Source organism: Nocardia sp. NPDC101769 (assembly GCF_044766925.1).
GTDB lineage: Bacteria > Actinomycetota > Actinomycetes > Mycobacteriales > Mycobacteriaceae > Nocardia.
This window is the reverse complement of record NZ_JBIWMX010000047.1, coordinates 1-40,911: the sequence shown is the minus strand read 5'-3', so window position 1 is coordinate 40,911 and position 40,911 is coordinate 1. Positions and strand designations below refer to the sequence as shown.

12 protein-coding genes are annotated in these 40,911 nt (G+C 69.0%); 5 read left to right on the top strand and 7 right to left on the bottom strand.

Going from position 1 to position 40,911, the window contains the following annotated elements:
• The 5 genes from ACIRRA_RS41350 to ACIRRA_RS41330 form a co-directional block, all read right to left on the bottom strand.
• Positions 1-28,472 (bottom strand): non-ribosomal peptide synthase/polyketide synthase (locus ACIRRA_RS41350; RefSeq protein WP_402780118.1); only part of this gene is annotated, 28,472 nt, incomplete at its 3' end.
• A gap of 303 nt (positions 28,473-28,775) precedes the next feature.
• Positions 28,776-29,534 (bottom strand): precorrin-4 C(11)-methyltransferase, encoded by a 759-nt coding sequence (gene cobM, locus ACIRRA_RS41345; protein ID WP_402780116.1) that lies wholly within the window; start codon positions 29,532-29,534, stop codon positions 28,776-28,778.
• A 91-nt stretch (positions 29,535-29,625) separates the two neighbouring features.
• Entirely contained in the window at positions 29,626-30,051 is a 426-nt protein-coding gene (locus tag ACIRRA_RS41340) for a PPOX class F420-dependent oxidoreductase (RefSeq protein ID WP_402780114.1), read from the bottom strand.
• Between the two features lie 18 nt (positions 30,052-30,069).
• Positions 30,070-30,705: a LuxR C-terminal-related transcriptional regulator gene (locus ACIRRA_RS41335; RefSeq protein WP_402780112.1), complete on the bottom strand. Its 636-nt coding sequence runs from the start codon at positions 30,703-30,705 to the stop codon at positions 30,070-30,072.
• Positions 30,702-31,880 (bottom strand): sensor histidine kinase, encoded by a 1,179-nt coding sequence (locus tag ACIRRA_RS41330; RefSeq protein ID WP_402780110.1) that lies wholly within the window; start codon positions 31,878-31,880, stop codon positions 30,702-30,704. The genes ACIRRA_RS41335 and ACIRRA_RS41330 overlap by 4 nt, the downstream gene beginning before the upstream one ends.
• 130 nt (positions 31,881-32,010) lie before the next feature.
• Between ACIRRA_RS41330 and ACIRRA_RS41325 the strand changes: the two genes are divergently transcribed.
• The 3 genes from ACIRRA_RS41325 to ACIRRA_RS41315 all read left to right on the top strand — a co-directional run bounded on the left by ACIRRA_RS41325 (position 32,011) and on the right by ACIRRA_RS41315 (position 35,324).
• Positions 32,011-33,060, top strand: coding sequence for an ABC transporter permease (locus ACIRRA_RS41325; RefSeq protein WP_402780108.1), 1,050 nt, complete (start codon positions 32,011-32,013; stop codon positions 33,058-33,060).
• A 35-nt stretch (positions 33,061-33,095) separates the two neighbouring features.
• A complete protein-coding gene (locus ACIRRA_RS41320) occupies positions 33,096-33,821 on the top strand; it encodes an ABC transporter ATP-binding protein (protein ID WP_402780105.1) in 726 nt (241 codons plus the stop codon).
• Positions 33,822-33,884: 63 nt separating this feature from the next.
• On the top strand, positions 33,885-35,324 hold the full coding sequence (locus ACIRRA_RS41315; RefSeq protein ID WP_402780103.1) for a DUF222 domain-containing protein: 1,440 nt from the start codon (positions 33,885-33,887) through the stop codon (positions 35,322-35,324).
• A 477-nt stretch (positions 35,325-35,801) separates the two neighbouring features.
• Here the strand turns inward: ACIRRA_RS41315 and ACIRRA_RS41310 are convergent, their stop codons facing one another.
• Positions 35,802-36,248 (bottom strand): DUF6193 family natural product biosynthesis protein, encoded by a 447-nt coding sequence (locus ACIRRA_RS41310; RefSeq protein ID WP_402780101.1) that lies wholly within the window; start codon positions 36,246-36,248, stop codon positions 35,802-35,804.
• A gap of 190 nt (positions 36,249-36,438) precedes the next feature.
• Positions 36,439-37,017, bottom strand: a complete 579-nt coding sequence (locus ACIRRA_RS41305) for a hypothetical protein (protein WP_402780099.1) — start codon at positions 37,015-37,017, stop codon at positions 36,439-36,441.
• A gap of 468 nt (positions 37,018-37,485) precedes the next feature.
• On the opposite strand from ACIRRA_RS41305, the gene ACIRRA_RS41300 reads away from it, so the two are divergent.
• A complete protein-coding gene (locus ACIRRA_RS41300; RefSeq protein WP_402780097.1) occupies positions 37,486-38,499 on the top strand; it encodes an IS110 family transposase in 1,014 nt (337 codons plus the stop codon).
• A gap of 513 nt (positions 38,500-39,012) precedes the next feature.
• The gene (gene ltrA / locus ACIRRA_RS41295) at positions 39,013-40,443 is read left to right on the top strand and encodes a group II intron reverse transcriptase/maturase (RefSeq protein WP_402780120.1); all 1,431 of its coding nucleotides are present in this window, start codon (positions 39,013-39,015) and stop codon (positions 40,441-40,443) included.
• The last annotated feature ends 468 nt before the right edge of the window (positions 40,444-40,911 follow it).

Below are 40,911 nucleotides of genomic sequence, written 5' to 3'. Positions count from 1 at the left end.
TCGTCGCCGAGGGTTTCGCGCTGCCACAGCGCGAAGTCGGCGTACTGCACCGGCAGCGGCGCCCAGTGCGGCGCTTCACCAGTGGCGCGGGCCGCGTAGGCGACCATGACGTCGCGGGCCAGCGGGCGCACCGACCAGCCGTCGCCCGAGATGTGGTGCACCACGAAAACCAGCACGTGCGTGGGCTGTCCGGCATCCGAGACCCGGAACAGTCCGGCGCGCACGGGGGCCGCGGCGGTCACGTCGAAGCCGGCGAGGACCAACTCGGCGATGCGCTCGCGCAGGTCGGCCTCGGCCACCTCGACCGGGGCCAGGCCGGTGCCGCCACCGTGGATGCCGGCATTGGCGGCCGAGTCCAGGCGGACCTGGTCGGCGGGCAGGATGACCTGCACGCCACGGCCTTCGGCGTTCTCCGGGTAGACGGTGCGCAGCACCTCGTGCCGCTCCAGCACATCACCGACGGCGGCCAGCAGGGCGTCCACGTCGAGGTCGCCGGTCAGGCGCACCGCGAGCGGGATGTTGTTGACGGCCGAGGCGGTGTCGAAGCGGTTGAGGAACCACATGCGCTGCTGGGCCAGCGACAGCGGGATCTCGTCCGGCCGGGCCTGGGCCACCAGGGCTCGGCGGCCACCGGTGCCCGTCTGCGCCGCCACCCGCGCGGCCAGGGCGGCCACGGTCGGGGCGTCGAACAGGGTGCGGACCGGGATGCGGGTGTCGAGCGCCGCGCCCAGGCGGGCGACGACCTGGGTGGCGATCAGCGAGTTGCCGCCCAGTTCGAAGAAGTCGTCGTCTGCGCCGACCGGGTTCTCGAGTCCGAGCACCTCGGCGAAGACGCCCGCCACGATCTCCTCGGTCCGCGTTGCGGCGGCACGGAATTCGCGCGCGGCGAATTCCGGCTCGGGCAGGGCGCGGCGGTCCAGCTTGCCGTTGGCGCTGAGCGGGAACGCGCCCAGGGCCACGAACGCGGCGGGAACCATGTAGGACGGCAGCTGCGCGGCCAGGTGGTCACGCAGCGCTGTGTCCAGATTGCCCTCCGCTCCGCTCCGGGCGGGTTCCGAGGCGGACGACTCGGGAATCACGTAGGCCACGAGCTGATCGCCGGTGCGGGCGTCGGAGCGCAGGACCACGACCGCCTGGGACACGCTCGGATGGGCGGTGAGCGCGGATTCGATCTCGCCGAGCTCGATGCGCAGACCGCGCAGCTTCACCTGGAAGTCGGTGCGGCCGATGTACTCCAGCTCGCCGTCCGCGGTCCAGGTGACCAGGTCACCCGTGCGGTACATGCGCTTGCCGGGCGTGAAGGGGTTGGCCACGAAGCGATCCGAGGACAGGTCGGCCCGTGCCACATAGCCGCGCGCCAGCTGTACGCCCGCCAGGTAGAGCTCGCCCGCCATGCCCGGCGCGACCGGGCGCAGACGCGAATCCAGCACGTACACCTGGGTGTTGAACACCGGACGGCCGATCGGCACGGTCTGGGTGTCGGCGTCGGTGACCTGGTGGTAGGTGACGTCGACGGCCGCTTCGGTCGGGCCGTACAGGTTGTGCACGGCGGCGCCGGTGACCCGGCGCAGCTGCTGCGCGGTGGTCGCGGGCAGCGCCTCACCGGAGGCGAAGACCAGCCGCAGGCTGCGTCCAATTCGGGTTTCTCCGGCTCGACTCGCGAGCTCCGCCACGAACACCGCCATCATCGACGGCACGAAGTGCGCGGTCGTGACGCCTTCGCGGGCAATGGTTTCGGCCAGGTACACCGGATCCCGGTGGCCGTCCGGCTTGGCCACGACCAGCTTCGCGCCGATCTGCAAGGGCCAGAAGAACTCCCACACCGACACGTCGAAGGTAGCCGGGGTCTTCTGCAGCACCACGTCGGCGGCGGTCAGGCCGTATTCGGCCTGCATCCACGCCAGGCGGTTCACGATCGCCGAATGCGGCACCGCCACACCCTTCGGGCGGCCGGTCGAACCGGAGGTGAAGATCACGTACGCGGTGTTCGAAGCCCGCAGCGGCGCAATGCGATCCGCGTCGGTGAGCACGGCGTCGGAATAATCCGACAGGTCGATGGTGTCGACCGCGACGGTCGGCACGCTCGCGTGGGTGAACCCGTCGCGCTCGGTGGTGAGCACGCACACCGGCCGGGCCGTCTCGAGCACGTAGTCGATGCGGTCGGCCGGCTGGTCCAGGTCCAGCGGCACGTACGCGCCACCGGCCTCGATGATCGCGTACATGGCGACCACCAGGTCCAGCGAACGGCGCATGCCCAGGGCCACCAGGCTGTCCGGGCCGACCCCGGCCTCGATGAGCTTGCGGGCCAGCTGGTGCACGCGTCCGGCGAACTCGGCGTAGGACAGACCTGTAGCCGGTTGGGAGGTATCGGCGTGCTCGAAGCTGACCGCGGTCGTGTCGGGGGTCCGAGAGGCCTGGGCCTCGAACAGTGCGACCAGGGTCTTGCCCGCGTCGCCGGAGGCACTGCGCACGACCTCGCCCTCGGCGGTGGTCTCGTCGGACAGCGTCCCGGAGGTCAGTTCCGCGAGCACGGAGTCGACGTCCGCGGTGGTCCGGTTCCAGTCCCGCAGCACCCGGGTGCGCTCACCCGAGACCAGCAGGTCGATATCGCCGATGGCCCGTTCCGGCTGTGCCGCAATGGCCTTCAGCAGCAGATCGAACCGGTCGGCGAAGCGCGCCATGGTGGCCGCGTCGAACAGGTCGGTGGCGTAGATGAGTTCGGCGGTGATGCCGGACGGGGCGGAGCCGTGGCCGTTGCCGGTCACGTCGTTGGTGCCGAGCTGCTCGGTGAGGACCAGCTGCAGGTCGAACTTGGCGGTGTCGATCGGTAGATCGACGGCGCTCACGGTCAGGCCGGGCAGTTCCAGTTCGGTGATGCCGGTGTTCTGGAACGACAGCATGACCTGGAACAGCGGGTGCCGGGCCTGCGAGCGGGCCGGGTTGAGGATCTCGACCAGGCGCTCGAAGGGCAGGTCGGCGTGGCCGAAGGCCTGGATGTCGGTGGCGCGCACCGTGTCCAGGAGTTCGGTGAAGCCGGCGCCGCCGTCCACCTCGGTGCGCAGCACCAGGGTGTTGACGAACATGCCGATGAGGTCGTCGAGGGCGCGTTCACCACGACCGGCGACCGGGGTGCCGATCGCGATGTCCGCCTCACCCGACAGGCGCGACAGCAGCGCCGCCAGGGCGGAGTGCATGACCATGAACAGCGTCGCGCCGCGGGTGCGGGCCAGTTCGGTCAGCTTGGCGTGGGTGTCGGCATCGACGGTGAAGACGTGGGTCGCGCCGCGGCCCGACGCGACGGCCGGACGCGGCCGGTCGGCGGGCAGGTCCAGCTGGTCGGGCAGGCCGCGCAGCGAGTCGCGCCAGTACGAGATCTGCTGGGAGATCACGGATTCGGCGTCGGTCTCGTCGCCGAGCACCGCGCGCTGCCACAGCGCGTAGTCCGCGTACTGGACATCCAGCGGCTGCCAGCCGGGCTCGCCGCCCTCGACGCGAGCGCCGTAGGCGGTCATGACATCCCGGGTGAGCGGGCCCATGGAGAAGCCGTCGGCCGAGATGTGGTGCACGACCAGCGCGAGCACGTGCTCGGTGGGGCTGACCTCGAACAGGCGGGCCCGGAACGGCACGTCCACGGTGACGTCGAAGCCGCTCAGCACCAGCTCCGAGAGTGCCTGCGGCAGCTCGGCTTCGGAGACCTCGACCGGGGTCAGGTCCGGAATGACCTGTGCGGTGGGGACGATCTCCTGGAACGCCTGTGCTCCGCCTCCCCACGCTTCGCCGATCTCCGGATAGCGGGTGCGCAGCGACTCGTGCCGTGCCAGCACGTCGGCGACGGCGATCTGCAGGGCCTGGCGGTCCACCAGACCCGACAGGCGCACGGCCGCCGGGATATTGTCCACGGCCGATTCGGGATCGAACCGGTTGAGGAACCACATGCGCTGCTGGGCCAGCGACAGCGGCAGCCGCTCCGGCCGCTGCTGCGCGATCAGCGCCTGGCGAGTGCCCGCGCCGGAATGGGTTTCGGCGCGCGCCGCCAGGGCGGCCACGGTCGACGCCTCGAAGATCTCGCGCACACCCAGGTGGGTGTCCAACGCGGCCGACAGGCGCGCCGCCACCTGGGTGGCGATGAGCGAGTTGCCGCCGAGCGCGAAGAAGTCGTCGTCGAGGCCGACCCGCTCCAGGCCGAGGATCTCGGCGAACACGCCGGCCACGATCTGCTCGACCGGGGTAACGGGCGCGCGGAATACCGCGGCCTCGAACACCGGTGCGGGCAGCGCCTTGCGGTCCAGCTTGCCGGAGGCATTGAGCGGGAACTCCTCGAGCGCCATCAGGACCGAGGGCACCATGTACGCGGGCAGGCTCTCGCCGATCTCCAGACGCACCTTCTCGACGTCCACGGTGTGGCCCGCCGCCGGGATGACGTAGGCGACGAGCTGATCGCCGGTGTGCACGTCGCTGCGCACCACGACCACCGACTGCGCGATGGAATCCAGTGCGGTGAGCGCGGATTCGATCTCGCCGAGCTCGATGCGCAGACCACGCAGCTTCACCTGGAAGTCGGTGCGGCCGATGTACTCCAGCTCGCCGTCCGCGGTCCAGGTGACCAGGTCACCCGTGCGGTACATGCGCTCGCCGTCCCCGAAGGGGTTGGCCACGAAGCGATCCGAGGTGAGATCCGGACGCGCCACGTACCCGGTGGCGAGCTGGTCGCCCGCCAGGTACAGCTCACCCGCGACCCCGACCGGGGCCGGGCGCAGCCGCGAATCCAGCACGTAGACCTCGGTGTTGAACACCGGGCGGCCGATCGGCACGGTGTCGACGTCGGTGTCCACCACCTGGTGGTAGGTGACGTCGACCGCGGCCTCGGTGGGGCCGTACAGGTTGTGCAGCTCGGCGCCGGTCAGCTCGCGCAGCTTGTGCGCGGGCTTGGGCGCGAGGGCCTCACCGGAGGCGAAGACCTTGCGCAGGCTGTGTCCGATTGCCCCTCCGCTTCGCTCCGGGGCGACTCGGCTCGCGAGCTCCGCCACGAAGGCCGCGAGCATGGACGGCACGAAGTGGGTGACCGTCACGCCTTCGCGCGCAATGAGGTCCGCGAGGTAGGCCGGGTCGCGGTGGCCGTCGGGCTTGGCCACGACCAGCGTCGCGCCGATCTGCAAGGGCCAGAAGAACTCCCACACCGACACGTCGAAGGTGGCCGGTGTCTTCTGCAGGACGACGTCGTCGCCGGTCAGGCCGTAGGCCGCCTGCATCCAGACGAGGCGGTTGACGATCGCCGAGTGCGGCACCGCCACACCCTTCGGGCGACCGGTCGAACCCGACGTGAAGATCACGTAGGCGTTGTTCGACTCCCGCAGCGGCGCACGGCGATCCGCATCGGTGAGCGGAGCGGCCGAGTAGCTGGCCAGCTCCAGCATGTCGATGCGGACCTGCGCGGTATCGATCGGCAGGTCCTCGCCGGAGGTCAGGACGGTGACCGGGTCGGCGGTCTCGAGGATGTACTCGATGCGCTCGGCCGGGTGATCCGGGTCCAGCGGCACGTAGGCGGCCCCGGCCACGGTGACGGCGTACATGCCGACCACCAGGTCGAGGGAGCGCCGCATGCCCAGTGCCACAAAAGATTCCGCGCCGACGCCACGCTCGACGAGCCAGCGGGCCAGGCGGTGCACCCGGTCGGCGAACTCGGCGTAGGACAGACCGGTCCCCTCGAAGCTGACCGCGGTCGCGTCGGGCGTCCGCTCCACCTGCGCCTCGAACATCGCTACCAGGGTCGCGGCCTCGGCCTTGTGCTCGGTGAGCACGGCCTCGACGTCGAAGGCGGTGTCGTTCCAGCGTTCGACGACCAGCTCGCGTTCGGGTGCGTCCAGCAGTTCGATATCGCCCACGGCCGCAGCGGGTTCCGTGGTGATGGCGGTCAGCACGCGCACCAGGCGATCGGCGATGCGGTGGACGGTGTCCTCGTCGAACAGGTCGCGCAGGTAGCCGGCGCGGATGCGCAAGCGGGTGTCGAGCTGGGCGATGAGGGTCAGCGGGTAGTGGGTGGCGTCCGCGGCGTCCAGGCCGGTGACGGCCATGCCGTCGATATCGGCGGCCTGGGACCGGATGCCCTCCGCGTCGACGGGATAGGACTCGAAGACGACCAGGGTGTCGAAGAGCCCTCCGATGCCCGCGGCCGTCTGGATATCGGCCAGGCCCACGTAGTGGTGGTCGAGCAGATCGGCCTGCTCGCCCTGGGTGCGGGTGAGCAGTGCGCTCGCCGGCTCGGCCGGGTCGAAGGCGACCCGCACCGGCACGGTGTTGATGAACAGACCCACCATCGACTCGACGCCGGACAGCTGGGCCGGACGGCCGGACACCGTGGTGCCGAAGAGCACGTCCTCGCGGCCGGTGAGGCGGCCGAGCAGGATGCCCCAGGCGACCTGGAGCACGGTGTTCGGGGTGACGCCGAGGTCGGCGGCCAGCGCGGTCAGGCGCGCGGTCGCGGCCTCGTCCAGGTCGAAGAAGTACTCGCCGGACAGGGCGGTGATCTCGCGGCCCGCGTCGGGGCGGGTGAGCAGGGTCGGCTCGGAGACGCCGTGCAGCGACCGCTGCCACGCCGCCAGCGAGGCCGGACGGTCCTGCTGCGCAACCCATTCCAGGAAGTGGCGGTAGGAGCGCACCGGCGGCAGCACCGCGGTGTCGGAGTGCGTCGCGTACAGCACCAGCAGGTCCTGCATGAGCAGCGGCATGGACCAGCCGTCGAGCAGGATGTGGTGGTTGGCCACGGCCAGCTGGTAGCTGTTCGCGGCAGTGCGCACCAGGGTGTAGCGGATGAGCGGCGGCGCGGTCAGGTCGAAGCGCTGCACGCGGTCGGCGGCGATGATCTCCGCCGCCCGCGTGGCCCGGGCGGCGTCGTCGGCGATATCGGTGAGGTTGTGGTTGGTCCACGCCACCTTCACGCCGTCGATGACCACCTGCACCGGCACGCCCGACGCGTCGTTCACGTAGGCGGTGCGCAGAATTTCGTGGCGTTCGATGAGCGCCTGCGCGGCCGAGCGCAGCCGGTCGGCGTCGACGCGGCCCTCGAGGGTGAGCACCGCCTGCGCGGTGTAGACGTCCACCGAGGTGGCCGCCAGCTGCGCGTGGAAGAGCAGACCGGCCTGCAGCGCGGACAGCGGCCACACCTGGTTCAGCGCACCGTACTGCTTCTCCCAGCCGTCGATATCGCGCTGGGTGACGCGCACCAGACCGAAGTCGGACGGGGTGTGCCCGCCTGCCTGCGCCGATTCCGCGTGCCGCGCAACGGCTTCCAGCGCGGCGGTCCACAGCGCCGCGAACTCGGCGATCTCGTCGGCGGAGAGCAGCGTGCTCGGGTAGCCGATGTTCGCGGTCAGCTTGTCGCCGGCCACGATGGCATTGATGTCGATCGGGGCCATGGCCGGCATGTCGGCGTCGTAGGCGCCCGCCAGCTCGGCCAACTCGGGCGCCGGGATCCAGCCGAAGCCGCGCAGCGCCTCGGGCACGTCGCCCTCGTTGACCCGGCCCAGGTAGTTGAAGCTGACCTGGCCCGGCAGCAGCTTGGGCAGCTGACCCGCGGTGTCCGAGTTCATGTAGCGCAGCAGGCCGTAACCGATGCCCTTGTCCGGCACCGCGAGCAGCTGCTCCTTGACGGCCTTGATGGCCCGGCCCATGGCGGGGCCGCCGGTGAGGGCGGCGTCCACATCGATACCCGAGAGGTCGAAGCGCACCGGGAAGATGGCGGTGAACCAGCCGACCGTGCGGGACAGGTCGGCGCCGGGCACGACCTCCTCCTCACGACCGTGGCCCTCCAGCCGGACGAGGGCTGTGTCCTGCCCCCCGGCCTTCTCCCCCAGTCCCTTGGCAGCGCGGAACTTGGCCACCGCCAAGGCGAGTGCGGTCAGCAGACCGTCGTTCACGCCGCCATGGAACAGCGCGGGCACGGTCGTCAGCAACGACTTGGTCGCCTCGGCCGACAGCTCGACGCGGTGCTTGACGACAGTGGCGGTGACATCCACGGCCGGGTCCATCGCGCGCTCGGTGAGCAGCGGGTCCGGACCCTCGATGACGGTGCGCCAGAAGTCCAGTTCGGCGACACGCTCGTCGGTGGCGGCCTCCCGCTCGAGAGCGTGCGCCCAGGTGCGCATGCTGGTGGCGGGGGCGACCAGCTCGGGGGTCTGCCCGGCGGACAGCTGGCCCCAGGCGGCGACGAAGTCCGGCACCAGGATTCGCCAGGTGACACCGTCGACCACGAGGTGGTGACCGGCGACCACGAGGCGTCCCGCCCGGGAGTTGTCGGACGGCTCCAGCCATACGAACCGGATGACCTGTCCCGCAGCGGGATCCAGCTTGTCGAGGGTGGCATCCAGTGCGGCCGTGGCGATCTCGAGCAGCTGCTCGTCGGTGGTGGCCGCGTCGAACTCGGTGCGGTCGATGAGCGAATCCGCGTCGACGGTGCCGGGAGCGCCGGTCTCGACGATCCAATCCGCGTCCGGCACCCGGCGCAGGCGAGCCCGCAGCATGTCGTGGCGGTCGATGACCGCGCCGACGGTGGCGGCGATGCCCGCGCGATCGATACCGATCGGCAGTTCCAGCGCCATGGTCTGGTTGAAGCGGCCGAACTCGCCCGGCCGGCCCGCCATGAAGCGGATCACCGGGGTCAACGGCATGACGCCGACGCCGCCGCCCGGCAACTCGGTCAGCTGCGGGGCCGAATCGCCCTGGCCATCCGTGGTTTCCGCGACGGCGGCCAGGCCGGAGACGGTGCGCTGCTCGAACACGTCGCGCGGCGAGAACACCACGCCGCGCGCCTTGGCCCGCGACACCAGCTGAATGGAGACGATGGAGTCACCGCCCAGGGCGAAGAACGAGTCGTCGATGCCGACCCGCTCCAGGCCCAGCACCTCGGCGAAGACCTCGGCGATGGTGTGCTCGAGGGCATTGCGCGGGGCGCGGAAGACGACCTCGGTGGCGAAGACCGGCTCGGGCAGCGCCCGGCGGTCCAGCTTGCCGACCGGAGTCAGCGGCACCCGGTCGATGACCATGACCGAGGACGGCACCATGTACGCGGGCAGACGCCCCTCGACGTGCGCGGTCACGGCCGCCACATCGATCGAATGACCCGGCGTGGCAACCACATACGACACCAGCGACGTCGCGCCCGCGGCATTCTTGTGGCCGACGGTGACCGCGAAGTCGACGGACTCGTGCGAGGCCAGCGCGGCGTCGATCTCGCCCAGCTCGATGCGGAAACCACGCACCTTCACCTGGAAGTCGGAACGACCGACGTACTCGACCAAGCCGTCCGGGGTCCACCGCACCACGTCACCGGTGCGGTACATACGCTCGCCCGCCGCATACGGGTTGGCGACGAACCGGTCGGCGGTCAGGCTCGGCCGCGCGTGATAGCCGCGCGCCAGCTGAATACCCGACAGATACAGCTCACCCGCGACACCCACCGGAACGGGGCGCAGGCGGTTGTCGAGGATCAGCGACTGCATGCCCCGGATGGGACCGCCGATGGTGACCAGGTCACCCGGCACCAGCGCATCGCTGATATTGGTCATGATGGTGGTCTCGGTCGGGCCGTACCCGTTGTGGAAGGCACGAACGGTGCCGTCCGACTGTGCCCCCTCTCCGATCGGCACCGCCCACTTCTCCACCAGATCGGCCGGGACGGCTTCACCACCGGCGACCAGCACGCGCAGCGAGTCCAGGCCCGCCGGTCCGAAGGTGGACAGCGCGGCCGGGGTGATGAAGGCGTGGGTGGCCTGCTCGCGGCGGATCAGCTCGGCGAGCTCCTCGCCGCCGTAGGTGCCGGGCGGGACGACCACCAGGGTGCCGCCCTTGCCGATGGCGAGCAGGAACTCCAGCATGGACGCGTCGAACGACGGCGAGGCGAAATGCAGTGCGCGCGAGGAGGAGTCGAGCGCATACCGCTCGGCCTGCTCGACGCTGAAGTTGGCCAGACCGGCATGGGTGACCACGACGCCCTTGGGCACACCGGTGGAACCGGAGGTGTAGATGACGTAGGCCGGGTGTTCCGGACGCAGCGGGCGCGCCCGTTCGTCGTCGGCGATCGCGGTGTCCGCGAAGCCATTCGGGTCCAGCTCGTCGAGCACCAGCCACTCGACCGAGTCCGGCATGTCCGCGCGCACCGACGCCACGGTGAGACCGACCGGCGAACCGGAGTCGGTGACCATGTGGGCGATGCGGTCGGCGGGGTAGTTCGGGTCCACCGGCACGAAGGCCGCACCGGTCTTGGACACCGCCCATTCGGCGAAGTAGGAGTCGTCCGACCGCGGCACGGCCACGGCGACCAGATCCTCGGCGCCGATGCCGCGCTCGATGAGCAAGCGCGCCAGGCGGTTCGAGCGGGCATCCAGCTCGCCGTAGGACAGACTCCTCCCCTCGAACACGACCGCGGTCGCGGCCGGGTCGATGGCGACGGCGTCGGCGATGAGCTCGGGCAGCGTGCGCGCCGGGACGGCGGGCAGGCCGAAACGGGCCACCAGATCGGCGCGTTCGTCCTGGTCCAGGATGTCGATCGCGCCGACGCCGATCTCGGGGTCGGCCGCGACGGCCTCGAGCACCCGCACCCAGCGCTGCGCGAATCCGGCCGCGGTAGCCGCGTCGAACAGGTCGGTGGCGTAGGTCAGCGCCAGCGCCATTCCGGAGTCCTGCTCCGAGAGCGTGAACTGCAGGTCGAAGCGGGAGATGCTCTCGTCGAGGTCGAGTGTGGAGACGGTCAGCCCCGGCAGCTCGATGCTGGTGCGATCCAGGTTCTGGAAGGCCAGCATGACCTGGAACAGCGGGTTGCGGGCCTGCGAGCGCTCGGGCGCGAGCAGCTCCACCAGCCGCTCGAACGGCACGTCGGCATTGCCGAAGGCGTCGAGGTCGGTGTGCCGCACGCGGTCCAGCAGGTCGGTGAACGATTCGGCCGGGTCGATGCCGGTGCGCAGCACCAGGGTGTTGACGAACATGCCGACCAGGTCGTCGAGCGCGGCCTCACCGCGACCGGCGACCGGGGTGCCGACCGCGATGTCGTCGCCGCCGGACAGCCGGGCCAGCAGCACCGCGAGGGCGCTGTGCATGACCATGAACAGCGACGAACCCCGCTGTCGGGCAACGTCTTCCAGCGCCGCGACGAGCTCCGGCGACAGCGTGCGCTGCAGCGTCGCGCCGCGGTGCGAGGCGATGGCCGGGCGCGGGCGGTCGGTGGGCAGGGCCAGCTCGTCGGGCACGCCGCCGAGCACACGCTGCCAGTAGGCCACCTGGCGGGCCATGATCGAGGACGAATCCTCTTCCGAGCCCAGCACTTCGCGCTGCCAGACAGCGAAGTCGGCGTACTGGACGGCCAGCGGGGCCCAGCTCGGGACCGCGCCCTGGTTGCGCGCGGTGTAGGCGACCATGACGTCGCGGGCCAGCGGGGACATCGAGAAACCGTCACCCGCGATGTGGTGCACGACCACCACGAGCACGTGCTCGGTGGCCTCCTCGCCGCCGACGCGGAACAGGCGGGCGCGCAGCGGAACCTGTTCGGCCACATCGAAGCCCAGCGTGGCGAAGGCGGTCACGGTGGCGGTCACGTCCTCGGCCGCGACCGTGACCGGCCGCAGATCGAGGGCGATCTCCTCGGCCGGGACGACCACCTGCATCGGGGTGCCGCCGTGCTCCGGGTACCGGGTGCGCAGCGACTCGTGGCGGCGGACCACATCCGCGACCGCGAGTTCCAGTGCGGCGGTGTCGAGTTCGCCGAAGCGCGGGTCGACGGAGCGAAGGCGGATGGCCAGCGGCAGGTTGTAGGCCGCCGAGGAGGTGTCGTACTGGTTCAGGAACCACATGCGCTGCTGCGCGAACGAGAGCGGCACGAGCTCACCGGCAGTCCGGGTGCGGGCCACCAGCTTGGCGCGGGACGCGCCGTCGGCATGCGATTCGATGCGTGCGGCCAGGGCCTCGACGGTGCTGGCCTCGAACAGGGTGCGCACCGCGACCGTGGTGTCCAGGGCCGCGCCGATGCGCGATACGACACGGGTGGCGATGAGCGAGTTGCCGCCCAGGTCGAAGAAGTCGTCGTCCAGGCCGACCCGCGGCAGGTCGAGGACCTCGGCGAAGACGGCGGCGACCGTCTCCTGCACCGGGGTCTCCGGGGCGCGGAAGGCCCGCGCCTGCGCGGCCGGGGCCGGAAGCGCCCGGCGGTCCAGCTTGCCGTTGACGGTCAACGGGATTCGATCCAGCACCACGATCGCGGACGGGACCATGTAGGACGGCAGCAGCTCGGCCGCGCCGTCGCGGACGGCGTCGGCAGCGAAGGAGACGCCGTCCGTTTCCATTTCGCGGCTCGCGACGGCCGGCACCACGTAGGCCACGATGCGCTGATCGCCCGGCTGGTCCTCGCGCACGATGACCGCGGCCTGGGCCACGCCCGGCTGGGCCAGCACGGCGGACTCGATCTCACCGAGCTCGATGCGGAAACCGCGCACCTTGACCTGGTCGTCGGCGCGGCCCAGGTATTCGAGCTCACCGAAGCGGTTCCAGCGCGCCACGTCACCGGAGCGGTACAGCCGCTCGCCCGGCACCCCGAAGGGGCTCGCCACGAAACGGGCCGCGGACAGGTCCGGGCGGCCCAGGTAGCCGCGCGCCAACTGCGGTCCGGCGACGTACATTTCGCCCGCCACACCGACCGGCACCGGGTGCAGGCGGTCGTCGAGGACGTAGACGCGCAGGCCCGCGATGGCCCGGCCGACCACCGAACCGGTGGCGGCGGCGATGGTGTCGGCGTCGAGCACGCGCACGGACACGTGCACGGTGGTCTCGGTGATGCCGTACATGTTCACCAGGTACGGCGTGGAATCTCCGTGGCGGGCAACCCAATCCGAGAGGCGGCGCAGCTCGAGCGCCTCACCGCCGAAGACGACGTAGCGCAGCGCCAGCGACTGCTGGTCACCGGCGGCTGTATCCGATTCTCGGCTCGCCGAGGTGGCGATCCGGTCCGCCTCGGCCAGCTGGTAGAAGGCCGACGGGGTCTGGTTGAGCACCGTGACCTGTTCGCGGCGCAGCAGTTCCAGGAACTGCTCGGGCGAGCGGGAGACGTAGTAGTCGACCACGACGAGCTTGCCGCCGTAGAGCAGCGGGCCCCACAGCTCCCACACCGAGAAGTCGAACGCGTAGGAGTGGAACAGGGTCCACACGTCGTCGGGGCCGAAGCCGAACTCGCGATCGGTGTTCGCCATGAGCCGCACCACATTCCGGTGCGCCACGGCCACGCCCTTGGGGCGGCCGGTGGAGCCGGAGGTGTAGATGACGTAGGCGACGTGGTCCGGGCGCAGCGCGGCCCGGCGGTCGGCATCGGTGACCGGCCCGTCGGCCGCGTCCACGATATCGCCGGCCTCCAGCGAGAACCCGTCCAGCAGCACGGTCTTCAGCTCGGCCGGCAGCTCGACCTGCACGGTCGAGTCGGTGATCACACTGGTCGGCCGCGCGTCCGACAGCACGTAGGCGATGCGGTCGGCCGGGTAGGTCGGATCGATCGGCACGTAGCCCGCACCGGTCTTGATCACGGCCAGCAGCGCCACCACCAGATCCGCCGAACGCGGCAGCAGCACCGCGACCAGCGATTCCGGTCCCGCACCCTCGCCGATCAGGCGGCGCGCCAGCACATTCGCGCGGCGGTCCAGCTCGAAGTAGCTGAGTCCCTCGTCGCCGAAGCGCACCGCGACGCGCTCCGGATTCGCGGCCACCGCCAGGTCGAACAGGCTCGACAGGGTGGCGTCGGCCGCCACGAAGGGGCTGGCCAGGGCGGCCAGCGGGTTGGCCAGGCGCTCGGCGGACGCGCCCAGCGCGACCAGGGCGGCGGCCTCGGGCGCGATGCCCGAGGTGCCCTCGGCGACAGCGCGTTCGGCGTCGGCGACCGCGGCCCGCGCGGTCCGGGCCAGGGCGACGATGTCCTCGCCCGCGGAGACCCAGTGCTCGGCCACATTGTGGCGCTCGCCCTCGCCCAGCAGGTCGATATCGCCGATGAGCGCGGCCGGATCCTCGGCGACCGCGCGCAGGATGCGGACCAGGCGCTCGGCGAAGGAGATGACGGTCTCGGCGTCGAACAGGTCGGCGGCGTAGTTCCAGGACAGGCCCAGCGAGCCGTCGGCGCGCTCGCTCACGGTGAGCTGCACGTCGAACTTGGCGGTGCCCGGGTCGAATTCGACGACCTCGAGCTCGAGGCCGGGCAGCGCGACCGCCGCGGCGTCCTTGGCCCCGGCGGCCTCGAAGGTCAGCGCCACCTGGAACAGCGGGTGGTGCGCCTGCGAGCGGACCGGGCTGAGCACGTCGACGAGGCGCTCGAACGGCACATCGGCGTGCGCGAAGGCGGCCAGGTCGGTACGGCGCACCTGGGCCAGCAGGTCGCGGAAGGCGGCGTCCGGCCGCACCTCGCTGCGCAGCACCAGGGTGTTGACGAACATGCCGACCAGGTCGTCCAGCGCGCGTTCGCCGCGGCCCGCGATGGGGGTGCCGATGGCGATGTCGGTGGCGCGGGACAGGCGCGCGGCCCAGGTGGCCAGGGCGGCGTGCACCAGCATGAACAGGGTGACGTCGTGCTCGCGGGCCACGCCGGTCAGGGCGCGATGCAGCTCGGCGTCGATCGAGAAGTCGTAGGTGCCACCGGCATTGGTGGCGATCTCCGGCCGCGGGCGGTCGGCGGGCAGCTCGATCTGCTCGGGCAGGTCGGCCAGCCGGTCGGTCCAGTAGGCGATCTGCTGGGCCGCGAGGGACTCGGAATCGGTTTCCGCGCCGAGGATCTCGCGCTGCCACAGCGTGTAGTCGGCGTACTGCACCGGCAGCGGCGACCAGGCCGGGGCCTCGCCGGTGCTGCGGGACAGATAGGCGGCCACCACATCCCGCAGCAGCGGGCGCAGCGAGACGCCATCCGCGCTGATGTGGTGCAGCACCAGCACGACCACGTGCTCGGCGGGCGCGTCAGGCCCGGAGGAGTCGCTCCGCCTCTCCGCGCTGGCCTGCGTAACCACAGAGGGCCCCGCGACCACCGTATTGGGCACCGTCTCGCTCAGGCTGAGCACCGTCGCGCGGAACGGCAGTTCCCGGGTGACGTCGAAGAACACGCTCGCGAGCTGCGTGATGCGCGCGGTCAGGTCGGCCGCGGTGACGGTTTCGGTCCGCACCTCGAAGTCGACCTCGGACAGCGGCAGGATGCGCTGGTAGCCATCGCCCTCGACCTCGGGGTAGATGGTGCGCAGCGACTCGTGGCGGGCCAGCACGTCGCCGATGGCGGCGGTGAAGGCGGCCGGGTCCATCGGGCCGGTGAGCTTCAGCGCCACCGGGATGTTGTTGACCGCGGTGCGGTTGTCGAAGCGGTTCAGGAACCACATGCGCTGCTGCGCGAGCGACAGCGGCACCAGCTCCGGGCGCTCCTGGGCGACCAGCGCCGCGCGAGCCCCGGTGCCGACGCGCGATTCCAATTGCGCGGCAAGGGAAGCCACGGTGGTGGCCTCGAACAGGGTGCGCAGCGGGATGTCGGCGTCCAGGGCAGCGGACAGGCGCGCGATCACCTGGGTGGCGATCAGCGAGTTGCCGCCGAGCTCGAAGAAGTCGTCGTCCAGGCCGACCCGGTCCAGGCCGAGCACGTCGGCGATGGTGCCGGCGACGGTCTGCTGCACCGGCGTGGCCGGGGCGCGGAAGGACTTGGCGGCGAACGTCGGCGCGGGTAGCTGCCTGCGGTCCAGCTTGCCGGAGGCGTTGAGCGGGAAGGCGTCCAGCACCATGAAGGCGGCCGGGACCATGTAGGCCGGAAGCCGTTCGGACAGTTCGTCCTTGACCGCGTCGAGGTCCAGGTGACCGTCGGCGGCGATCAGGTACGCGACCAGCTGATCGCCGGTGCGCTCGTCGTTGCGCACGACGACCACGGACTGGGCGATCGACGGCAGCGCGGTGAGCGCCGACTCGATCTCGCCGAGCTCGATACGCAGACCGCGCAGCTTCACCTGGAAGTCGGTGCGGCCCAGGTACTCCAGCTCGCCATTGCCCGTCCAGGTGACCAGGTCACCGGTGCGGTACATGCGGGCGCCGTCGCCGAAGGGGTTGGCCACGAAGCGATCCGCGGTCAGGTCGGGGCGCGCCACATAGCCGGTGGCCAGCTGATCGCCCGCCAGGTACAGCTCACCCGCGACACCAACCGGAACCGGCCTCAGACGCGAATCCAGCACGTACACCTGGGTGTTGAAGACCGGCGCGCCGATCGGCACCGAGGCCAGGTCGGCGTCGTTGACCTCGTGGAAGGTCACGTCGACCGCGGCCTCGGTGGGGCCGTACAGGTTGTGCAGGCGAGCGCCGGTCAGTTCGCGCAGCTTCTGCGCGGTCGGCGCGGGCAGGCCCTCGCCGGAGGCGAAGACATTGGTCAGGCTGACGCAGTCGGCCGCGGCCACGGTATTCGATCCCTGGCCCGCCAGGGTGGCCACGAAGACCGCCAGCAGGGACGGCACGAAGTGGGTGACCGTGACGCCCTCGCGGACGATGATCTCGGCCAGGTAGGCCGGATCGCGATGGCCGTCCGGCTTGGCGACCACCAGGCGCGCGCCGACCTGCAAGGGCCAGAAGAACTCCCACACCGACACGTCGAAGGTGGCGGGGGTCTTCTGGAGGACCACGTCGTAGGCGGCCAGCCCGTATTGGGCGTGCATCCACACCAGACGGTTCACGATGGCCGCGTGGCTCACGGCCACACCCTTGGGGCGGCCGGTGGAGCCGGACGTGAAGATCACGTACGCGGTGTTCTGCGGGCGCAGCGGCGAGCGGCGCTCGGCATCGGCGACCGGGGTGTCGGCGAAGCCGGACAGGTCCAGCTCGTCGATCCGGACCTGGCGCGCGTCAACGCCTTCCAAGTCGTCGCCGGAGGTCAGCACGCAGACCGGCTGTGCGGTCTCGAGGATGTACTGGGTGCGCTCGGCCGGGTGATCCGGATCCAGCGGCACGTACGCACCACCGGCGACGGTGACGGCGTACATGCCCGCGACCAGGTCGATGGAGCGGCGCATGCCCAGCGCCACAAAGGATTCCGGGCCGACGCCCTCGGCGATGAGCCAGCGCGCGAGCTTGCGGACCCGCGCCGCGAACTCGGCATACGACAACTGTGTCTTGTTTTCCGGGCTCCGCCCGGGTGTCCCCTCGAACGTGACCGCGGTCGCTTCGGGAGTCAGCGCAACCTGCGCCTCGAACAGCGAAACCAGCGTCGCCGCAGCGCCTTCCGAGATCTCCGGCAGCGCGGCGACGAGTTCGAACGCGGTCTCGTTCCAGCCGACCAGCAGCTGGCGGCGCTCGGCGTCGCTCAGCAGCTCGACATCACCGACCAGCTGGGTCGGGTCCGCGGCCACGGCGGTGAGCATGGCGACGAAGCGCTGCGCGAAGACACCGGCGTACTGCGCGTCGAAAAGGTCTGTCGCGTAGACGAGCTCGGCATCCATGGTCGCGGTATCGAATTCGCGGCTCGCCGCGGTATCGAATTCGCGGCTCGCCGCGGTGTCGAATTCGCGGCTCGCCGCGGTGCCATCGACGATCTCGCTGAGCGTCAGCTGCAGATCGAACTTGGCCGACTGCTGGTCGATGGCCAGCTCGGACACGCTCAGACCCGGTAGTTCCAGCGAGGTGCGGCCCAGGTTCTGGAACGACAGCATGACCTGGAACAGCGGGTGCCGGGCCTGCGAGCGGGCCGGGTTGAGCACCTCGACCAGCCGTTCGAACGGCACATCCGCGTGGGCGAAGGCCTGCAGATCGCGCTCGCGCACGGTCTTCAGCAGGTCGGTGAAGCTGGTGCCGGTGTCGACCGGCGACCGCAGCACCAGGGTGTTGACGAACATACCGACGAGGTCGTCGAGCGCCTGCTCGCCACGGCCCGCCACCGGAATGCCGACCGCGATGTCCTCGGTGCCGCTCAGTCGCGCCAGCAGCGCGGCGAAAGCACTGTGCACCACCATGAACAGGGTGGTGCCGTTGGACTGCGCCACTCGGTTCAGCCCGGCGATGAGCTCGCCGGGCACCTGGAACCGGTGGGTGCCGGCGTCGTAGGACGCGACGGCCGGGCGCGGCTTGGCCGACAGGCGCAGCTCGTCCGGCAGGCCGAACAGGGTGTCGCGCCAGTAGTCGAGCTGCTCGGTGATGAGCGAGCGCGGATCCTCTTCCGAGCCCAGCGTTTCCCGCTGCCACAGCGCGTAATCCGCGTACTGCACCGGCAGTTCGGTCCAGCCCGGGGTCTCGCCGTTGCTGCGCGCGATGTAGGCGGTCATGAGGTCGCGCACCAGCGGGTTCATGGAGAAACCGTCGGCGGCGATGTGGTGGGCCACCAGCACCAGCACGTGATCGTCGGCCGCGAGGCGATAGGCGCGCAGGCGGACGGCGGTTTCGGTGGTGACGTCGAAGCCGCGGGCGGCGAAGTCGTAGACCGCGGCGAACAATTCGCCCTCGGTCACGTCCAGCACATCCAGCTCGGGGATGGCGCGGCCGGTGGGCAGCACCTTCTGGTAGGCGACGCCCTCGTGCGACGGGTAGAGGGTGCGCAGCGACTCGTGCCGCGCCACCACGTCGGCGATGGCCCCGCGCATGGCGTCGAGATCCAGTGCGCCGGTGAGCCGTACGGCCGCCGGGATGTTGTTGGCGGCCGATTCCGGATCGAACCGGTTGAGGAACCACATGCGCTGCTGCGCCAGCGACAGCGGCGGGTACTCCGGCCGGGACCGAACCGTGAGCGCCTGGCGCACACCGGTTCCCGCGTGCGACTCGACGCGGGCCGCCAGCGCGGCCACGGTCGGGGCCTCGAACAGCACACGCACGCCGATCTCGGCGTTCAGCGCGGCGGCCAGGCGGGCCACCACCTGGGTGGCGACCAGCGAGTTGCCGCCCAGCTCGAAGAAGTCGTCGTCCACGCCGACGCGCTCGACGCCGAGCAGGTCGGCGAAGATCTGCGCGATGATCTCCTCGATCGGGGTCGAGGGGGCGCGGAAGCGCTTGGCCTCGAAGACCGGCGCGGGCAGGGCCCGGCGGTCCAGCTTGCCGGAGGCGTTGACCGGGAAGGCGTCCAGCACCACGAGCGCGGCCGGGACCATGTAGGCGGGCAGCGAGCCGCTCAGCGCGGCCTTGACCGCGTCGACGTCCACGACCGCCTCGGGCTCGCGCACCACATAGCCGACCAGCTGGTCACCGGCGTGCGCGTCGGTGCGCACCACCACGACCGACTGGGCGACGCCCGGCTGCGCCAGCAGCGCGGCCTCGATCTCACCCAGCTCGATGCGCAGACCGCGCAGCTTCACCTGGAAGTCGGTGCGGCCCAGGTAGTTCAGCTCACCGTCGGCGGTCCAGGAGACCAGGTCACCGGTGCGGTACATGCGGTCGCCGGAGACGAACGGGTTGGCGACGAAGCGATCCGCCGACAGGTCGGGGCGACCGAGGTAGCCGCGCGCCAGCTGATCGCCCGCCAGATAGAGCTCACCCGCGACACCCGGCGCGACCGGGTGCAGGCGGGCGTCGAGCACGTAGGTCTCGGTGTTCCACACCGGGCGGCCGATCGGCACGAACACGGTGTCGGTGTCCACGACCTCGTGGTAGGTGACGTCGACGGCCGCTTCGGTCGGGCCGTACAGGTTGTGCAGGCGCGCGCCGGTGAGCTCGCGCAGCTTCTGCGCGGTCGGCGCGGGCAGCGCCTCACCCGAGGCGAACACCTGCCGCAAACGCGGTGCGGGGAGCGAGGAGTCGCCGTTCTCGTTGCCGAGGGTGGCGACGAACACCGACAGCATCGACGGCACGAAGTGGGCCGTGGTGATGCCGGTCTCGGCGATGACCTGGGCCAGGTACACCGGGTCGCGGTGGCCGTCCGGCCTGGCGACCACCAGGCGGGCGCCGGTCTGCAGGGGCCAGAAGAACTCCCACACCGACACGTCGAAGGTGGCCGGGGTCTTCTGCAGGACAGCGTCGTTCGCGTCGATCGGGTACTCGTGCTGCATCCACAGCAGGCGGTTCACGATCGCACCGTGCTCGACCGCGACGCCCTTCGGGCGGCCGGTCGAACCGGACGTGAAGATGACGTAGGCCGTGTGCTCGGGCCGGATCTCCTGTCCCCGTTCGGCATCCGTGATCGGCGCGTCGGAGTAGGCCTCCAGGTTCAGCGTGTCGACCTCGAGCACCGGCACATTGCGGCCGGTGACGAAATCGTCGCGGCCGGTGGTGAGGATCGCGACCGGGCGCGCGGTGTCGAGCACGTAGTCGATGCGCTCGTCGGGCTGATCCGGATCCAGCGGCACGTACGCGCCACCGGCCTCCAGCACCGCGTACATGGCGACGACCAGATCCAGCGAGCGCCGGATGGCCAGCGCCACATGCGATTCCGCGCCCACGCCCTGGGCGATGAGCTTGCGGGCCAGCTTGTGCACCCGCGCCGAGAACTCGGCGTAGGACAGACCCGTCCCCTCGAACTCCACGGCAGGCGCATCGGGGCTGGTCAGAGCCTGTGCCTCGAAGAGCGACACCAGCGTCGCCGCCTCACCCTCCGGCAGCGCGGGCAGCACCCGCGCCAGGTTGAACGCGGTGTCGTTCCACTCGTCGAGCACGCGCTCGCGCTCGTCGGCGACCAGCAGGTCGATATCGCCGAGCCTCCGGTCCGGGTCCGCGACAACGGCTGCCAGGATCAGGTCCAGGCGGTGCGCGAAGGCCGCGATGGTGGGCTCGTCGAAAAGGTCCAGCGCGTAGGAGATCTCGGCGGACATGCCGGCGTTCTCGCCGTGGTCGTCCTGCGCCTCCTGCAGGGTCAGCTGCAGGTCGAACTTGGCCAGGCGGGCGTCGTAGTCGATGCCGTTGACCGAGAGCCCGGGCAGTTCCAGACTCGCCTGCCGGGTGTTCTGGAAGGTCAGCATGACCTGGAACAGCGGGTGGCGGGCCTGCGAGCGGGCCGGGTTGAGCACCTCGACCAGCCGCTCGAACGGCACATCCGCGTGCGCGAAGGCGTGCAGGTCGGTATCGCGGGAGCGGGCCAGCAGATCGGCGAAGGTCTCGCTGCCGTCCACCTCGGTGCGCAGCACCAGGGTGTTGACGAACATGCCGATCAGGTCGTCGAGCGCGGCCTCACCGCGGCCGTGCACCGGGGTGCCGATGGCGATGTCGCCGGTTCCGGACAGGCGGGCCAGCAGTACCGCGAGCGCGCTGTGCATGACCATGAACAGCGAGGCATTGTGCCGGCGGCCCAGATCCACCAGCGCCTGCTGGGTTTCGGCGGAGATGGCGAACGGATAGGTGCCACCCTGGTAGCTGGCCACGGCCGGACGCTGCCGGTCGGCGGGCAGCACCAGCTCGTCCGGCAGATCGGCGAGCGCGTCGGTCCAGTAGCGGATCTGCTTGGCGATCAGCGAATCCGGGTCGTCCTCGGAGCCGAGCACCTCGCGCTGCCAGAGCGCGTAGTCGGCGTACTGCACCGGCAGTTCCGCCCAGGCCGGGGCCTCCCATGAGGTGCGGGCGGCGTAGGCCACCATGACGTCGCGGGCCAGCGGGCCCATGGACCAGCCGTCGGCGCTGATGTGGTGGACCACCATGCCGAGGATGTACTCGGTCTCGCTGATCTCGAAAAGCGCGGCGTGCAGGGGCACTTCGTCGGTGACGTCGAAGGCCATGGTGGCCAGCTCGACCAGGTGGTCGATCAGATTCGACTCGGTGACCGGCACCGGCGTCAGGTCGGGCACGATCTGCGCGGCGTCCAGCACCCGCTGCACCGGACCGTGCGCGGTCTCCGGGAAGACGGTGCGCAACGACTCGTGGCGGTCGATCACGTCGATGACCGCGACCTGCAGGGCCGCGATATCGAGCTCACCGGAGAGCCGGATGGCGACCGGGATGTTGTTCACCGCCGAGGCGGTGTCGAAGCGGTTGAGGAACCACATGCGCTGCTGCGCCAGTGAAAGCGGGACCTCGCTGGGCCGCTCGCGGGCCACCAGGGCCTTGCGGCCGCCGTCGCCGACATGCGATTCCACCCGGGCCGCCAGGGCTTCCACGGTGGCGGCCTCGAACAGCATGCGCACCGGCACACGGGTGTCGAGGGCCGTACCCAGCCGGGTCGCCACCTGGGTGGCGATGAGCGAGTTGCCGCCCAGTTCGAAGAAGTCGTCGTCGACGCCGACCCGGGCGATGCCCAGCACCTCGCCGAAGATCTGGGCGACGATCTCCTCGATCGGCGTTGTCGGAGCACGGAATTCGCGCACCTCGAAGCGCGGCGCGGGCAGCGCGCGGCGGTCCAGCTTGCCGGAGGCGTTCACCGGGAACGCGTCCAGCACCATGATCGAACCCGGCACCATGTAGGCGGGCAGGGTGCGCTGCAGCGAGGTCTTGACGCCGTCCAGATCCACCGGGCCGCCGGCCACGATGTAGGCGACCAGCTGATCGCCGGCCACGGTGTCGATGACGAGCACCACGGCCTGCTGCACCTTGGGGTGGTCCAGCAGCGCGGTCTCGATCTCGCCGAGCTCGATGCGCTGGCCGCGGAACTTCACCTGGAAGTCGGTGCGGCCGATGTATTCGAGAATGCCGTGGTCGATTCCGCCCGCGGGCGCGGAGCCTGCGGAGCGCCCATGGTTCCAGCGCACCAGGTCACCGGTGCGGTACAGGCGCGAACCCGGCTCGCCGTAGGGGTTGGCGACGAAGCGCTCGGCGCTCAGGTCCGGTCGGCCGAAGTAGCCGCGCGCCACCTGGACACCGCCCAGGTAGAGCTCACCCGGGACGCCCGCCGGCACCGGGCGCAGGCCCTCGTCCAGCACATAGGTCTGCGCGTTCCACACCGGGCGGCCGATGGGCACCGAGGTGACCACGGGTGCGTCGATGGGCGCGTAGGTGGCGTGCACGGTGAACTCGGTCGGGCCGTACAGGTTGTGCACGGCCGCTGTGGAGAAGCGGCGGAAAGCGGTCACGGTGGCCGGCGGCAGCGCCTCACCGGCGACCAGCACCGCACGCAGCGACAGGCATTCGGCCGACGAGGCGCTGGAGGCGAACACGCTCAGCATGGACGGCACGAACGAGGTCATGGTGACCCGGTGCCGGCCGATGACCTCCGACAGGTACATCGGATCGCGGTGGCCGTCCGGCGCGGCGATGACCTGCTGCGCGCCCACGGCCAGCGAGCCGAACAGCTCCCACACCGAGACGTCGAAGGTGACCGGCGTCTTCTGCAGGATCACATCGGTGTCGTCGATGTCGTATTCGCGGGTGATCCAGGCGATCTGGTTGAGCACCGCGGCATGCGGGATGGCCACGCCCTTGGGGCGGCCGGTCGAGCCGGAGGTGAACAGCACGTAGGCGGCATTGGCCGGCCGCAGCGGCGCCAGCCGGTCCGCATCGGTGACAGGAGCGGCGCTGTAGTCGGCCAGATCCAGCGAATCCAGGTGCAGCACCGGGCAATCCGAGGATTCCACGGCATCGTCGGCGGTGGTGAGCAGCACCACCGGCTCGGCGGTGCGCAACACGTAGTCGGTGCGCTCGGCCGGGTGGTCCGGGTCGATCGGCACGTAGCCGCCGCCCGCGGTGAGGGTGGCGTAGATGGCGACCAGCATGTCCACCGAGCGGCGGATGCCCACCGCGACCAGGGACTCCGGGCCCACGCCGGCGTCGATCAGCCTGCGCGCCAGGCGATTCACGCGCGCGGAGAACTCCGCGTAGCTCAGCTCCTCGGCGGGGCCGAACATGCTGCCGCTGCGCTCGCCCGGATCGAAGATCAGCGCGGTGGCGTCCGGCCGGATCCGGACCTGCCGCTCGAACAGGTCGAGAACGGTTGCGGCGGAGGGCAGTTCGCGCGCGGTGTGGTTCCACGCGTGCAGCACGGTCTCGCGCTCACCGGCGTCGAGGACGTCGATATCGCGCACCACGGTGTCCGGCGCGGCGACGGCGGTCTCCAGCACGCGCAGGTAGCGCTGCCCGAACTCGGCCACGGTCGAGGCGTCGAACAGATCGGTGGCGTAGGACAGCACCACCGACAGTCCGGCCGGCTCACCGGCCAGGCCGCGCTGCTCGGTCAGCGTCCACTGCAGGTCGAACTTGGCGATGTCGACCTCGAGCTCGTCCGCGGAGACGGTGAGGCCGGGCAGTTCCATGGAGCCGTGCGACATCTCCTGGAACGACAGCATGACCTGGAACAGCGGGTGCCGGGCCTGCGAACGGGTCGGGTTGAGCACCTCGACCAGCCGCTCGAACGGGACATCGGTATTGGCGAAGGCCGCCAGATCGGTCTCCCGGGTGCGGGCCAGGAAGTCGGTGAAGCGCTCGGCCCCATCCACCTCCGAACGCAGCACCAGGGTGTTGACGAACATGCCGATCAGGTCGTCGAGCGCCTGCTCACCGCGACCGGCGACCGGGGTGCCGATGGCGATGTCGCCGGTGCCCGAGAGCCGGGCCAGCAGCACCGCCAGCGCGCTGTGCATGACCATGAACAGCGAAACACCCTGGGCGCGCGCCAAACCCGCCAGCCGGGAGTGCAGCTCGGCCGGAATGTCGAAGGTGACGCGGGAGCCGTGGAAGCTCTGCACCGGCGGACGCTGCCGGTCGGCCGGCAGGTCCAGCTGATCCGGCAGCCCGGCCAACGCACCTCGCCAGTAGGCGATCTGGCGGGCGGCCATGGACTCGGCATCGGATTCCGAACCGAGCACCTCGCGCTGCCAGATGCTGAAGTCCTGGTACTGCACCGGCAGCGGCACCCACGCGGGCTCCTGACCGGCCACACGCGCCAGGTAGGCGGCGGTCATGTCGCGCGAGAGCGGCCCGAACGAGAAGCCGTCCGCCGCAATGTGATGCACCACGAAGGCGACCGCGAGATCGACCTCGTCGGCATCGAGCGCCGCCGCACCGGCGACCCGGAACACACGCACGCGAATCGGCAGCTGAGTCGAGACATCGAAACCGGCGGAGGCGAATTCCGCCAGCGCGGACGGCAATTCGGCCTCGGCGAGATCGATGACCTCGATGCCCAGCTCCACCTCGGACATCGGCAGCACCTGCTGGAAGCCGCCGTCGCCGGACTCGGGGAAGATGGTGCGCAGGGATTCCTGGCGCGCGACCACATCGGCCAGCGCCAGCTGCAGGGCCTCGATATCGACCTGTCCGCGCAACCGCACCACGAAGGGCAGGTTGTAGGTGGGGACATTCGGGTCGAACTGGTTGAGGAACCACATGCGCTGCTGCGCCAGCGACAGCGGCACCCGGTCCGGGCGCTCCTGCGCCACCAGCGGGGTACGCGAAACATCGGACGGCCCAGCGGCTTCCACCCGCGCGGCGAGGCCCGCCACGGTCGGGGTCTCGAACAGCGCGCGCACACCCAGGCGGGTGCTGAACGCGGCCGAGATGCGGGCCACCACCTGGGTGGCGACCAGTGAGTTGCCGCCCAGATCGAAGAAGTTGTCGTCGACGCCGACCCGGTCGTGGCCGAGCACATCGGCGAACACGCCCGCCACGATCTCCTCGGCGGCGGTGCGCGGCGCGCGGTAGCCAGCGGCATCGGCGCTGAACACCGGCTCCGGCAGGGCCTTGCGGTCCAGCTTGCCGGAGGTGTTGAGCGGGAAGGCGTCCAGCACCATGATCGACGCCGGAACCATGTAGGACGGCAGCTTCTCGGCGGCGAAACGGGTCAGCTCGGCCGGATCGATCGACTGGCCGGGGACCGGGACCACGTACGCGACCAGCTGCTGACCGGTGGCGGTGTCCATGACCAGGACGGCGGCCTGGCTGACGGTCGGGTGGGCCAGCAGGTCGGTCTCGATCTCGCCGAGCTCGATGCGCTGGCCGCGGAACTTCACCTGGAAGTCGGTGCGGCCGATGTACTCCAGGGCCCCTGCGTCGTTCCAGCGGACGAGGTCACCAGTGCGGTACATGCGTTCACCGTTGGGCGACAACGGGTTCGCGACGAAGCGATCGGAGGTCAGATCCGGGCGGCCCTTGTACCCGCGCGCCAGCTGACGGCCCGCTAGATAGAGCTCACCCGCGGCGCCGACGGCGGCGGGCCGCAGTCGCGAATCCAGAACGTAGACTTCGACATTCCACTCGGGCAGACCGATCGGCACCGTGACGGTGTCGGCGGCGGTGTTCTCCCAGTAGGTGACCGAGACCGCGGCCTCGGTGGGGCCGTACAGGTTGTGCAGCCCGGCCGAGGTGATCTCGCGGAAGCCCGCGCCGGTCTCCGGCGGCAGCGCCTCACCGATCACGAAAACGTACTTCAGCGAGGCACACTGGGCCCGGGTGGCGTGCGCGACGAAAACCGTCAGCATGGACGGCACGAAGTCGGTGACCGTGACGCCGTGGCGCTCGATCATCTCCGCCACGTACAGCGGATCGCGGTGGCCGTCCGGGGTCGCCACGACGAGCTTCGCGCCCACCAGCAGCGGCATGAAGTAGCCCCACAGCGACACGTCGAAGGTGGTGGCGGTCTTCTGCAGGTAGACATCGTCTTCGGTGAGCGGATACTCGTCGAGCATCCACAGCTCTTGATTGACGATGGCGTGGTGGGTGACGGCGACACCCTTGGGGCGGCCGGTCGAACCCGAGGTGTAGATGACGTAGGCGGTGTTGTCCGGGCGCAGCGGGGCCAGGCGGTCCACATCGGTCACCGGCTCCGCAGAGAAGCCCGAGACGTCGAGCGTGTCGATCTCCAAGCGCCGCGCTCCAGCCGCGGAGCTTGCGGAGCGGTCATCGAACTCGGCCGGTAGCTCGAGCTCGTCGCGGGCGGTGGTCAGCACACAGACCGGTGCCGCGGACTCGAGGATGTAGGCGGTGCGGTCGGCCGGGTGGTCCGGGTCGATCGGCACGTACGCGCCACCGGCGCGCAGCACCGCGTGCATGCCGATGACCAGGTCGAGCGAGCGGCGCATGCCCAGGGCGACCAGCGATTCCGGGCCGACGCCGTCCGCGATGAGGAAGCGGGCCAGGCGATTGACGCGCGCCCCGAACTCGGCGTAGGTGAGCTGCTCGCCCTCGAACTCGACGGCGACATTGTCCGGCGTCAGCGGAATCTGCTTGTCCAGCAATGCCGGCAGCGTGGTGACCGGCACCTCGTACGCGGCGGAGTTCCACTCCACCAGGGTGCGGGTGCGCTCGGCCGCGGTGGTGATGGGCAGACTCCAGACGGGCTGCTCCTCCCCCGCCGCCAGGAAGCGGTCGAAGAACTCCAGGAACCGCGCGTGGTGACGCTCGGTCTCGTCCTCGGAGTACAGGTTGGGGTTGGTCTCGAAATCGATGTGATTCCGGGTGCCCTTCACCGACTGGTAGAAGTTGACGCCCAGATCCTCGATGGAACCGGTGGACAGCACGCTGTATTCACCGGTGATGTCACCGAGCACGACCTCGTTGTGGAACAACATGATGTTGACCCACGGGCCGAAGAATTGCGAGCCCACCTCGCCCCCGGTGAATTCGCCCGTAGAGTCGCGGCGAATGTCCTCGGCGCGGTAGCGCTGGTGACGCAGCGCACCCGAGACCTCCACCTGCACCTGCTTGAGCAGATCGGTCACGGTCACGCCGTGGCCGACGCGCAGGCGCAGCGGCACGATGTTCGAGGCGGCGCCGCCGGAGCGGCGCATGATCGCGGTGGTGCGCGCGGTCACCGGGAGGCTGAGGATGACGTCCTCGCTACCGGTCCACTGCGCGAGATAGGCCGCGAAACCGGCGATGAGCAGACCCGCGGGCGACGACTCGTGGCGCGCAACGGCGTCGTCCAGCAGCGAGCTCTGATCCTCGCTGAGCGCGCCCGTGGCGATCCGGTTGATGGCGGCCGGCGGCGCGGAGCGGCCGACCAGGCTGGTGCCGTCCTCGAGCCCGGCGACCCGCTCGGCCCAGTACTCCTTGTCGGACTTGAAGCGGCTGCTCTCGCGGTAGGCGAATTCCTGCTCGACCAGGGTGGGCAGGTCGGTCAGCTTGTGCGGTGCGGGCTCGACGCCCTGCACGTACGCGGTGTACAGCTCGGCGACGCGGGTCATATAGGTCACCGCGCCGAAGCCGTCCAGCACGATGTGGTGGATGCGCGCGTACCAGTAGTAATGGCCGTCGGCCAGCTTCAGCATGGCCGTGCGGATGAGGCGGTCCCGGGTGAGGTCCAGCGGGGCGCTGTAGTCGGCGCGCATCCAGGCCTGGGCCGCGGCGGCCGGATCGGCCTCATCGCTCAGATCGACGTGGTAGATGGTGCGGTCCAGCGAGTGGTCCACCATCTGCATGGGCTCGCCGTCACGCTCGACGATGCGCAGGAAGCCCGACCCGAACTCCTCCGAGCCGTGGACCATGGCGCGTTCCAGCAACTCGAGGTCGAGTTCGCCGCGCAGTTCCACGTACTGGGCGATATTGATCGGGACCTGCGGGTCCAGGTGCTGGGCATACCAGATGCCGAGCTGCGCCGGCGACAGCGGGAAAAGTTCGCCCGATCCCGGTGCGATTTCGCTGCCAGCTTCGCCGATGCCGCCGAAATCCAGCCGGTCCAACCCAAACCTCGCTTCCGGAACACCACGACACGCAGCGCTCCCCGCCGAAAACCCGAACAGGACGCCACGCCTGCTTCAGCGTGGCGTCCGGTGTTCGGGGCTCACTTCACCGTAAATTGAGACTCCCTGGGGTATCCCCCCAGCTGGCCGATCTTGTTACATGGGCGCGACCACACCCACCGGCCGCTGCAGGGCAGCCACAGTCGCAAACTTGGTCACGGACACTCGGTCCAATCTACCGTCAGCGCGCAAGCGACAATACGAAAGGGCCATAGCCCTTCACTATCATCGCATTTCGTACCTTCAGCCAGTGATGTGCGACCTATCGCGAGCAGGATCGTACAGATGCGACTGGGCACAGTTCAGGGTTTCGGCCAATGCGGGACCGACGAGAATCACAGCCGCCTGCCGCAGTCCGGCCGCCTCCACGCGATCGGCGATATCGGCCAGGGTGCCCCGGAGAACCTGCTGTTCAGGCTGGGTCGCGCGGTAGACCACGGCCACCGGGCAGTCCACGCCGTAGTCGGGCACCAGCTCCGGTGCCAGGGTCCGGATCCGGGTGATGGCGAGATGCAGGATCAGGGTCGCCCGAGTGTGCGCGAAATTTGCCAGCGCCTCCGATTCCGGCATCGCGGTCGACCGTGCGTGTGTGCGGGTCAACACAACCGACTGCACCTGTTCCGGCACCGTGAGCTCCGCACCCAGCAGCGCCGCGGCGGCCGCGTACGCCGGCACCCCGGGCGTCACGTCCCAGGGAATTCCCAGGGCGTCCAATCTGCGCTTCTGCTCGGTGAGCGCTGAATACAAGGAGGGATCGCCCGAGCACAACCGCGCGACGTCTTTGCCCTCGGTGTGTGCCCGCGCACAGTGCGCGATGATCTCGTCCAGGTCCAGCCGCTGCGTATCGATCAGCTCGGCATCCGGCGCGCAGTGCCCCAGCACCTCGGGGTCCAGATAGGTCCCCGCGTACAGGCACACCGGCGACCGCCGCAACAGCTCGACCGCCCGAACGGTCAGCAGATCCGCCGCCCCCGGCCCGGCCCCGATGAAATGCACTGTCATCGGCCGAGTCTCGCACACCCGCTCGGGCGAACCGCCCGGCCGCCACCAGCGGCTCTTTCTGTTTCGTACATCCAGCTCGCGGAATCGGCTGTCAGCCGCTGACCGAGAAGTCGGTGACGATCTTGGTGGGGCGGAGGCGCACCACGAGTTCGCCGGGGACGGCGTTGCGCTTGCCGAATTCGTCGGCGCGGTCGGGGCCCATGTAGCGGGCGGCGATGTCGGTGGCGGTGCGGAGGAGTTCGTCCGGGTCCTCGGAGATTTCGGCCACACCTTGGACCTGAACGAAGGAATACGGGGGTTCGGACACGTCCACGCAGAGGGTCAGGCGGCCGTCGCGCAGGATCGAGCGGCCCTTGGCCGTGTTCTTGCCGGTATTGAAGACGATCTCGTCGCCTTCGAGGATGAACCAGACGGGCGCCACCAGGGGGCGGCCGTCGCCCGCCACGAAGGCGAGCTTGCCGGTCCGGGTGCCCTCGGTCAGGAAGTCGCGTACACGCCGATCGGACAGTGAGGCCATGGGCGACACCGTACGACCTCAGATGGCCCCGCGCTCGCGAGCCCGGGCCACGGCGGAGGTTCGGGATTTGACGCCGAGCTTCGAATAGATGTGGACGAGGTGGGATTTCACGGTGGTCTCGGAGAGGAACAGGCGCTTGCCGATCTCCCGGTTGGAATGGCCGTCGGCAACCAGGCGGAGGACCTCGATCTCGCGGGGACTCAAGGTGGTGTCGGGCTTGCGAACTCGCGTCATGAGACGCGAGGCGACCGAGGGCGACAGGACGCTCTCCCCCTCGGCGGCCGAGCGGACCGCGGCCAGCAGTTCGGCGGGCGGGGTGTCCTTGAGGATGTAGCCGACCGCGCCCGCCTCGATCGCGCCGAGGATGTCGGCGTCGGTGTCGTAGTTGGTGACCACCAGGACATTCGGCGGATTCGGGAGATCGCGCAAGGCCGCGGTGGCGTCCGCGCCGGACTTGCCGGGGCCGAAGCGCAGATCCATCAGGACCAGGTCGACGGGGGTGGTGGAGCAGAAGGCCACGGACTCTTCGGCGGTCGCCACCTCACCCACGACTTCGATGTCGTCGGAATCGGTTTCGGCGACGCTGGAGTCCAGCAGCGCGCGCAGGCCCGCACGGACGATGGCGTGGTCGTCGGCGAGGAGGATGCGGATCATTTCTGCTCCGAGGGGAAGGTGGGCTGCTCCTCCAGGGGGAAGGAGACGGTGACCGCGGTGTGGCCGGGCTCGGATTCGACGTCCATGGTGCCGCCCTGCTGCTCCACCCGGCTGCGCATGGCATTGAGACCGAAGCTGCCGGAAGGGGATTCGGCCAGCACCGCGGGTTCGATACCGACTCCGTCGTCGACCACGTCCAGGTGCACGGCGTCATCGGCGTAGGTGAGGGTGACCCGCATGCGCTGAGCGTGGGCGTGCCGCACCACATTCGAGACCGCGCCCTGGGTGATGCGGACCAGGGCGGCCTCCATGGACATGGGTAGCGCCTGTGGCTCCCCCTCGACGAGCACCTGGGCGTCGAGGCCGGGCGCGGCGGCCCGCTCGGCAATGCGCCGCAGCGCGCCGGCGAGGGACTGGCCCTCGAGCGCGGCGGGCGTGAGTTCCGCTATGAGCTGGCGAGTTTCGACCAGGCTGTCGGCGGCGGTCTCGCGAGCCAGCCGGATCTTCTCCAGCGCGGGATGATCCGGGGCGGCGCGCTCGACGGCGTGCAGCAGCAGCTGAATACTGCTGAGGCCCTGGGCAACCGTGTCGTGGATCTCCTGGGCCAGGCGCTCCCGCTCGGCCATCTTGCCCGCGGTGCGTTCCCGCTCGGCGAGAGTGTTTCTGGTGGCGAGCAATTCGTCGATGAGGCGCTGCCGTTCGGCGGCCTCCCGGAACAGTGCCTGGTAGCCGAGCCCGATGGCCACCGCGACCAAGGCGCCGAGCAGCGGGCCGATCACACCCGCCACCGTCCAGCCGCGGTGCGCGGCGTACCCGACCACCGACACCACCGTGGCCGCGGTCACCGCGAGCAGCCCCCAATTGCGCGGCAGCAGATGCAGATACAGGAAGAACAGTCCGAACACCAGGTACACCGCCAGCGGAGCCACGATCACCAGGCCCAGCCACAGCAGCGTCAGCAGGCCCAGCCACACGCGTGCGGCGGGAAGATCGCGACGGAACCGGCCGCCGGCGAAGTAGACGCCGAGGAAAAGGCCCGCGAGCACCACGACCAGCACCCGATGCGAACCCGTCAGGAACTCCTGCACCGCCACCACGATGGTGAGCGCCACCACCATGACATGCAGTCCCGCCTGCAGGGCGGAGAAGACCGGGGTGAGTGGCGAGCGGTGCACGCGACCAGCTTATGCCCGGCTATTGCCGCGGCATCCATCGAAAGTAGGAAACGCCACCCCACCCTTGGCTGGTCCGGGAACCGTCCCGCTCGACGATGGTTTCCCGGGTCCGCGACGACACAGTGGAATCATGTTCGTCGCACTCAGAGATCTGCGGGCTGCCCGCGGCCGCTTCCTCCTCATTTCTCTGGTGGTCACGCTGGTCGCGCTGCTGGTGAGCTTTCTCAGCGGCCTGACGGCCGGTTTGGCGCACCAGAACATTTCCGCCATCCAGTCCCTGAAGACCGACACCGTCGTCTTCTCCGACACCGGGTCCTCCCCCTCCTTCGACGCCTCCACCTTGAGCACCGAGCAGGTACAGACGTGGCAGGCGGCGGGCGGCACCGTCGATCCGATCGGCATCAGCCGCACCCGCGCCACCCTCAACGGCGCGTCGCCCACCCAGGTGGCACTGTTCGGCGTCCAGGGCACGCCTTTCGGCAAGCGCGTGGCAACCGATCCGGGCTCGGTGATCCTGTCCAAGGCCGCCGCCAAGGACCTCGACGCCAAGACCGGCGACACCGTCGAGCTGGGCTCGGCCTCCTACACCGTGCAGGGCGTGACCGATGACGACTGGTACGCGCACACCCCCGTGGTGTGGATGACGTTGGCGGACTGGCAGTCGCTCAACCCCCACTCGGGCGCGGCCACCATCCTCGCGGTGTCCGGCGTGAGCGATCAGTCCGCGGTGAACGCGGCCGCGCACACCGCCACGACCAGCAGCAAGGACTCGCTGTCCGCGATGTCGTCGTACAAGGCCGAGAACGGGTCGCTGACCCTCATGACCGTCATGCTGTTCGCCATCTCGGCACTGGTGATCGGTGCGTTCTTCACGGTGTGGACCGTGCAGCGGCAGCCGGACATCGCGACGCTGAAGGCGCTGGGCGCGACCACCGGCTCCCTGATCCGGGATGCCCTGAGTCAGGCGCTGATCGTGCTGCTGCTCGGTGTCGGCGTCGGTGTCGGCCTGACCGCCGTGGCGGGCGTATTCATGGGCGGTGCAGTGCCTTTCGTGCTCAGCGTGAGCACGACGCTGTTCCCGGCCGCGGCGCTGATCGCGCTCGGCCTGCTCGGCGCGGCCTTCGCGCTGCGGTTCCTCGTCACCACCGATCCCCTCACCGCTCTCAACCAGGCCCGCTGATGACCACACTCCCCTTGCCTCCCAGGAGCATTGCGATGACCAACGCACTGACCGTCTCCGATCTGACCCTCACCTTCCCGGACGGCACGGACCGCATCACCGCCCTCGACCACGTGAACCTGCGGGTGACCGGCGGCGAGATCGCAGCCATCACCGGGCCGTCCGGCTCCGGCAAGTCGACCCTGCTGGCCACCGTCTCCACCCTGCTGCGCCCGGAGTCGGGGCGGGTGGAGCTCGAAACCGCCACGGGCACCATCGATCTCGCCTCGCTGAGCCGCCGCGACGCCGCGACCCTGCGTCGCACGTCGATCGGCATCGTGTTCCAGCAGTCCAATCTGGTCCCGGCGCTGACCGCCGTCGAGCAGCTCGAGGCCATGGTGCACCTGGGGCAGAGCTGGTTCGTCTCGCCTGCCAAGCGGCGCGAAGCCCGGTCGCGCGCACGGGATCTACTGGCCGCGGTGGGGCTCTCGGGGCATGAGAACAAGCGGCCGGCCCAGCTCTCGGGTGGTCAGCGGCAGCGGGTGAATATTGCGCGCGCCCTGATGAACGACCCGTCGCTGCTGGTCATCGACGAGCCGACCAGCGCATTGGATCAGGAACGCGGGGCGGCCATCATCGATTTGATCGTCGGGATCGTGCGGGAGCATGGAGCGTCGACATTGCTGGTGACGCACGATCTGTCGCATCTGGATCAGATGGACAGTGTGTATCGGATGGTGGATGGCGTTCTTACGCAGCAAAAGGCCGCGTTGGTCGCTTGAAATATGTTGTACAACTGGACAATTCGTATTTCCGACAGGTTGGCGGGGCGATAGAATAGAGGTATGAATTCGAAGGGGGAAGGACTCGAGGACTGCGGGATCGCCGAATTGGCGGCCGCAGTCCAGTCCCTTTCGAATTCCAGCCTGAAGGACTTCGCCGATGGTGATGTCGTTGAGCTGATGCAACGGTTGGAGACCTGCAAACGCCAACTGTCCGCACTGGATTCGCGGCTGATCATCGAAGCCTGCGACCGTTCTCTTCCGGAGGGCAGCGCGGCGAAGGACGTCGTGCCGTTCCTGCGTCAGACGCTGGGATTGTCGAAGTACGACGCGTCGCTGCGGGTGAAGATCGCCATGCAGTGTGGAGAGTTCTTCGAGCCGACCGGGCACCTGCGTCCAGCCACCCTGGCCAAGACCGCTGAAGCCTTTGAGGCGGGCGACATCTCCCGCGATCATGTGCGCAACATCATCGACGTGATGAACCACCTGCCCGCTGACATCCCCGTGCAGGCCCGCGCAGAAGCCGAGGAGGTCTTGGTCGGCCACTCCCGTATCGGGTGGCCCGATGATCTGCCCAAGATCGGCCGCGACATCCTCGCCCGCGTCGATCCGGACGGGAAGGTCGTCTCTGATGCCGACCGTCGCCGACGCCGCGGTCTGATCCTGGGTCGTCCCGGGGTGGATGGGATGAGCTGGATCGAAGGCTGGCTCACCCCCGAACTCCGCGCGCTGCTGGATGCTGTGTTCGCCAAGCTTGCGCGTCCGGGTATGTGCAACATCGACGACCTCGAAAGCCTCGCCGCCACCGCCGAATCCGTCGACTCGAAGGTTCTCGAGGCTGCTGCGCGTCGTGACCGTCGTGATGCGGGTCAGCGCACCCACGACGCTTTGTTCGCGTTGCTGCAGCCCGGGGTCGACCCTGCCAAGCTGGGTTCACACCGTGGTCTGCCGGTCCAGGCGATCGTGACCATGTCGCTCGATGATCTGGAGCGTGGCGCGGGTGTCCCGACGACCGCCTCCGGTGGCCATGTCTCTATCAACGAGGCGTTGAAGATGGCCGAGGGCACCAAGCCGGTCCTGGTCGTGCTCGACGCCGACGGAATGCCGCTCTACCTCGGCCGCTGCGATCGGTTGGCCTCTCCCGCTCAACGTTTGGCGTTGATCGCCCGCGACAAAGGCTGCACCCGCCCCGGCTGTGAGACACCGGCGAGCATGTGCGCGGTGCATCACATCACCGACTGGGCCAAGGGCGGACCCACCGACCTGAACAACCTGACCCTGGCCTGCGATCACTGCCATGCGCTGGTCAACGACAGTGCCGAGAGCTGGAAAACCGTTGTCATGGGCAAGGACTCCCCCTACCGGGGACGCACCGGATGGATTGCCCCGAAACGTCTCGACCCCACAGGCACCCCGCGCGTGAACGACAGGCATCACGTCGGGCAGCGGGTCGCCGCTGTGATCGAATCGAGTTGCCTGAGCTGGGGTTCACGGGCCGCATGAAACCTCGGCTGCGCATGTGCTGCTGGCGTGCGCAGGGACCGGGAAGTGTGGTTACGTCGCCTGCCCCACCGGACTCGGGCTGACGCCGGGTTGCGAGCTCTCACCCGCCGATCCCGGCTCAGGGCCCGAGCCAGATCACCTCCTAGAGACAAACCCACCACAAATCCACAGCGCTCTTCCTCCGAGTTGGACTCCCTTCCTGCGCATGCCCCGGCCCCGTGATCCAAGCGAATACCTCCTGCAGCGACATCCACATGCAGGTTCAAAGGCAAGCGGGCCGGTAGCCGAAGGCGCGTCCCCAAGCCCGGCCCCCTCCCTCCTCTGTCGATTGCCACCGCCGAGGGACCGTAGCGTTGCCAGTTGTGGGACCACCGACGACAGCGCAGAAGTGGAACAGGTTGTCGCACTGTCGATCGGTCTACGCCGCGTTACTGAACGACCGGTATGCGGCTACTCAAGACGCTTCCAGGAGTCGAATTAACGGAGGTTCTCGGCCGTTCCATCGATCGCAGGCCCACACCCTTCCGGCAGATGCGCGGCGATCAACGCAACCGCTTCTGCGGCAGTCACACTGGCTCCGATCATTCTCGGTCCGGTCACCATATTGGGTGTGCGTATGACTTCGAACCTCCCGGTGCCGTCGGGGACGACGCAAGGGACATCGAGTGAAAACGGGTATTGGGTGCATCTGCTCAGGTGCAGGGTCGTGACGCTGGTGAACGGAAACAGCACCCGTAGCTGTGGGTGGGCGTAGACGGTCTCGATCAGATCGTGGTCCAGGAAGCGACGGTAGTAAGTCTCATCGTTTCGGAGAAGATCCCATTTAGCCGCAACCAGGTTGTCGCCGTCTGAAGGCTCGCTAGATGAGTGTGCGCTGTCTGAATCCACGAGCGTGATTGTGCCCGTTCCAACGGTCTGCGTCACGTGCTGTCATCCGTGGACAAATGCACTCAACTCGGCAGTAGCGGACGTTCGGCCGGACTCGGATCGGCACGGCCAGTTGATCTTCCGACGCCCCGCGCTGGCCGGTTCGGTCAGCGCGGTATGCGGCTATTACAGGGCACTCCAGCTAGAAGGTCATCTGCCCGGTCAGCCGTTTCTGCATGTTCAGTGCTTACAAGTCCTGATCTTCCTCATCCCATTCGTCGAGCTTCACTTCTGCGAAGACCGCACTGATCGTCGGCATCGGTTCGTCGGGGCGGACGATCTCGATCCTCGCGCCGACCCTTAGCGCCAGGTCCATGAGTCGATCTAGTCGATCGGAGGGGACGAATCCCAGATCGAATCCGTAGTAGTCGTCCCGTGCGCAGACGCTGACGACCGCAACTTGCAGGTCCTGGCAGCGCCTGGCGAGGGACCAGAAGAAGTCTTCATGACCGCGAGGCCCCCACTCGTCACCCTCGTCGTACCAGTCCCAATTCAGTCCAGGCGGGCAGCCGTGCAACCGTTGAAGGTCATCGCGCACCTCGTTAGGCCCCACCGTGTAGTCGAAGAATGCGAAGGCGGCCGGATGCGCGATATAGCGCATGTCCGAATTGCTGAGCGGGCTCATCATGACTTCTTCCGGAGTCAGCTCACGCTCTTCGCCGTTCTCGAGCTCTTCGCTGAGGCGTGTAAGCGCGGTGTCGAGGTCAGGGGCGAGTAGTTCGATGATGCTGAGCAACGCAGCGTGTTGCCCTTCCGTCAAGATCACGCTGCCAACCTAGCCGCGGACACTGACGTTCTCCGCCGCGCGTCCCGCGACCCAGCAGCAGAGTGTGCCGAAGTTGCTTGCGGCGTGCGCATTCGGGAATCGGTACAGCGTCAATCGATCGCCGAAAACCGGAGTGACCCCGCACTCAACTCGGCAATAGCGGACGTCCTGCGCCGCACCGTGTTCCGAGCGCCGGCGCCCCGCGCTGACCGGTTCGGTCAGCGCGGTATGCGGCTTCTTAGAAAATGATGGGTAGGACCGGGTCCCGGCCAGGACTCGGTCCAGGTGCCCGGCGGGATGCTCTCCTATGCGGCTGCCCGCCAGCAGGATCGGTGTGGCTCACTCATGGCTTGCCGTCCCGCCGGGACACCGTGCGGGAGTGACTGAAAAGGGGCTTGCCCTGGCTCGAAGAAGCGGTGCCCTCCCCGTGCACGCACACCACAAGATTCGAGTCGGGAAGGGCCCGCGATGACCGTCATCATCGGCATGGATCCACACAAACGCTCGGCCACCATCGAAATCATTGACTCCTCCGGACAGATCCTGACCGCCGGCAGATACACCACCGACCGCCGTGTGTTCACCGAAATGCTCACCACCGCACGACGATTCACAGACCGAGTATGGGCGATCGAAGGATGCAACGGCATCGGCCGCCACCTGACGCACCGCCTGGTCCACGAAGGCGAAACCGTCATCGACGTCCCAGCCAAACTCTCAGCGCAGGTGCGGGTCTTCGCCACCGGCAACGGCCGCAAAACCGACGCCGTCGACGCGCACTCGGTCGCCACCGCCGCGTTACGCGCACCGAATCTACGACGCGTTCACGCTGATCCGGAACTCGTCGCGCTCGGGCTGCTCGCCGACCGGCGCGACGAACTCGGCCGGCTACGCACCCAAACCGTCAACCGCATCCACCGGCTACTGCTGGATCTGCTGCCCGGCGGGGCGAAGACATTCCTGTCCGCGACACAGGCTCGCGCTCTGCTGGCACAGATCACCGCCACCGATCCGGTCACCACGGTTCAGAAACGTCTGGTGAGCGAGCAGATAGACGAGCTCGGGGTCATCGACGACAAGATCAAGGCCGCGGACAAGGAACTGCGGCAACTCGTCACCGCCCGCGGCTCCACCCTGATGAGTTTGCACGGCATCGGACCATCCTCAGCGGCAAGACTTCTCGCCGACACCGGTGACATCCACCGATTCGCCACCCGGGCACGGTTCGCATCCTGGAACGGCACCGCACCATTGGACGCCTCCTCCGGCGATCAGCAGCGCCATCGTCTCTCCCGCTCGGGCAACCGCAGAATCAACCGGGTCCTGCACATCATGGCCATCGTCCAACTCCGCCACCGCACCCCCGGGCGCGCCTACTACGACCGCAAAGTGCGCCACGAGGCGCTTGATGTTCGAAGGGAGGTGCAAGACCTTCCTCGCCTGGTCGTCGCAGCGGCCGGGTTGAAGCTGGGAGCAGCCTGATCCGGGGAGTGCCGGTGAGGGTGGGAAGCAGCTCCGACGATGTCGGGACGTGCCAGTACTGCCAGATGGTGCGGGTCCGGCTAGCGAGGCTGGAGGGTACAACGTGAGTGAACCAGTGGTTGACGCCCCGTAAGCGTAGTACCGGCTCAAATCTGGTGGATACGGGCTGGGATGCAGTGCGCGACTTCTGTTTTGCGAGGAAGTCGACTCCGCCACCGCGTTTTTCGACCGGTGAGGAGGCCACGTTGAATGTCTGCGGCGTAGGCGTGGCGATGCTGCCGGGGTAGAGCTGGGTGCCTGCCTGGCCGATCGAACATCGAGTGAACGTGGGAACCATCCGTGGTCGTCCCGGCCACCGGGCAGCCAGCCCGGCCCGGGACAGGTCCGCTGCCGACTGATGACCGCGCGATGGGACGGAGGTCTCGTAGTAGTCCGAGCACGCGAGAGGTGTGCACATGGCGAAGGGGACCAGTGAATCTGCAAGGAGGACAAGGGAATGCCGGGAGGTCGTTGGTGAATACCGACGCACCGGAGGAGATCGCCCTGATCAGGGCGAAACGCCGGGTACTGGAGATCCAAACCAAACTGCACCGTTGGGCGAAAGGCGATCCTCATCGCCGGTTCGATGATCTGTTCAACCTCGTGGCCGATCCCGCGTTTCTGTTGGTGGCATGGGATCGGGTGCGCAGCAATACTGGTGCTCGCACGGCCGGAATCGACGGAAAGACCGTCTCCTACATCGAGAATCGTTCCGGGGCCGGGGATTTCCTGGCCCAGCTGCAATCGCAATTGCGTGACCGCAGTTTCCGGCCGATTCCGGTCCGGGAGCGGATGATCCCCAAGGTCGGCGGGAAGCTGCGCCGGCTGGGGATTCCGACCGTCGCCGACCGGGTGGTGCAGGCTTCGCTGAAGCTGGTGTTGGAACCCATTTGGGAAGCGGATTTCAAGCCGTGTTCCTACGGGTTTCGCCCGAACCGCCGCACGCACGACGCGATCGCCGAGACTCGCCATCTGGCTACCTGGACTTATGAATGGGTGGTCGAGGGCGACATCGAGGCATGCTTCGACACCATCGACCACGCGGCTCTTATGGACCGGGTGCGTCTGCGCGTCGGAGACAAGCGCGTGCTCGCGCTGGTGAAGGCATTTCTCAAGGCGGGCATCCTGTCTCAGGACGGCGCGCAGCGAGACACCGACACCGGAACCCCACAAGGGGGCATCCTTTCCCCGCTGCTGGCCAACATCGCTCTGTCGATCCTGGACGAGTACTTCGCCCAGGTCCCTGGCGGTCCGGCCACCAAGGAGTGGGAGCGCCGCAAACGCCGCCACCGCGGCCAGGCCAACTATCGGTTGATCCGGTATGCGGACGATTTCCTGGTCATGGTGTCCGGCGACCGCGTCCACGCCGAAGAGGCGCGAAATACGGTCGCGGCGGTCCTGGCCCCGATGGGCTTGCGCCTGTCGGCAGCCAAGACGATGATCACGCACATCGACGAGGGCCTCGACTTCCTCGGCTGGCGCATCCAACGCCACCGAAAACGAGGCACCACAAAGCAATTCGTCTACACCTATCCGGCCAAGAAAGCCTTGAAGGCAATCACGGTCAAGGTCAAGACGATCTGCCGGACCAACACCAACCGTCCGCTGATCGCGCTGTTGCACCGGCTCAACCCGGTGCTGCGAGGCTGGTGCAACTATTTCCGGCCCGGGGTATCGAGCTCGACCTTCCAATACCTGTCCAAGATCACGTGGTTCCAGGTGTTGCGATGGATCAGGCGCAAGCACCGCCGGATGGGCTGGAAAGAACTGCGCCGACGCTACTGCAGCGGCGGATGGTGGCCGACCACCGCCACGGGACAGCTGTTCGATCCGGGACGGGTGCACGTCACCCGCTACCGATACCGAGGCACAGCCATCCCCACGCCATGGACGGCCGCAGCATGAGGAAAACCCTTCCACCCGAAGGGATTCACGGAGAGCCCGGTGCCTGGTAACAGGCACGCCGGGTTCGGGAGGCGGTCCGGAGAAACCCACCGATGGCAACATCGGCAGGGCGCTCCGGGCCGACCTCACCGACTCGCCGGCAAAACCTCGATGGAAGCCATCCGCGCCCTGAAACGACGGCTGTCCAACGTCATCTACGTCCGCATGCTCGCTGACGAACAACAACGCGAATCAACAGGCCCGGGAGGGCAATCGGGAACGACTCTCAACTCCAGCGCGACCGGCTCCAACCCACACACCGATCCTTCGGACAAGCCACAACCCGGACCCACTCTCAAGGCTAAACCCACACCCCTGCCTACGCCTTGACCTAAAGACCTCCGATGCGATTAGTGGTCAAGCCGCTGAGCGTGTCGGAGGTGTGTCGTGGGTGGGCCCGAACGCTTTGGAAGGGTCGAACTTCTGGCC

Coding starts and splice junctions, on each gene's coding strand:
- cobM (WP_402780116.1), bottom strand. CDS start 29,534: ATGACAGTGCATTTCATCGGGGCCGGGCCGGGGGCGGCGGATCTGCTG.
- ACIRRA_RS41340 (WP_402780114.1), bottom strand. CDS start 30,051: ATGGCCTCACTGTCCGATCGGCGTGTACGCGACTTCCTGACCGAGGGC.
- ACIRRA_RS41335 (WP_402780112.1), bottom strand. CDS start 30,705: ATGATCCGCATCCTCCTCGCCGACGACCACGCCATCGTCCGTGCGGGC.
- ACIRRA_RS41325 (WP_402780108.1), top strand. CDS start 32,011: ATGTTCGTCGCACTCAGAGATCTGCGGGCTGCCCGCGGCCGCTTCCTC.
- ACIRRA_RS41320 (WP_402780105.1), top strand. CDS start 33,096: ATGACCAACGCACTGACCGTCTCCGATCTGACCCTCACCTTCCCGGAC.
- ACIRRA_RS41315 (WP_402780103.1), top strand. CDS start 33,885: ATGAATTCGAAGGGGGAAGGACTCGAGGACTGCGGGATCGCCGAATTG.
- ACIRRA_RS41300 (WP_402780097.1), top strand. CDS start 37,486: ATGACCGTCATCATCGGCATGGATCCACACAAACGCTCGGCCACCATC.